The sequence below is a fragment of the Burkholderia pseudomultivorans genome, from assembly GCF_902499075.1.
Taxonomy (GTDB): Bacteria; Pseudomonadota; Gammaproteobacteria; order Burkholderiales; family Burkholderiaceae; genus Burkholderia; species Burkholderia pseudomultivorans.
In genome coordinates this window covers 113435-164142 of record NZ_CABVPP010000009.1, presented here as the reverse complement: position 1 = coordinate 164142, position 50708 = coordinate 113435, and the positions used below count along the sequence as shown (strand labels likewise).

Annotated in this window: 38 protein-coding genes and 2 pseudogenes (1 of these 40 cut by a window edge); 18 read left to right on the top strand and 22 right to left on the bottom strand. The window is 66.3% G+C overall.

Annotated elements, in window-relative coordinates:
* Positions 1 to 76 precede the first annotated feature (76 nt).
* The 8 genes and pseudogenes from BST28156_RS09605 to BST28156_RS09570 all read right to left on the bottom strand — a co-directional run.
* A pseudogene (locus BST28156_RS09605) lies at positions 77 to 1753 on the bottom strand (type VI secretion system Vgr family protein); the annotation flags it as partial.
* A gap of 37 nt (positions 1754 to 1790) precedes the next feature.
* The gene (locus tag BST28156_RS09600) at positions 1791 to 2429 is read right to left on the bottom strand and encodes a hypothetical protein (protein WP_174902070.1); all 639 of its coding nucleotides are present in this window, start codon (positions 2427 to 2429) and stop codon (positions 1791 to 1793) included.
* Positions 2426 to 3694, bottom strand: a complete 1269-nt coding sequence (locus BST28156_RS09595; protein WP_174902069.1) for a hypothetical protein — start codon at positions 3692 to 3694, stop codon at positions 2426 to 2428. Before BST28156_RS09595 ends, BST28156_RS09600 begins: the two co-directional genes overlap by 4 nt.
* 20 nt (positions 3695 to 3714) lie before the next feature.
* Positions 3715 to 6387: pseudogene (locus tag BST28156_RS09590) on the bottom strand (type VI secretion system Vgr family protein); the annotation flags it as partial.
* A 128-nt stretch (positions 6388 to 6515) separates the two neighbouring features.
* Complete coding sequence (locus tag BST28156_RS09585; protein ID WP_174902067.1) at positions 6516 to 8912, bottom strand: T6SS phospholipase effector Tle1-like catalytic domain-containing protein; 2397 nt, start codon at positions 8910 to 8912, stop codon at positions 6516 to 6518.
* Positions 8909 to 9523 carry a DUF3304 domain-containing protein gene (locus tag BST28156_RS09580; protein WP_174902066.1) on the bottom strand — a complete coding sequence of 205 codons (615 nt, stop codon included), beginning with the start codon at positions 9521 to 9523 and terminating at the stop codon, positions 8909 to 8911. The genes BST28156_RS09585 and BST28156_RS09580 overlap by 4 nt, the downstream gene beginning before the upstream one ends.
* An 81-nt stretch (positions 9524 to 9604) precedes the next feature.
* A complete protein-coding gene (locus BST28156_RS09575; RefSeq protein WP_254596365.1) occupies positions 9605 to 10429 on the bottom strand; it encodes a DUF4123 domain-containing protein in 825 nt (274 codons plus the stop codon).
* Positions 10430 to 10437: 8 nt separating this feature from the next.
* Positions 10438 to 13242, bottom strand: a complete 2805-nt coding sequence (locus tag BST28156_RS09570; RefSeq protein ID WP_174902064.1) for a type VI secretion system Vgr family protein — start codon at positions 13240 to 13242, stop codon at positions 10438 to 10440.
* Between the two features lie 383 nt (positions 13243 to 13625).
* Here BST28156_RS09570 and BST28156_RS09565 point away from each other — a divergent pair, with 383 nt between their 5' ends.
* Both BST28156_RS09565 and BST28156_RS09560 read left to right on the top strand, forming a co-directional pair.
* A complete protein-coding gene (locus tag BST28156_RS09565) occupies positions 13626 to 13886 on the top strand; it encodes a PAAR domain-containing protein (RefSeq protein WP_174902063.1) in 261 nt (86 codons plus the stop codon).
* A gap of 2 nt (positions 13887 to 13888) precedes the next feature.
* Positions 13889 to 15310, top strand: a complete 1422-nt coding sequence (locus BST28156_RS09560; RefSeq protein ID WP_174902062.1) for a hypothetical protein — start codon at positions 13889 to 13891, stop codon at positions 15308 to 15310.
* A gap of 32 nt (positions 15311 to 15342) precedes the next feature.
* Here the strand turns inward: BST28156_RS09560 and tssF are convergent, their stop codons facing one another.
* The gene (gene tssF, locus BST28156_RS09555) at positions 15343 to 17196 is read right to left on the bottom strand and encodes a type VI secretion system baseplate subunit TssF (RefSeq protein ID WP_174902061.1); all 1854 of its coding nucleotides are present in this window, start codon (positions 17194 to 17196) and stop codon (positions 15343 to 15345) included.
* Between the two features lie 88 nt (positions 17197 to 17284).
* Positions 17285 to 18823, bottom strand: coding sequence for a MocR-like pyridoxine biosynthesis transcription factor PdxR (pdxR, locus tag BST28156_RS09550; protein WP_254596364.1), 1539 nt, complete (start codon positions 18821 to 18823; stop codon positions 17285 to 17287).
* Positions 18824 to 18974: 151 nt separating this feature from the next.
* Here pdxR and BST28156_RS09545 point away from each other — a divergent pair, with 151 nt between their 5' ends.
* On the top strand, positions 18975 to 20174 hold the full coding sequence (locus BST28156_RS09545; protein ID WP_174902060.1) for a GNAT family N-acetyltransferase: 1200 nt from the start codon (positions 18975 to 18977) through the stop codon (positions 20172 to 20174).
* A gap of 23 nt (positions 20175 to 20197) precedes the next feature.
* On the opposite strand, the gene BST28156_RS09540 is transcribed toward BST28156_RS09545, so the two are convergent.
* Positions 20198 to 20680 (bottom strand): DUF3331 domain-containing protein, encoded by a 483-nt coding sequence (locus BST28156_RS09540; RefSeq protein WP_174902059.1) that lies wholly within the window; start codon positions 20678 to 20680, stop codon positions 20198 to 20200.
* A 44-nt stretch (positions 20681 to 20724) separates the two neighbouring features.
* Positions 20725 to 21939 carry an MFS transporter gene (locus tag BST28156_RS09535; RefSeq protein ID WP_174902058.1) on the bottom strand — a complete coding sequence of 405 codons (1215 nt, stop codon included), beginning with the start codon at positions 21937 to 21939 and terminating at the stop codon, positions 20725 to 20727.
* Between the two features lie 276 nt (positions 21940 to 22215).
* On the opposite strand from BST28156_RS09535, the gene BST28156_RS09530 reads away from it, so the two are divergent.
* A complete protein-coding gene (locus tag BST28156_RS09530; RefSeq protein ID WP_174902057.1) occupies positions 22216 to 22944 on the top strand; it encodes a hypothetical protein in 729 nt (242 codons plus the stop codon).
* 354 nt (positions 22945 to 23298) lie between these two features.
* Positions 23299 to 24360, top strand: coding sequence for a 2,3-butanediol dehydrogenase (locus BST28156_RS09525; protein WP_174902073.1), 1062 nt, complete (start codon positions 23299 to 23301; stop codon positions 24358 to 24360).
* Positions 24361 to 24402: 42 nt separating this feature from the next.
* On the opposite strand, the gene BST28156_RS09520 is transcribed toward BST28156_RS09525, so the two are convergent.
* On the bottom strand, positions 24403 to 25170 hold the full coding sequence (locus tag BST28156_RS09520; RefSeq protein WP_174902056.1) for an alpha/beta fold hydrolase: 768 nt from the start codon (positions 25168 to 25170) through the stop codon (positions 24403 to 24405).
* 232 nt (positions 25171 to 25402) lie between these two features.
* Between BST28156_RS09520 and BST28156_RS09515 the strand changes: the two genes are divergently transcribed.
* The 4 genes from BST28156_RS09515 to BST28156_RS09500 all read left to right on the top strand — a co-directional run bounded on the left by BST28156_RS09515 (position 25403) and on the right by BST28156_RS09500 (position 30573).
* Entirely contained in the window at positions 25403 to 27388 is a 1986-nt protein-coding gene (locus tag BST28156_RS09515) for a hypothetical protein (protein WP_174902055.1), read from the top strand.
* 350 nt (positions 27389 to 27738) lie between these two features.
* A complete protein-coding gene (locus BST28156_RS09510; RefSeq protein ID WP_081076999.1) occupies positions 27739 to 28824 on the top strand; it encodes a helix-turn-helix transcriptional regulator in 1086 nt (361 codons plus the stop codon).
* Positions 28825 to 28939: 115 nt separating this feature from the next.
* Entirely contained in the window at positions 28940 to 29596 is a 657-nt protein-coding gene (locus tag BST28156_RS09505) for a VC0807 family protein (RefSeq protein WP_009693382.1), read from the top strand.
* 110 nt (positions 29597 to 29706) lie between these two features.
* Complete coding sequence (locus BST28156_RS09500) at positions 29707 to 30573, top strand: CPBP family intramembrane glutamic endopeptidase (protein WP_174902054.1); 867 nt, start codon at positions 29707 to 29709, stop codon at positions 30571 to 30573.
* Positions 30574 to 30602: 29 nt separating this feature from the next.
* Here BST28156_RS09500 and BST28156_RS09495 read toward each other — a convergent pair whose 3' ends face one another.
* The 5 genes from BST28156_RS09495 to BST28156_RS09475 form a co-directional block, all read right to left on the bottom strand.
* On the bottom strand, positions 30603 to 31583 hold the full coding sequence (locus BST28156_RS09495) for an aldo/keto reductase (RefSeq protein ID WP_174902053.1): 981 nt from the start codon (positions 31581 to 31583) through the stop codon (positions 30603 to 30605).
* Between the two features lie 229 nt (positions 31584 to 31812).
* Positions 31813 to 32484, bottom strand: a complete 672-nt coding sequence (locus BST28156_RS09490) for a MarC family protein (RefSeq protein WP_060237388.1) — start codon at positions 32482 to 32484, stop codon at positions 31813 to 31815.
* Between the two features lie 185 nt (positions 32485 to 32669).
* Positions 32670 to 33470, bottom strand: coding sequence for an enoyl-CoA hydratase-related protein (locus BST28156_RS09485; RefSeq protein ID WP_174902052.1), 801 nt, complete (start codon positions 33468 to 33470; stop codon positions 32670 to 32672).
* A gap of 38 nt (positions 33471 to 33508) precedes the next feature.
* Positions 33509 to 34831 (bottom strand): phenylacetate--CoA ligase PaaK, encoded by a 1323-nt coding sequence (gene paaK / locus BST28156_RS09480; protein ID WP_174902051.1) that lies wholly within the window; start codon positions 34829 to 34831, stop codon positions 33509 to 33511.
* A 49-nt stretch (positions 34832 to 34880) separates the two neighbouring features.
* Positions 34881 to 36437: a 3-hydroxyacyl-CoA dehydrogenase gene (locus BST28156_RS09475; RefSeq protein ID WP_174902050.1), complete on the bottom strand. Its 1557-nt coding sequence runs from the start codon at positions 36435 to 36437 to the stop codon at positions 34881 to 34883.
* 534 nt (positions 36438 to 36971) lie between these two features.
* Here BST28156_RS09475 and BST28156_RS09470 point away from each other — a divergent pair.
* A complete protein-coding gene (locus BST28156_RS09470; RefSeq protein ID WP_009691032.1) occupies positions 36972 to 38060 on the top strand; it encodes a calcium:cation antiporter in 1089 nt (362 codons plus the stop codon).
* Between the two features lie 121 nt (positions 38061 to 38181).
* On the opposite strand, the gene BST28156_RS09465 is transcribed toward BST28156_RS09470, so the two are convergent.
* A complete protein-coding gene (locus tag BST28156_RS09465; RefSeq protein WP_174902049.1) occupies positions 38182 to 39090 on the bottom strand; it encodes a LysR family transcriptional regulator in 909 nt (302 codons plus the stop codon).
* Positions 39091 to 39203: 113 nt separating this feature from the next.
* Here BST28156_RS09465 and BST28156_RS09460 point away from each other — a divergent pair, with 113 nt between their 5' ends.
* On the top strand, positions 39204 to 40142 hold the full coding sequence (locus BST28156_RS09460; RefSeq protein WP_174902048.1) for a 2-hydroxyacid dehydrogenase: 939 nt from the start codon (positions 39204 to 39206) through the stop codon (positions 40140 to 40142).
* An 82-nt stretch (positions 40143 to 40224) separates the two neighbouring features.
* Positions 40225 to 41592, top strand: a complete 1368-nt coding sequence (locus BST28156_RS09455; RefSeq protein WP_174902047.1) for an MFS transporter — start codon at positions 40225 to 40227, stop codon at positions 41590 to 41592.
* 52 nt (positions 41593 to 41644) lie between these two features.
* Here the strand turns inward: BST28156_RS09455 and BST28156_RS09450 are convergent, their stop codons facing one another.
* Positions 41645 to 42616 carry a LysR family transcriptional regulator gene (locus BST28156_RS09450; protein WP_174902046.1) on the bottom strand — a complete coding sequence of 324 codons (972 nt, stop codon included), beginning with the start codon at positions 42614 to 42616 and terminating at the stop codon, positions 41645 to 41647.
* A gap of 363 nt (positions 42617 to 42979) precedes the next feature.
* Here BST28156_RS09450 and BST28156_RS09445 point away from each other — a divergent pair, with 363 nt between their 5' ends.
* The 4 genes from BST28156_RS09445 to BST28156_RS09430 all read left to right on the top strand — a co-directional run bounded on the left by BST28156_RS09445 (position 42980) and on the right by BST28156_RS09430 (position 47325).
* The gene (locus BST28156_RS09445) at positions 42980 to 44152 is read left to right on the top strand and encodes an HPP family protein (protein WP_174902045.1); all 1173 of its coding nucleotides are present in this window, start codon (positions 42980 to 42982) and stop codon (positions 44150 to 44152) included.
* A 99-nt stretch (positions 44153 to 44251) separates the two neighbouring features.
* Positions 44252 to 44665 (top strand): MarR family winged helix-turn-helix transcriptional regulator, encoded by a 414-nt coding sequence (locus BST28156_RS09440; RefSeq protein WP_040131625.1) that lies wholly within the window; start codon positions 44252 to 44254, stop codon positions 44663 to 44665.
* 13 nt (positions 44666 to 44678) lie between these two features.
* Complete coding sequence (locus tag BST28156_RS09435; protein WP_174902044.1) at positions 44679 to 46466, top strand: chloride channel protein; 1788 nt, start codon at positions 44679 to 44681, stop codon at positions 46464 to 46466.
* 532 nt (positions 46467 to 46998) lie between these two features.
* The gene (locus tag BST28156_RS09430; protein WP_009690553.1) at positions 46999 to 47325 is read left to right on the top strand and encodes a hypothetical protein; all 327 of its coding nucleotides are present in this window, start codon (positions 46999 to 47001) and stop codon (positions 47323 to 47325) included.
* A gap of 107 nt (positions 47326 to 47432) precedes the next feature.
* Here BST28156_RS09430 and ppnP read toward each other — a convergent pair whose 3' ends face one another.
* A complete protein-coding gene (ppnP, locus tag BST28156_RS09425; RefSeq protein WP_009690554.1) occupies positions 47433 to 47753 on the bottom strand; it encodes a pyrimidine/purine nucleoside phosphorylase in 321 nt (106 codons plus the stop codon).
* A 100-nt stretch (positions 47754 to 47853) separates the two neighbouring features.
* Positions 47854 to 48756 carry a LysR substrate-binding domain-containing protein gene (locus BST28156_RS09420; protein ID WP_060237354.1) on the bottom strand — a complete coding sequence of 301 codons (903 nt, stop codon included), beginning with the start codon at positions 48754 to 48756 and terminating at the stop codon, positions 47854 to 47856.
* A 182-nt stretch (positions 48757 to 48938) separates the two neighbouring features.
* On the opposite strand from BST28156_RS09420, the gene BST28156_RS09415 reads away from it, so the two are divergent.
* On the top strand, positions 48939 to 50123 hold the full coding sequence (locus tag BST28156_RS09415; RefSeq protein WP_060237348.1) for a M20 aminoacylase family protein: 1185 nt from the start codon (positions 48939 to 48941) through the stop codon (positions 50121 to 50123).
* Between the two features lie 41 nt (positions 50124 to 50164).
* A protein-coding gene (locus tag BST28156_RS09410; protein ID WP_174902043.1) for an MFS transporter crosses the window boundary here: on the top strand, positions 50165 to 50708 show its start. It continues 782 nt past the right edge of the window; only the first 544 of its 1326 coding nucleotides appear in the window; it begins with the start codon at positions 50165 to 50167; its stop codon lies off the right edge, out of view.

Sequence of the window (50708 nt, the reverse complement as noted above, 5' to 3'; positions counted from 1 at the left end):
CCCAAGATCATGAACACGATATCTCTAACGCACCACCCTCAGGGCCCGTTTACACCGTTCCGAATTTCAACAGCCTGCTAGGTCCCCCGGCCCGCGCATTGTGCTGCGCATTGTCATTGCCGAGCCCGTTATACAGGGACGCCACCGCCACCGGACGGTCAGGTTGCCCCTCCAGCCAGTCGACCCACACCTCCTGACCCACTCGCGGAACGGCGACACCTCCCCAGTTGTCGCCGCCGATCGGAGTCATCATCCGCGTCCAGGTGCCTGCGCCATGATCACCGGGCGCATTGGATTCGCGAGGATGTTCTTCGCGGCTGGCTGCATTTCCACCGCGCTGTGCATGATGCTGAATACGAACTCGGTGGTCGCGGTCGGTATGAATCGGCGCGTTGGAGCCGACGACAATTGCCGTCTGCGCCCCTTGCATGACGGCTTCAGGATGCGAACGCACACCGTGCAGACCATCCGATTGCGGCCGGTAGGACTGTTCGGCCGGCAACGCCACAAACGCATTTCCGTACACGCGCCCGGTGTCATTCCGCAACAATGCATCGCCGGGATATGCATCGGTATCGGGCAGGCCGTTCTGCGACAATCCTTCGACGACGGCGAACGCATCGACTTCGTCCGCAGGCGGAATCTTGCCGAGCCTGCGCTCGATTGCGCCGTGAACATCCGCGTCCACGTTCGCCCGCACTTCATGCTCCACACGCAGACAAACGAAGGCTTGCGAGTTTTTCACCGCCGGATGGTCGCGCATTGCGAACCGCAGGCCCGGCCTCATGTCGCGGCGCATACCGCGCCCTTCGCTGCGCGACGCGGCCACACGTTGTGCATCCAGTTGCTGCTGGGCCCGATAGTCGCCGATCGCAGCAGTCTGATATGCGTAGGGGCCCGCGACATCGCGATCGATACCTGGCATGACCGCCCCTTTCACCGTCGCCTCCGACGGCCTCGTGGACAAGGTGCGATAATCCCAGCTCGCGCGTGTCACCTGCCCGATGCGCCACCGGCGCGCAGCCATGAACTCCTGGATATTCCCTGCCGGATCCCCGTCGCTCTTCTGATGGAATCCGATTACAACAGGGTCGTCCGGCTTGAATTGCTGATTCGAGTCTGCCAACACCAAAGTGTGCTGGCCGAAGTTCGAGGAGTTTGCCTCGCCCTCGTGTTCGAACCAGTAAAAGATGCCTTCTTCCGCCCACAAGCGTTGCAGGAAATCGAAATCCGATTCGCCGGCCTGGGCAGTCAGGCTTCGTTTTCGATACTTCGATTGATCGGTCAACGCCCATCGCCACGAGGGTGCAATCGAGCCTCGCGCGTAGTAGCCGAAGATCTGCTCGCTGATATCGATCACACTGGCGTGCTGATAATTGTAGCTGTCGACTCGCTGACGGAGCAGCGCACACCACGGTTCGATCGTGAAACGAAAACGAGCGAGGCCGCCGTTACTGCCGATCAGTTCCGCGGCAACGACGTGTCCGTGGATCGGACGCCGCGTATCACGCCCTTCTGCGGCCTGCCACTCAATCAGAATCGGACTGCCGATCAGCTTGCCGATTGCAAGGCGGGCATTCTCCGACAATGCCGTCAGTTCGAAACGAAATCCGCCACTGCCGACCGCTTCCCAGCCACGCAGGCTCTCCGCGATCAAGGCATCCGCGCCGAATGTGGTGTGCATCCACAGAAAGCGGCTGTGCTGCGACCAGCCCCGAAGCAGCAAATTCAGTGCGCCTGTATCGATAGACATGGTTTTACCGTTTATTATCGCGAGCGATCGCCCACCATCACATCGAATTGACCGTATGGGTCTCCGCCAGCGCCTGCAGGCGTCGACTCAGGTCGCGGACCGCGTCGGCCGGTGCGCCCGACACGACGAAGCACAGGTTCTTGTAGATCCATACGAAACCTCTTCCCGGGCCGGCGACGGTGCTCTGGACCGACACGGTTCCGAGAGGATCAGAATCCGTCTCGAACGGCACGCGCGCGGTCGACGGCGAAGTCGTCTCGTTGAAAAAATAGTCTGCCGCCCTGAAGCGATCCTTGGCCTGTGCAACCGTGATCGACACGCGAGCGCCGTTGTACTGACCGTTGAAAACGTACTCCCGGATATCTTTGAGCGGTCCGGTTTCATTGAGGTGCTGCTCGTGGTTCTCGACCTTCAGCGCAGTGAAACCGGCAACGTGCTGCGTCGCGAGCCTGTCCCAATCGAATGCGACGATCTTCCGGCCATCGTCGGTTGCAAACTTACGGTCGAAATCGATGCGCGACTTGTATTCATCGACACGAGCGGTCGGGTTGAAGGCTCTCTGAATGGCTGCGGCTCTTTCATCCGGATTCATGGCGTTTCTCGATACCGGCGCCTGCGCATGGCACGCGGCGGCAAAAATGGAACATAACAACAACCCGATGACGCACTCTTTCACTTCACCGCTCCTACACCTGGAAATTCTTTTGTCGTCATCAGGAGCTGTCCGATGTATTCATCAGGCGCCAGGGGCGGCTGGATTTTGTATTCCCGGCTGATTTCGCGGCTCGATTGAACCGTATCGATCGAGGCGGTAAGGTACGCGCGCAACGCTTCGTCGTGATGGGGCCCGGCACATGCGTCTTCGACCTTGTGGGCCAGATGCGCAAAAGCGTGATTACCGAAGCTGGTTCGCGACGGAGAATCGCCGGCGATGACCGGCGTCGACCCGTTCGACGAAAAGAACGGGTTGTTGCAAGAGCCGATTCCGACGAGATTGGTCGAATTGATATATCCAAACGGGTTCTGAAAATAGATTCCCGGCTTAACGCCCAGCGCTGCCGCAAGACTGAACACGGCCGACGCCTGATCGTAGCAGTTCACGGTTCGTCCATCGTCAGCGGCGCCGCCCGACGCGGCGCCTCCGGCCGGCTTCACCGCACGCTTCTGCATGTATTTCGTCAACTCGAACAGGCCGCCAGACATCGCTACGGCCCCGCCGAAATGGGGTGCGCCGGAAATCGTGTCGTAATGCAACCCGTGGCCGTGGTGACAGTAGTCTGTGACTTTCGCGATGGCAGCCTTGCTTGTCGACATGCCAGCAACCGACGCTCGCTTGAAGAGAAAGCGCAGCGCTTCCGCCCACACACCGGAACCGAATGGCGTACCCGGCCGATCGAGTAACACGTACACTTCGAGCCGCGTCGCGGGCGTCACGGCGGCACTGATACCGGTCGCGGCATCATTCAGTTTCCACGATGCATCACCGCAATAGCAGGCAAGCGTGTCCGGCAAATTCATGACTGTCGCGGTGATCTGATGCTCGCCAAGTGCAGTGGGACAATCTCCCTCGATCGTCAGCCCCCCCAACGTCCCCTTCAGTTTCATTGTGGCGGGCGCATCCGGTTTTGTCTTCGTGACGCGCAATTTGATGTCGACCCTGTTGTTCGCGCCGGCCTTGGACTTGACGAGATACGCGGCAGGACGCTGCGAGCCGGCTGCATAGCAAAACTCATCCGGCTGCTCGATCTCGACGAAATTCGCATCGTTCCTCCAGTGAGGTGCGGCGACGGCGGATTGCTTGCGCGTAACGGTTACCCCGCCCCGCCAACTGATCTCCAGCAACTGCGCCTCTATCACGCGCCCAGGGATCAATACCGTCTTGCGCTTCGTGCGCGAGATCGGACTCGTTGCAGACGACGATTTAACGGGGATATCCGACATGCGTGCTCTCAGCGATCGATCTCGATGGACAGCGGCTCGGCGTCAGCCGAGGTCACCAGGTGGGTGTGTCCGGTTGAGTCGGTTACACCATGTTCAACCGCCCCGTTCGCGCGGATGATGCGGTATGCACGCCCGGCGATCGGCTCACCGGTCTGCTCGTCCTTGAGCACGAACCCCTCGTCGAACATCGGCGCACGGGAATCCGGCAGCCCGGGTAGCGAAGGCGCGGCAGCCAGCGGACCCGGAAACGGATGCGATCCGGCCTTGACGGCAAACTGTCCCGGCGTCTCGATCGTGATATCGCCGCCCTTCAGCGTAATACGGCTCGGCCCTTGCTGGATGACGATCGCGTCTTTCGCCAATACATCGACGCGGCCTTCCGTCGACGTGACTCGCACTGACTGGTCCGCCAGGACCTCCATTGCGCCGGTATGCGCCTCGACGCTCACCGGCCCGTGATTCGCGATTATCTTCACGCCTCCCTGCGAGCCATACAGGCTCAGCGACTCGCCCGATACGCCGGCAATCGTCGCCCCTGCCGAGTAATGCGCGTCGCCCTGCGCCGTCAGATGCACGTGCTCGGCAGCATACGAGACAGCTGTCTTTGGCGTCACCAGCGCCACGTTTTCCGGAGACTCCATCACGATCGCCGGCACTGCGAAGCGCTCGACAGGGTCACTGCCGTTGCGCTCCGTTCCACTCGCCTTGGTCGATGCTTGCCCGTTGACCGGGCCCGTATACTTTCCGTCCTGCTGCGGGTCGATCGCTCTGAGAAGATCAGCCTGCGCACCGTTCGCGCCGAGACCTTCGGCCTTTGCGTCAATGGCAGCTCCATCGAGCTGCCGCGCAGTCAGGGCCGCCTGTTTCAGTTGTCCCACGCTCTCGGCCACGTCCATTTGCGTCGAGGTCGCTTCGGGGCGAGCCGTGCTCGACAGCAGAACACCTTTGCCTGCTCGCACGACATTCCAGCCGGCGGTGGCAAGTTCGAATCCTTCACCGCGGTACATACCGCGCGACGCCCCGTCCTGCGCAATCAGGTAGCCCTGCGCCAACACACTATTCGCAACGGCGTTGCCGACTTCGTGGCGCAATTGTCCCGCCGCGTCGTCCATCACCCACCGCGTGCCAGGCTGTCCATCCAGCGTGCGGGTCTGCACACCGGACAGCGTGCCGGCGTGATTCGCATTGCTGCCCTCGCCGGCCGCGAACGGCGGCTGTACGCGTCCTCCATAGACTTGACCCAGGACGACCGGCATGTCGATATTTCCCGAATCAAAACCGATCACGACTTCAGCGCCCACGCGCGGCGTGAAGCTGTGCCCGAAATTCGGCCCCGCCGTCTGCTCGGCAACGCGCGCCAGCACGCCGGACCGATGATCGCCCGGTGCATGTCCGGCAGGATTCGAACGGCTCGCAGTATCCGTCAATCCGCCGGGCAGCGGCGACTCCCCTCGCATCCAGGGAAACTGCACGCGAACCTGATGATCGCGCGTGCTGCTCACCGAACTGCCCGGCTCTCCGACCACGATCGCCGTTTGCACGCCAGGCACGATCGGTCGGGCCCGAGTATCGGGCACGATCGCTGTATCGGGAGGAATGCCAATGAAGCTGTTGCGATACAGCCCGTTTTCCAGTTGCCCCTGGCCGAGCAACTGCGCGATCTCCGCACCGAGATTGTTGACGGCCTCATGGTCGATGCAGAGTGGAACGAACCGGATCGCTTCGTCCAGGTAACCGTCCAAGGTGTATACGCTGCCGGCTTCGAGCGTTCGAATCGAGCCAGCGCCACGATGAAGCCGCCTGGGGAGCCGAAGGGCGTCGAGACGCTGCCCCGCATATTGCTCTGCCTGAGCCGAACCGTCGAACCGGCCCGCGCACTGGCCGTCGTATATCTCGCGAGCCGGCAGGATCGGAGTGTCCGGGTCGGCCTGACTGTGCGCACGACCGGAAACGGCCACGAGTTGATCCGCTTTCCAGCTCGATACCACGACCCGATCCGGAACCATCTGATGACGCTCGGTGAAATAAGTCATCACGCCGTCCGGATCGCCGACGTCCTGCAGATTGTAAGGAACGATCCCGCCCGAAGGCAGCGTGGCGTGCGCATCGAACACGACGAGCGTGTGATCACCGCTGGGCGCTTTCCCCGCATCCTGCGCGTGCTCGAAACGGAACGACAGACCGGCTTCCGACAATAACCGCAGCGTGAATTCGTGATCCGTCTCCCGATATTGTCCGCGCAGTTTGAACGTCCGCAGCGCGTCTGTGAGGTCATAGCGACGACGCGCTTCGGGATAGTCGCCGAATACACGCTCGCAAATGCCCTCCGTGTCGAGATCCACGAAGTACAGGCAATTCCGGCGCAAATGCAGGAAGGCAAGCCATGACTCCAGCGTCAGCCGGTAGCGTGTGATTCCACCGTCGCTGTCTGCGTATGCAGCGTATGTCACATAGCCGTTCCAGCACCGCTGGCCGGCGCCGGTCGCCAATCGCAGCCGGGCCGCGCTGCCAATCAGCGGCGCAAGGTCGAGAAACGGCTCGCTCGACAGCAGGTCGATCTCGAACCGGAACGATTCGTTGACTCCCTCTCGCCCATGGAAGCGTTCGACCGCAAACTTGCCCGGCATGGCGGTATCGATCTGGATGTGACGAGTCGTCTGGTCGTATCCCATCAATGCGGCGGTTAGGTTCATGACAATATCCGGTTCTGCTTAAGTCCCATGGGTATCTTGCTCCGCGCCACGGCTCCGAATATCGGTTCGTTCCGTAGACGGCGGGGGGAGCGGCGGTATCCCACTACTGAATTGCCTCGTACCCGCAATCACCCAGGCCATGTGAACTTGGCCGCGCGGAACTCGTTCAACTTCAGTTCGCCTTCCCATTGCTCCTGCGGGGTTTCAACGTGCGGTGGCTCCCAGCGCTTGCCGTCCACGTAAACGGTCCGCCAGCGCAGGTAACCCCAGATGCAATAGGGTTCGCGACCGCCGGCTTGCTGCTGGAGTCCGCTCGTCACCTTCGGGTCGGTCAGCACTGCGCTATCCGAAGGTGCAGCGGAACTTCTCTCCGCCCCTGCCTTCTGCACCGCTTGCATCGCCGCGTCGTACCGCTTCAATACATCGCGCTCCTGCGCAGTGAGTGGTGACTGCGGCTCCGGCCCTGGCGGCATGCCGCCGCTCGGTCCCAACGCCAACGTATTCGGGTTCATTGTCCGCAAGCGTGGCCACGCGCCCGGCAGGCCGGAATCGACCTGTGTCTTCCATGCGGCATGTTCGCGCGTGTAGCTGGCCTGCTTGGCTTTCAGTGCCTGGATCTGCTTATAGTTCCAAACGTCGTCGTCATCGCCCATCGGCTTGAACCAGGCGCGCGAATCGTGCATGTAATTGTCGTATAGCGCGCTAATGGCATCTGCGAGAGGCTGCGTCGCATTCCAGTCTTCACGCACTTGCTTCCACTGTTCCCACTTGTCCTGCAATTGCGCCTGCGCGACCTGCATCGCCCGCTTGCTGATACCGGCCGCCGCGGGAACCGCCATCGGCACGCTTCCGAGGATCATGATGAACGGCAGGAGCGATACGGACGCAAAAGCCGCGCCCTTCGGATTTTCACGCAGCCAGTTCTCACCGTACTTGCCGATGTAGTAACCAAGACTCGGCCCCCCGTCCCGCTCATGCTGCAGCAGATCTTCCCACTCAATCTGCAGTTCCTGATTTGCGCTGTCGAGATCCGTTGCATCCTGCGGATACCCCGCCTGAGCCGCCTTGAAGCCCGGCTGGGCCCGCATGTTCTTGAGCCGCATCCTCCGCCATCGCAAGTAATATCCGTAGTGGGCACGCATCAGCCCCGGCGTGCCATGTGACGGGTCGTGGTAGCAGCCCGCGGTCGCATTCACGTACGCTGCGAACGCCTGCTTCAGACCGGGAGATATCTTGAAGGCGTTCGCCGCTTCCGCAGAAACGCCCACTCCCTTGATGTCGAGCGGCACGCCTGCTTTGCGTGCTTCGCGGTACATGTCGAGCAACGGAATCTGGGACAGCTTATCGGAATCGTCGCGACCGCGCCCCTGCTCGCCGGGCGCGTAGCCGCCGCCGATATCCGAGTGCACGCCGGGATATACGATTTCTTCGCGACCGCCGCCAGAGCGATCGATCAGATCCAGAGGAAACGAGCCGCGGGGCTCGTGCGCCGCGACCATGTGAACGCAACGACGAACATACGGAGGCACCGCCATCAACTGCCCGCGCCCCCACCCACCATGCCCGTCGAACAGCGTGGGCGCGGCGCCCTGTGCGATGCCGACGGAAGCCACCGTATCGAAAATGCCGAGAAATTCGTATGAAACCGGCACACCGCAGAGAGTGAAATTATCGAGTGCATCCGGCAGCCAATTGGAAAAAGTACGTGCCTCCGCGGATCCCCGGGAGAAGCCGAATACATACAAACGAATATTCCGCAGTGCAGGTTTGCCTTTTACGAGTTTGTCGCCGACGCGCTCCTTGAGGTGTGCGACCCGCTCGTTCAACACCTTGCGGCGCATCGCATCCCAGGCCTGCATCGCGGCGGCCCACTTCGACGAGTCGACTTCGCTCTTGAGCTGCGCCCAGACCGAATCGTGCTCCCAGGTCAGTTCAATGCCGTTCTGCTCGGCGGCCATCAGTTTGAGCGCGCCGGCGCCATTGCTCGAGCGGGCCTTGATGTCGCCGAGACTTCCCGGTTTGGGTATCACACCGCCGGAATCGATGCCCTTGAAATTCATGTCGACGCTCATGGATTTCACGAGGCTCTTGTCCGTCACACCGAGCGCCGCACTTAGACCGATCTTGAACGCGCATTCGTGCACGATGTTATGGATTTGCAACAACGCCCAGTTGATGCGCCCTTCCCCCGCCCATCCGGCGGCGGCGCCTGCCGCCGCCTGCAGTCCTACGCCGTAGTCGCCGACCTCTTCGCTAAAAGGCGTACCGACGCCCGCGACATAGATCGCCTTATGATATTCGTCCTGCTGAAATGTATCCCGGAGCCGCGCGACATTGCTGTGCTTGTGTCCGGACCGATCCCGCTCGGCATTGTTGCGTGTGCCATCGAAGAAAATACCGATATGCAGCGTCTTGCAACAACTCATGCCGTCGTCTTCATGAAGACGGCGGAGAATCGCATCCTGCTCCTCTGACGTCACTACACTGACATCCGGTCGTTCAGCGGAAGCAAAGCGAACGCTCATGGCGCAGCCTCCACCATCCTTTTATCCGACTTCGGGCAGTCGCGGCTGCTGTTCAACACGGTAAAGTTCCCCGGACAAGCCTTGTTCGGTACCTGTAATCCTTCCGGAAACGCCGGTGCCCCCGGTAGCCAGGGAGACACATATGCTTTGATCCTGTCTCCCGGGAAAAACACGATCCACAGGTAGCCATCCGAGAATGAACCATACTGCTCGATCGGCACGACCCGGCTTGCCACCGCATCCGGATTGCGCTTGTACATCTCGTCGTTGCGCCATTCGACCTTGACCGTCAATCCGGGACGCCATTTTTGAGGCACCGACACGCAGCATGTGATGCCGCCGCCCGCGCTACCGATACGGGCGGGCACATTCCCGCCCCAGGTCCCGTCGACATAGAAGGTGCCGATCGGCACGTCCGTGTAATTCAGCGCATTCAGCTTCAGCCCGATCCCGGCATCTTCATCACCAGGTCGCGCAATCTCCTCCGCCGTCGTCCCGGTTTGCGTAACCGCCTGATCTGTCGCACGAGAGCAACCTGCTCCCGCAACGAAGGCGGCCAGAAAAACGGCCAGGCGAACAACGGCCATCACCGATCCAGTTCGTAAATTCATGACTCGATTCTCATGTCTGGATCCCGTTTATCCATGCACTGCATCACATCGCGCTCCTTTTCGAATCGATCCGCATCGCGCTCATACCGATATCGTTGTCACCAGCCATCCGGCCGCCCTGAGTGCATCGAGTGCCACTCGCGGCGTTCGTGCCGATGCATCTTCCTTCTCCCACGCATCACGCACGCACGCATATGCGTCGGATGGTTTCGCGTGCAGTTGTCCAAAGGTCTCCGGACGCTGCCGGACATGGAAGAGCAACGTATCGACCTTGGCCGCCTGCCTGAGCGCAGCGATCTGGTCCGGGCCAAGCCGGTACGGCATGGAATTCGTATCGGCGGCATCGCTACCGCCCGCATCGACAGATTCGACGTCGAGCGCCAGCAACGAACCGGTACGATCGAATACCCACCATGCATCGATTCCGGCAAAGAAGCGTTTGCGTTGCGACAGCGTCAGCACATTCACCCAAGTCGGCAGGCAGCGGGTATCGGCGAGTCGCACAAGGAAAGCCTCTCCGTCGTCGGCACGTGCCTCCATTTGCCCCCGCAGGTGCGAAGCCAATGCATCGGCGCCGATCGCCGCGCCCAACAGGCTCAGCATCGGACGCCCAGCTGTATGGTGCAGCAGATCGGCACACACGGCCGGCCGCATTTCCGCCCCCTCGGGCAACGACATCAGGCAAGGCGAAATCGCCATCAGCCCGTCGCCTTCATAAACACCGTCGTACAGCGCGATGACCGAATGCCCGGAAGACGGCGGGGACAAGCGATCGCGCAACGATGGCAGAAAACTCATGTCGAGCAATACGTACCAGTGCGTCGACGCCGCAGATGCGTCGAGCACCTGCCGCATCTGCGACAGCGCGTCCGGCGGATACGAATCGATCAAGTCCCCGTTATCCATCGATTTGCTCAGATCGACTTGCCGGCGAGTGCACTGCCCGATTGCATCGCGTGCATCAAGCATTCGACGCAAACCTTGTCGGCAAATTGCGGCAATTGCGTATCGAGTTGATCGGGACCAACGAATCCATGCTTCGCAGCGTGCACCGTAAGCGATCCCGGGCAACCGAACACGACGTTGCCGCCCTCGATCGTCAGATGCGCACCGCCACTCACCGCGAGATGTAAAGTCTTGCTGGCGGCCAGTTCGACGTTCGCGTTGACCGACACCATCTTCAATTCCTTCTGCGCATGTAGCGTCATCCGGTCGTGCTGCGCCTGAAGATCGAAGCCCGACGCACCGGAAATCACGCTCAGTCCCGCGCCCGACGCTTCGCGCGCGGCCGCGAGCCAGCCGATCCCCTGGCCGCTGTGCATTCGCACGATCTGGTTCACGGCCATGTTGATGTCCTCCCCACTGCCGACGGTCAACGTCTCGCCAGCGGCCCAGTGCAGCGCCTGACCGGCAAAGATCCCTTGACCGCCCTGTGCCTCCAGCCCGAGTACGGCGTCGCCCGTGTGCGGCAAGGGTTGACCTGAATCGCGTTGTCGAGCATCGCTCGCCGCCTGGTCGAAGCTTGCAGCGCTGACGGTCGTAGAAAATGTGTTCGTGAGGGCGTCGATGGGACCTGAGTGATCGTCGAGCATCGACTGCCCGGTCCGTTGCACGCCCCGCTGAACAGCAAGCGGCATCGTGCGATGCGTTTCCGCCGCTTGATCGAACAGGCGTGCAAGCGTCGCTTGCTGCGCCAGTAGCGATTGCAACGCAGACACGTCGCCCGCCGGCTGATCGGGCATCGTCGCATAACTCGATACGAGCACACCGCGTGCACCGCGCACCGCGCCATATGCGTCCGTCCGCAACTCGACGCCTTGTCCGCGAAAACTGCCGAGATAGTTGTCGGCCTGATGACGAAGATGACCAAGGTTCAATTCGGTCGCTGCATGCGTCGTAGCCATCTGCAAGCGTCCCATCGCATCGCTATCGTCCGCAACGAGCTGATTGCAGCCTTGGCCATCAAATCCCTGCGACTTGAAACCGGACAGCACACCGACATGATTGTGACCGTCGGCTCCGCCACCGGCCCCGTGCCAGCTCGGGCTATAGCCGCCGGCAAGATTGCCCTGCACGCTCGGGGCATGATCCGACGCTTGCCGATAGACGGCGGGATCCAGCGGCGATGCCGGCTCGCCGCCCGGCGTGGGTGCCTCACCGCCTTCGCCGCGGCCATTGAACAGGCCACCCAGCACGATCGGGCGGTGCAAGAGCCCGTGCTGAAACTGTACGAGGACTTCCTGGCCGATTCGCGGTGTCTGCTGCAGCCCATGCCCGTCGCTCGCGAGCCGCTGCATGCCGCGGGTCGGGTAGGTACCGTAGTCGCTATCGAGCTGCCAGTGGAAGCGGATCCGAATCCGCCCCTGGGCGTCGGTATGTACCGGGCTGGAAGCCGCCGGTTCAAGCTCGCCTTGCGGGCCAGCCACCCGCGCAGTCTGAGCTCCCAAAGCAGTCGGCACCGGGTTGAGTCGCTGTCCGCTACCATCCTCGAGCGTTGGTCGCCATGCCTGTCGACGCGGCACGGCTTCAAAACGATTCGCATAGCCGCTGGCGGCGGCGTGCGCCGAAATCCGGGAATCGGAACTTGCGGGCGGCGGCATGCCAAGGCCGCGCTCGACGAGCGCGATCACGTTTTTCGGCAGATTATTCACACCGGCATGTTCGATTGCCACCAGCAGAAACTCATCGGGCACCGATGCATTGTCTCGCCCCAACTGCCAGGCGGGGTTCGCGATTCGGAACGCGTTGCCGGAGCGCGCCGATCGCAACGTGCTGCAGCCCATCCAGAAGCGGGCCCGGGACACGATTGCGTCGGCCTGCCGACGCGCCGTATCTTCAGCGTGCTGCACGCTTTCGAATGCCTCGGGTCCGACGTCGTCGTAGAGTTCCCTCGCACCGCTTGGATTACCGAGGCTCGCAGATGCGGTAGTCGCCTGGTTGCCGCGGTAGTCGCTGCTGATCAACGTAAGCCGATCGGCCATCAGCGACAAGGACTGGCCGATACCGAGAATCTGGTCAGCCGCTACCGTGTCGCCGTCGCTCAAACGCCGCGGAATCCCAGCGAGACGTGCAGACGTCTCGTCCTCGGGAAGTTGCGCGCTGTCGTCGAAAATCACGAGCGTGTGACCTGCCGGCGCGTCGTCGTCCTCGACAAAGCAAAATCCCAATCCTGCGTCCGCGAGGAGTTGCCGGACGAAGCCGAAGTGCGTCTGTGTTCGGTACTGGATCTTGTAATCGAGCAACCCAAGCGCCTCGATACGCTTGTCCGCGTCGACCGTGAAGCGCCAACGCGCAATTTGCTCGTATTCACCGAATATCATTCCAAGAATATCGGCGAGACTCTGCTTCACGAATGTGCGCTGGGTCCGCCCGTGATCCAGCACCGCAAGCCAGGGAGCGAGTTGCAGCGAGTAACGCGCCACCATACCGTCGAAGCCGAGACAGCAGGCTTCAACAACCAGTCCACTACGCACGGCGAGAGATCCATTCGTCAGCGCGCAGCGGAGCGTAACGCGCTGACCTAGCATGTCGTCGAGGTCCAAGGCGGGATCGCGGGACAACCCGTAGACGTCCCATCGATAGTTTTCCGACAGATGCTCTCTCCCGGACCAGGACTCGACTTGTAGCCCGGCTAGCGGCCCTTGACCTTCGAGGGAATAGAGGCGATCGGCGGCACTAAATAAGTCCGCCAGCGAAGACAATTGTGAAGAGACGTCCATGCAATCCCCGCTCTCTCGGGCGCCAAGCCTTGTCTATTTTCGGATTGTGATAATCGAGGATGCGAAAGCCGCGCCCCCGTAGTCTCGGGTCAGCGACCCCTGGATATCCAGCATTGGAATCTGATAATCATTGTCGCAATGTCAATGATGCGGCCCTATTTACTGAATATTATTTCGTAGCTTACCATGAGCCAAGTGCATGCCAAACGTCCTCGTCAGTTTCCATATGCAAAAAATGCGGGTTGAGTAATCCATCGGTTTGCGCCGATTTAAACGAACCGGCTACACGCGGTAAATTTGATGCGATGCCAAGCTTACTTGGTTGCAACAACAGGTAATAATTTCCCAATTTAACGCTCACCCATATAAGGCAAGGAGGATCCATGACACGTCCGTTCATCGTTCTCGGCGACAAACACAGTCATGGCGGCACCGTGACCAGTGCCTCCGCCCTTGCCGATATCGGAGGCAAGGGGATTGCCCGGAGAAACGACAAGGTCACCTGCCCGGTCCACGGCCCGAACTACATCGCGGAAGGAGATGACACCGCCATCATCGACGGAAGCGGTGCCGCGCGCGACGGGTATAAAACCGCATGTGGCGCCACGTTGATTGCCGGCCAGTCGACCACGGGCGGCGAATAAACATGGTCGGCGAACAGCGGAAAGCATTGCCGATCGCACGCATTGCCGTCGGAATCGTTTCAACATTCGGCTTGGTGTGGCTGGTTGTCGCCGCATACTGGAGAGCGACCTTCCACGTCCCGACGGGAACCGATCTTGTCGTGTACGGCATAGTGCTGCCCGTCGCTTTTATCGCGGTGACCGCCTGGCTTCGCGACAGGATACGCGCGCCGCACCGGCCGGACTCCGCAGCCGCCGCTTCCACTGCGCCCCCACAGTTGCCGAACCGGGACATGCACCCTGATTCCTCGATCGCATTGCTGGACAGCAGCGTCCGGTTGCCAGCGGGCGATGATGCGGATATGGTGCTCGACACCGCCCTTGACGGAACGACAGCCGGGCTGCATACCGGCCTGAAGCGCGCCGACGGCTCCGGGGTATTTGCAAGCGCTGTTACTTCGATCTCGGTGCAAAGCTTCGACGACGGTCTGCTGCCTCCAGGGGTCACGGCCGACTGGAGCGATGAACAACGCCGCGCACTGCTGCTCGCCGCGGATGCGATGGACGATCTGTTGCAGAGACATGCAGCCGCCGCGTTATCAGACGATACCCGTGAATGCGGCATACCGGCCTTCAGGCTACACTTGCTGCTTCCTGCTCGATGGCAGGCCATCGCACCGCAACTCGGCGCGTGGCTCGATGCCCATGTCGCCCGCAACCGGTGGCGCCCCGGCGTCGAAGCCGCCCGCGTTGTCCCCGTAGCGAACGCGGTTCAGGCGCTTTCGCTCGTCGATGCGCTGAATCTGGACATCAACCGGCACCCTTCCACCCTACGGCATATCGTCCTTGCTTGCGAATCGCTTCTGGATCACGGCACGGTCCGCATGCTCGACAGCACCGACAGGCTCTACGGACGAAATCATCTCGATGGCTGCATACCGGGTGAGGGCGCCTGCGCGTTGCTGCTCGCTCACCCGACGGAAGCGTATGCGCAGCCTGCGCCTCATCTGTTTCGCGTCTCGGTGGCGGACCGCAACGCGCCCGTCGATCTCCCTGATGCCCAGCAGGACGACATGCTTCATCGGTTGATCGAACAAACCGTCGGCCGGCCCCGCGCCTCAGACCAGGAAGCAAAGTTCGGCCAAATCGTCTCCGACACCGACCAGCGCAGCAGTTGGCGCACGGAACTCATCGGCGCACTTGAAAAGTGGCGCGCAGCTACGCCAGCCGCGGCACCGGATGCCGCACCGCCCATGCTGGGGCTCGCCAACGGGGAAAGCCGCGGGGCGTTGGCGCTCGGCGCGATAGCCGTCGCCGGCGCGCGCCATCTCCGCGAACATCAGCCGGTGCTCGTCATCTCCAATAGCGATTCGATCGCCCGAGGCGCCATGCTCGTCGGATCGGCTCCGACAAACGAAGATCGGAACAACACCGCCCGAATCTGACACGCTGACCACGTCTGCGACAACACTCGTAGTCAGAGCAGGAAATCGGCGCCTCGCCGCCGCGGGAATCTGAGAAGTTCATGCCCTTCTTCGTTCGACAACAGCACCAGTTGCGTAAAGCCGCTCGTGCTGACATACAGGCTCAGGAAATCGTCGAGCATCCGCGCAAATGCGTAGATGCCCGTACTGGCGAAATGCGTTTCGTCGATCGTCAGGTGCAATTCGATGCCTCGGGCGACGCCGGCAAACGATGCGGTAGATAACCATGCCGTCGCCGTCTTCCATTGCAAATCGACCAACCCGTCGATCTGATGAATCGCAGAGGCGACCTTCGTCGGATTGTGGAGAGACAGCAAGTCGCGCACAGGCTCGATCCCGGTCGTCAACGCGATGGGACTGTGCGCCAGTTGAGAAATGAGGCACCACCACGTGCCGCGATCTTGGCTGAAGTTTTGAGGTTTCGTTGGCGAGTGCAACAGCATGATGCGTCGGGCTAGCGTTCCACCCTCCATCATCAGGTCGCCCGTCGCCGCGCCATGCTCGAGATGTTCCGCCAGATTACGATTACTGCATGTCAGCTTGAAATCGAGCCCGGGTGGCGGTCGCATGGGCTCCAGCGCACCATTAACAAAGCCCAGCACAAACTCCAGACCAGGGCGGTCATTCTCCGCCAGAGTATCGCGACTGGCACACCAGTAGGCTGCATGCTGCGCCTCCGGTCTAGCCCTGTGGTTCAACGCGTGAAGCGACTCGAATCGCATGACCGTCGTCCCCTGGGATGTTTCTTGCGTCTGCTCGACAGCGTCAACCGAATATACTTGGTAGCCGCGAATATTCTGCTCATCCACCACGAGTGGATAAGCATCCCTGCTGGATGCGGAATCGAATGAAGTAGAGAGCTTACCCGTCGTGTTGAACAGGTTGACGACCGGCGTGCATCCGAGCAGGAAGTTTTCCGCACCGAGTTGCTCGAGGACCCGAGCGGTGGGTGAATCTGCTTTCAGGTCCTTGAGCAGGATATGCAGCGTAAAGTGCCGGCTACCGGTCCGCCTGATTTGCCGTAAATCGCAGTCGAAGAAGCCGAACTTTTCTGGATAGGCAAAATACTCGGTAAGAAACAGATATGCCGGATTCGCTCCTTCCGGAAACGGAATCAAACTTTCCTCGCGCCGCAGTCCCGCGAGCGTCAGCGGTATCTGGTCGAGCGCTAGCCATTTGCCGCTGTAATCGGGCTCCACGTACGCCCGCAACGCGCGCATCGACAATGCATCTCGCAATGACGCGGTAAGCAACGGATCGCCTTGCGTGTACAGGCGAATCGACTCGAGATTCAACGTTTCAAGCGAAACATGTGCCGACTGCATGGCAAACGACAGGGAGATCCGTGACGTGGTCTGTGGCGGCAAACGAAGCGTCCTGGGAACCTGCGCGACAGCTTCGAAACGCACGTCGGTCAGTTGCAAAGGCGACAGCACAACATCATACGCGGTCCGAAACATGACCTTCGTACCGTTCACCGGCCGGCTGTACAACTGAGTCCCCCGCGGAATGACGACAGCGGACGACATCCGCGACGCGCGACTGGCATCGACGTCGAAGCAGGCAATGGAGCATGACGGAAACGGACGCAGGTAATGCGGATACATCGTCTCGATCAGCCCCTCGGTGAATTCGGGGTAGTTGTCCTCGACGCGCCGAGCGGCACGCGCCGCGATGAAGGCGAATGCCTCGAACATACGTTCGACGGAACGGTCACCACCCTCTGTGGCCGAGGCTCCGGCCAGCAACAGTCGGCTCGCCACCTTCGGATAATCCGCGGCAAACTTACGCGCGCTTTGGCGCAGCAGCGTGAGCTCTCTTTCGTAGAAAGGCAGCAGGTCTTCCATGCGCTATGACCCAAGAATGGAATTCTGATCTCGGCCGGCAGTATCGCATTCGGCCGGAATCGCTTCGTCCGATGAGCCGGAGTTTACTTCACAGCGACACGGAACCTGCGCACCCTACCGCGCTTTCATCGCCACGCGTACCCCTACCTTCCTCCATTGCCCCCCCCACCCGCTCCGCAATCCCCGACACCGTCCGCAACATCGGTTCGAACGCATCGGCCGACGTATTGCCGAAGCCAAGCACGAGCCCGTTGCCGGCCGACGCCGCCTCCATCGAAAAACCCGACAACGGAAACGGCCCGATCCCATGCGCACGCGCCGCCTCGACGATCGCGCGATCGCGGTAACGCGCGGGCATCCGCAACGTCAGATGCAGCCCGCACGGCCCGCCCTCGACCTGGTGCGGCACGCTGAGGTTGCCGTCGAGCGCCGCCAGCAGCAAACGCCGCCGGTCGCGATAAAGCCGGCGCATCCGCCCGAGATGCCGGCCGTACTCGCCGCTCTCGATGAAGTCGGCCAGCGCGAGCTGCACGTGGCGCGTGCCGCCGCGCAGCATCTCCGGCAGCGCCGGGCGCACCGCGGCCAGCAGCGCGTCGGGCAGCACCAGAAACCCGATGCGCAGCGCCGGAAACATCGTCTTGCTGAACGAGCCGAGGTAGACCACCGGCGAATCGGGCGCCAGCCCGTGCAGCGCGCCGATCGGCTCGCCGGTATGACGGAACTCGCTGTCGTAGTCGTCCTCGATGATCCACGCGCGATGCCGGCGCGCGGCGTCGATCAGCGCCAGCCGACGCGAGATCGACAGCACCGCGCCGGTCGGGAACTGGTTCGACGGCGTCGTGTAGACGAGGCGCGGCGTGCGCGCGTGCCAGTCGTCCGCGTCCGCGCGCAGCCCCTCCGCGTCGACCGGCATCGGCACGACGTCGAGATCGGCCGCCTGCATCGCGGTGCGCGCGCCGCGATAACCGGGCTCCTCGACCCACACCGTATCGCCCGGGTTCGTCAACAGTTGCGCGCACAACGCGATTGCACCCTGCGCGCCTTCCGTGATCACGATCTGCTCGGGATCGCAACGCACGCCGCGCGTCACGGCCAGATGCCGCGCGAGCGATTCGCGCAGCGCGGGCTCGCCGAGCGGATCGCCGTACGCGAGCAGGTCGCGGCCCGAGCGGCGCAGCGCACGGTCGATCGCATGCCGCCACGCGTCAATCGGAAAATGCGACAGCGCCGGCACGCCCGGCCGAAACCCTTCCGATTCGCCGGTGCCGACGAGGCTCGGGCGGATCCGCTCGAGCCGCTGCGCGACGGTCGGCGGCGCGGCACGCCGGCGCTGCGGCGCCGGCCGCGACAGCCCGACGACACGCGTGCCGGTGCGATCGGACTGCAGGAAGCCTTCGGCGACCAGTTGCTCGTAGACGGCCGCGGTCGTATTGCGCGACACGCCGAGCGTCTCGGCCAGCGCGCGCGTGCCAGGCAGCCGCGTGCCGGCCGGCATCGCGCCGCCGAGAATCGCGTCGCGCACGCGGCGCAGCAGCTGCCGCTGCAGCGAAGGCGCGCCCGGGGCGCGCGCGAGTGGCGCATCGAGCGGCAGCGGCCGCGCATCGCCGGAAGGAACGGTGGTCGTCATCGAAGCGTCGGGATCTCAGCGTGTCGGGTACGTCGTATGCTCGTGGCACCATAAATTTGCCGATCTCTGGCACTTCTCATGGTACCTCGACCGGACTACGATCGTCTGCATGCCGGCATGTCGCCGGCCGCCAACCGACGCGAGATCGACCTTGTCCACGCTCACCAACGACTACCGACAGCCCATCGGCCACCCCGTTTCCAACTGGTCCGCGCGCCCGCGCCCGGAACGCATCGTGCTCGAGGGCCGCTACTGCCGCCTCGAACCGCTCGACGCCGAGCGCCATGCGTCCGACCTGTACGCCGCGTACGCGCAGGCGCCCAACGGCAGCGACTGGACCTATCTCGCGCACGGCCCGTATGCCGACGAAGCCGGCTACCGCGACTACGCGCGCAGCGCACAGGCGAGCGCCGATCCGCTGCATTACACGGTGATCGACCGCTCGACGAACCGCGCGGTCGGCACGCTGGCGCTGATGCGCATCGATCCGGCCAACGGCGTGATCGAGGTCGGCTCGGTCACGTTCTCGCCGCTGCTCAAGCGCACGCCCGTGTCGACCGAAGCGCAGTACCTGCTGATGAAGTACGCGTTCGACACGCTCGGCTACCGCCGCTACGAATGGAAGTGCGACGACCTCAACGAGCCGTCGCGCCAGGCGGCGGTCCGGCTCGGCTTCCGCTACGAGGGCACGTTCCGGCAGGCGATCGTCTACAAGGGCCGCAATCGCGATACCGCGTGGTATTCGATCGTCGACGGCGAATGGCCGGCCGTCGCGGCCGCGTTCGAAGCCTGGCTGTCGCCTAAGAACTTCGACGCGCAGGGCGTGCAGCGCCAGTCGCTCGCGGCGATCCGGCACGCGCAGGCGAACGCGCGCGATGCGGCCGGCCGCGCGAACGACGCGACGCGCGTCACGGTCCGGCCGCTGGTCGCCGCCGACGAAACCGCGTGGCGCCCGCTGTGGCAGGGTTATCAAAAGTTCTACAACACTGCGCTGAGCGACGCGGTGTTCGCGACGACGTGGGCGCGCCTGATGGATCCGGACGAGCCGATGTTCGTGCTCGGCGCGTTCGACGCATCGGGAGCGATGATCGGGATCGTGCATGCGATCTACCACCGCTCGTGCTGGACCGAAGGGCCGTACTGCTATCTGCAGGACCTGTTCACGTCCGCCGACGCGCGCGGGCAAGGCGCCGGCGGCGCGCTGATCGAAGCCGTGTACGAACGGGCGCGCGAGGCCGGTGCAAGCCGCGTGTACTGGCTCACGCACGAGACCAACACAACCGCCCGCGCGCTGTACGACCGGCTCGCGAACAACGCGGGGTTCATCCAGTACCGGAAGGATCTCAAGTAACGCGCGTACCGGAACCCCGGCGTTCAGCCGAGGACGTCGGCCGGATCGCCCGCCTCGGCGGCGTCCGGTTCGGCGTTCCGCGCGGCCGGCGTCGCGCCCGGCACCGCCGCCGGGCAGATCATCTCGTCGCCGTTGACGGGCACCGGCCGCCGCACCGGCCGGTACACCGGTTCGCCCGGCTCGATCGGCCGCCCCGAGATCGCGCAGTGTCCCGGCTGCAATGCGACACGCAGGCGCCAGCGCTGCTCGCCGTAATGACAACGGCCGCTTTCGCTCCAGCGCACCAGCAAACCGTCGTCGCCGGCCTCCAGGATCGTGACGAACAGTTGCGGACGCAACGGCGAGACGGCCGGCGCGACGTGCTCCGAAAGCAGCATGCGGTCGACGTCCGCCGTCGCGCGCGCCATTCCGGACGTGCCGGTCGACGGCCTCGCATCCGGTTCGTCGCAGGCCAGCAGGTGATACGACACGTACTCGCTGATCAGTCTTTCCATAAGATTCGGCATGCTTGACGAATTTCCGTGAAGGTTGAATCGGGCCGGCACTGCGCTCAACGCCGGCCCGTCGGTTCGCGCAGCAGCGCCAGCCCGATCGCCGCGCCGACGGCAGCGGCCGCGATCATCAGCCCGATTCCGCCCGGCCAGCCGAACGCGCCGACGATCGCGCCGATCGCCAGCGGCCCGATCACCTGTCCGAGATAGTTGCCCTGCACGACCCAGCCGATGCTGAGCGGCGCAAGCGACGGCGAAGGCGCGGAGCCCGGCGCGCAGGCGAGGATCGTCGCCGGCAGCATCCCCGCGATCGCGGAGAACGCGAAGCCCAGCGCGACCGCGATCGGCGCGGGCGTCGCCGCGCTGAAAAACCCGATGCCGGCCGCGCCGATCGCGACCGACGTCGCGGCCATCACGATCCCGGGCCGCGCGCCACGCGACAGCAGCCAGCCGGCGCTCAGGTTGCCGATCACGCAGGCGGCGACGATCGCCGCGCCGATCAGCCCCGCCGTGCCGACCGCGACGCCGAGGCGCTGCATCAGGAACACCGGCAGGAACGTCATCACCGCGAAAAACTGCACGTTGTAGGTCGCGAAGCCGAGTGCGAGAAGCGTCGTCGAGCGCTTCGCCAGTACGTCGCGCAGCGCGGCACCGATGTGCGGCGCGCCCGCGTCCGACGAAGACGGCGTGTCGGCGGATGTCGTGACGGGCACCGCCGCCGCGGCGACGAGCGTCAGCACCGCGGCCGCGAGCCAGCCGTTGCGCCAGTCGCCGAGCAGCGGCCCGACGAGCATCGACAGCGCGATGCCGGCAGGCATGAACGTGCTCCACAGGCCGAACACGAGATTGCGCCGTTCGGGCGGCGTCACGCGATTGAGCACGGCCGGCGCGGCGACGACGACGATCACGAAGCCGAGCCCTTCGGCAAAGCGCGTGCCGAGCAGCAGCGCGAAGCTGTTCGTCCATGCGCCGGCGAGGCTGGCCGCGCCGAGCATCGCGAGGCCCGCGATCAGCAGCAATCGATCGCCCCAGCGCCGCACCAGCAGGCCGGCGGCGATCCCGCCGATCACGCCGACGAACGGGAACACCGACATGATCGCGCTCAGCGACGCGAGCGAGCCGCCGAATTCTTGTCGAAGCGACGGCAGCGCGATCGTCGCCTTGCCGACGTGAAACGCCGACACGATGCTGGCCAGCACGACGTTCGCGACGGCGGCGCGGTAACTGCGAGAAGCGGTCGCGGCGGCGGGCGCGGCGACAGGCGATTCGGTCATCTCCCACCTCCGTTGAGGCGCCGAGTGGACGGGACGTTTGGCGCGGACACGATCGGACTGGCGCACATGATACAAATTGAAGTTAACTTCAAGTAAAGGGGTAACCTGCGCAACGATCCGTTTCACGGGTCGCGATAATGCGTCATCGCCGGCGTCAGGACACGCGTCCAATCCCGCTCGCCGAAGCTCGGGCAAACTACGGCGGACGATTCGGCCTGCCCGACTGCGCCGACCAAAAACAATATCCATTGACCGTTTCCGAGGTGGTTCAAAACCATGGCCCGAAAATCCGGCAGCAAATACCTCAAATACGTGGCGATTTTTGTGCTGTGTTTCGTCGCCGCGTGCTACATGGTTCCCGAGTATCCGGACTATCCGCAGTCGGACCGCTCGATGGTCGACGAAATGAAACTGGACGGCACCGGAGACAAACTGCTCGTCCGCACGAAACAATACGACTACGACTTCGCGCTCGGCGACCGCACGCTGAGCGCGGCCCTGGCCCCGCTGCGGCACTCGAGCCCTGCGCAGCCCTCCGATACGCCGTGGTACGCACACGGAGAACTGTCCGACCTGCAGATCCAGCCCGACGGCAGCTTCAGTTCGCGGCTGACGGTCAGCTTCATCGGCTACGACCCGGACTATCGCCCGACCGACATCGGCCTGCCGGACGACGAAATTGCGCGGCTGGAGAAATACGGCTTTACGCGAACCCGGACCAACTTCGGCGATGCGTTCGGCGCCACGTGGTCCGCCGACGTCGTCGGCCACCGGCACGCTCGCGGCAGCCTGGGCACCTACGCCGGCGCGGATCTCCTGACCTGCTGCGGCACTGAGGTGAACGAGATTCTCGACACGCAGGAAAAGATCGCGCACAACCGTCGGCTCAACGCGATGCTGCGGCCGGTAACCGTGGTGACCGATGCGGTCAGGCATGTGATCGCGGGCGCCGCCCTCGTCGTCGTCCTGTTGTTCGGCGGTGATCTGGGGCTGCCGCGCGGTTGACGAACGGGATGGTCGCCTCGGGCGTTCGCGGCCCTCGTTCGTCTCGCGATTCATCTCATTGCGCTGAGACGAATGTCCCACCGTCTCACCGGGCACGAGACTTCGCATCCGCAGCAAATTTCAGCCGCGTGTGTCGCAGCCTCGCCTGCTGCCGATGCGAGGGACATGCTGCATCGCACCGCTTCGCCATCCTCCGGGAGCGTGGCATCGCCCCGAATCACGCTGGCCCCGTTCCTGCTTGTCCGTCGATCGCGCAATCGCGCGACGGACGGGAGCACCACACCGCTTCCCGCCCGACGACAACCTGACGGAGACAGCAACGTGAGTACACCGGCACCGATCACCGCCCCCAGCATGAAGGCCGCCGTCTGGCGCGGCCGCCGCGACATCCGCGTCGAAGAGGTTCCCGTTCCCGAGCGCCCGCCGGCCGGCTGGGTCCAGATTCGCGTGCACTGGTGTGGCATCTGCGGGTCGGACCTGCACGAATACGTCGCCGGGCCCGTGTTCATCCCGGTCGACGCGCCGCACCCGCTGACGGGCCTGAAAGGCCAGTGCATCCTCGGCCACGAATTCAGCGGCGAGATCGCGGCGCTCGGCGCGGGCGTGACCGGCTTCGCGGTCGGCGATCGCGTGACGGCCGACGCGTGCCAGCATTGCGGCAAGTGCTGGTATTGCACGCACGGCCTCTACAACATCTGCGAGAACCTCGCGTTCACCGGGCTGATGAACAACGGCGCGTTCGCCGAATACGTGAACGTGCCGGCCGAACTGCTGTACCGGCTGCCCGACAACTTCCCGACCGAGGCCGGCGCGCTGATCGAGCCGCTCGCGGTCGGGCTGCATGCAGTGAAAAAGGCCGGCAGCATCGTCGGGCAGACGGTCGTCGTGGTCGGCGCGGGCACCATCGGCCTGTGCACGATCATGTGCGCGAAGGCCGCGGGCTCCGGGCGCGTGATCGCGCTGGAGATGTCGGCGGCGCGCAAGGCGAAGGCGCTGGAGGTCGGCGCGAGCGTCGTCATCGACCCGAAGACGTCGGACGCGATCGCGGAAGTCAAGGCGCTGACGGGCGGCTATGGTGCGGACGTGTCGTTCGAATGCATCGGGCACACGGCCACCGCGAAGCTCGCGATCGACGTGATCCGCAAGGCGGGCAAGTCGGTGATGGTCGGCATCTTCGAAGAGCCGACCTCGTTCAACTTCTTCGACATCGTGTCGACCGAGAAGGAGGTGATCGGCTCGCTCGCGTACAACGGCGAATTCGCGGACGTGATCCGCTTCATCGCGGACGGCCGCATCGACGTGCAGCCGCTGATCACCGGGCGGATCGCGCTTGGCGATATCGTCGCGCGCGGCTTCGAGGAACTGGTCAATCACAAGGACCGGAACGTGAAGATCATCGTGCAGCCGGGGAGCTGACGGTATCCGCGACACATGGCGCGGCGCCGGACAGCGGCCCCGCTACGGCGGCCACCATGCGGACAGCGGCGCATCGAGATGAACGAAATGGCCGCCCGGCACGACGCTGAAACGGGCGGCCGGACACAGCGCCGCCCACCGTCGGCATTCGATATCGACGTCGAGCATCGGATCGGCGGCACCGAGCACCACGTGCACACGCGCGGCAAACGCCGCGCCGTGTTGCGGCGACGGCAGCGGCAACGGCCGTGACCACGCATCGCCGACGACCGCGTCGAATACGTCACGGTCGAACATGCCGCGGCACGGCGCCCGCGCGCGGTGCCGCCATGGCGCCGGGACCATCGCCACCGATCGCGCCCGCACGATCGCATCGACCAGCAAGCTGAACCGCGCAAAATCCGGGCGTTCGCGAAACGCCGCCAGCGCCGCCGTCACGAACCCGGCAGCGTTCCCGCCCGCATCGAGCGACATCGCGAGCCGCACGAACGCCGCGCCGACATCGGCGACCGGCGCCAGCAGCACGACCCTGCCAAGCGCACCCGGCATCCGCGCGGCCAGTCCGAGCGCGAGCGTTGCACCGAACGCATGGGCCACCACGTCGACCGGCCCGCCTCCGCGCTGCGCGAGCAGCCGCAGTTCGGCCTCGGCCGCGCCGACGAGCGCGCCGAACGGGCTCGGGTACAGAACGACCGAGCGCGGCTGATCCCACCAATGAATCGGCAGCGAGCGGCCGAAGTGCGCGCGCTCGAACGCGGCGCAGCCGCCGGGGCCACCGTGCAGGAACAGCGTGGGCGCGTCGCCGTGCATGAGTTTCCCCGTTCGCGGCTGCGACATGAGAAGTCGAGGGTTCGTTCGCCTATGGCAACGCATGCGCGTTCCATCGCTAAACGGACCCTAGCGCACACGCCGCTGCGCGCCTTTAGTCAATTTGAATCATGGAAACGCCGGCGCCCGACACCTAGCCTACGACGTACGCGATCGCGTCGCGTGCACCGGCCGGTCGGCCTCGCCCGACCCACTCATCCAGGGAGAATCCATCATGAAGCGCTCCTCTACCCAGCTTCGCATGGCATTGACGGCCATCGCGGGTGCGGCGGCCGTCTGCGCGTGCGGCGGCGGCAGCGACAGTTCGCCCTCCTCGCCGCCGGCCGCGTCGGTGCAGGGCACCGTCGCGAGCGGCGCCGCGATCGCCAATGCCGCCCTCACCGCGACCGACGTCAACGGCAAGACGGCGACCGCGACGGCCGGCGCGGACGGCACGTATACGCTGAACGTCGGGCAACTGAGCGCGCCGGTCGTAGTCGTGGCCACCGACCCGCAGGGGCGCGCCGATCCGCTCGTGTCGGTGATCGCGACGCTGCCGGCGGCCGGCGCTTCGTCGACGGTCAACGTCACCACGCTGACGACCGCGATCGGCGACCTGCTGACCGCGAGCGGCAACGCGCTGGACCTGACGGCGCCGGCCACGCTCGGCGCGAACGTCCAGCCCGCGGCCGTGCAGAAGGCGTCGGGCACGCTCAACAGCGCGCTCGCCGACATCCTGCAGCAGAACGGCCTGTCGGCGTCGAGCTTCGACGCGATCGCGACGCCGTTTACGGCGAATCAGACCGGCGCGGATGCCGTGATCGATTCGGTGCAGTTGCTGAGCAACGGCAGCGGCACGACGCTCGTGTCGAACGGCTCGCCGACGCAGGGCCTCGCCCTCAACAACCAGACGACCGCGCCGTCCACCCCGCTTGCCGCGCCCCCTGTCGCGGCGAACACGCTCGGTTTCATGCAGGGCCTGCTGCAAGCGTGCCTGTCCGCGCAGGTCGCGCAGCGCAGCACGAACGCGTCGTGCGCGGCCGCATTCGACTCGCACTACATGGACAACGGCTACACGAACATCAACGACTACGTGGCGGCGTTCCAGCTCGCGACGTCGGTCGGCGCGAGCGTCGGCCAGCCCGTGACGCTGCAATACTTCAAGGACGCGAGCAATACGCAGTCGGCGCTCGTGCGGATTCCGTACACGCTCACCGACGGCACGCAGGGCACCTTCGTCACGACGGCTCATCAGCTTGCCGCGCCCATCACGCTGCCGGACGGCAGCACCGCGTCCTGGAATCTCGTCGGCAACCAGCTCAAGTACGACGCGCGCACCGAATCGCGCGTGACGCTGCGGACCTTCCTCGATTCGTTCGCGGACAGCAGCGGCAATCCGGACGTCAGCCATTACGATGCCGGCATGTCGTTCGTCTTCAATCCCCAGGGGCCGAACGCATCGAACGTCAACGCCGTCCAGGTGACCGGGCCGGGCCTGCCGACCGGCGGCCTGTTCCTGTTCCGCTCGAGCGCCTGCGGCACCGCGAACTATCTGGCGATTCCCGGCACGAAGCCCGCGACCTTGCCGCCGACCAGCAGCTTCACCGTCGCGAGCGATACGAACGAATACCGGTGGTCGTGGCAGACCGTGGCCGGCGCCGCAACCACCTTCACGCCGCCGTCGAAGTATTTCTGGGATACATCGCAGCTCGATCCGTCGAGCGTGCCGTTCTATCCGCAATACACCTACGAACTGTTCGACTCCAGCGGCAATCCGCTCGACTCGTTCACGGTCACGAGCGCCACGCCGGTGGTCAGCGCGAACCTCGGCGCGACCACGCCGTGGGCCGCGGTCGGCCAGGATGTCGTCGCGAACTTCCTGACGCCCGGCGGCTCGGCGGCCGCTGCGGTGGCGACGGCCAGCGTCGACTGGACGCCGAACGCCGATGCGCCGCCGCTGATCGGCGTCGCGGTACTGACGCTCGGCAACTCGACGGCGGGCGTCGACGGCTTCACGTCGGTCCCGGGCGGGGCGACCTCGGCAACCGTGACGGCCGGCGTCGACTCGACCGGCGCGCAGACTTGCGCCGGCTCGCAGTTCCTGCCGCTCGTCGACGGCAATTACCGGATCGTGCAACTGCGCGCAAAGAACTCGAACGGCGTGCGCTTCTTCCAGAACGTGACCTATCGCGACGGCGCATCGGCGCCCAACGCGTCCTGACACGTCAACGATCCATCGGGGATGGCCGGGCGGTGCAATGCCGCCCGGTCGGCGATCGGCGTTTTGCCGGCCGTTGCCCATCGCTCGCGCGCTCGCCGCGCAGGCCGCGGTCGGACGCGCAATCAGGGACAAACCGCACTCGATAGCCCGACGCGATCGCATGAAGATGGCCGGGAACGCCTCGACGTCGCGCCGCCGTGTGTCGAATCTGCAACGTTTTTCGCCCGAAATCGTTTGTTCCGCGCGCGCCGCGCCGCGCCGACAAGGGTTCGCACGCGAATTGCTCATGTCTCGGCGTCTTCTGCCGAACCTGTCGGCGGCACGCGCCGCCGGCCGGGTACCGAACGCCCATGTCCACGACCGCCGCCTTTCGAACCGCGATGGACGCGATCCGCACTGTGGCGGATCCCGATCCGCCGTGGGCAGCGCTGCTCGATGCGGCCCGAAACCTGGTGGGCGCCGACGCGGCCGGCCTGATGATCTTCAGCACCGGATACGAACTGACGGTGCTTCGCCAGCAAGGGCTTGACGACAGCGCGGAGCAGGACTATCGCAACCACTTCGCGCACGACGATCCGATCGTGCGGGCCGCGCAGCATTCGGCGAAATGCGCATGGCTGAACAGCGACCAGCTGCGCGTCGCGCCGGACGTGAGTCGTCATCCGTTCTACAACGAATATCTGCCGGCCCATCGCATCGGCCAGGTGCTCGCGTGCGAACTGGCCGTCAACCGCGAAATACGCGCCGGCATCACCTTTCTGCGCGCGACGTCGCCGGCGACGCCGCGCGACGACGACGCGAACTCGCCGGTCGGCCGTTTCGTGCGGGCGCTGTCGCAAGCGATCGACAACCGCGCGCGCGCGTTGCAGGCGCGCATGGACGCGCTCGACACCGGCCTGGCCGCCGTCGGCGACGCGATGCTGCTGATCACGCCGACCGCGTCGATCCTGATGCGGACCGCCAACGCGACCGAATGGCTGGTCGAAGGCCGGCTGCTGGACTCGACCGAGCGGACGCTGACCCATCCGCATCCGGCGCTCGCCGCCGGCCTGCGGCGCGCGATCGCGCGAGCGGATTCGAGCCGGCAGGCCGTGACGTTTTCGGTCCCGACGTCGTGGGGAGAAGGCCTGCGGCTCGATATCGCACCGGCCCCGCCCGCGTTCACGTTCGCAAACGAATCGACGCTGATCGTACGAATGCGCAAGAACAGCGCGTTCGCGGTGCCCGGGCTCGACGAACTGGCCGCCTTCTTCTCGCTGACACCGGCCGAGGCACGCGTGCTCGCCGCGCTCGTCAGCGGCCATTCGCCGGCGGAATATGCCACCGCGACGGGCGTTGCGACCGCAACGGTGCGCAACCAGATCAGTTCGCTGATGAGAAAGATGTCGTGCAGCCGTCAATCCGAGCTCGTCCGGCTCGGCACGCTGCTGTTCTGAATGCCGGCTGCCGCCGCGACGCCATCGACCGATTCTTCGATATACTGGACCGTATCGCTTCCCGCGCCGGCAGTCCGTCTGGCGCGCGCATGCCTTCAACTGCATAGAGTCGCCCGTGAAACCACGCGCCGGCCTGATTCTGGAACTCGTCGTCAACCTGCTGCTCCCCTGGGCCGCATACCGGGTCGCGCAGCCGTATTTCGGCGAAACCGGTGCGCTGTACGCGTCGGCAATCCCCCCCATCGTCTGGTCGATCGTCGAATTCATTCGCACGCGCCGCATCGATGCGGTCGCAATCATCGTGCTGTTCGGCATCGCGCTGTCGATCGTCGGCATGGCGCTCGGCGGCAGCCCGCGCACGCTGCTGATGCGCGAGTCGCTCGCGTCCGGCACGATCGGCGTGCTGTTCCTGCTGTCGCTGTTCCGCGAGCGTCCGCTGATCTTCTATCTGGCGCGCGCGACCGTGGCCCGCGAGATGGCCGGCGGCGCTGCCCGCTTCGAAGCCGTCTGGGACCAGCAGCCGGGGCTGCGGCAGATGCTCCGGCTGATGACGTTCGTCTGGGGCGCCTGCATGACGCTGGAGATGCTGCTGCGCTGCTGGATGGTGATGACCTGGCCGGTCGAGCGCGTGCTGGTCGTGTCGCCGATCATCGGCTACTCGGTGTTCGGCTGCCTGCTCGCCTGGACGTTCTGGTATCGGCGGCGCATGCGCACACGCAACAGCGTCGACATCCCGAGCCGCGAAGGCGTCACCGAGGTCGCCGGCCGCTGACGGCCGACCGTTCGCGGTCGGCCGGCCTGCTCCGCAAGGCCGCACCGTCGCGCGAGCCGGCCGCTGCGGTATGATGCGCGGCGTCTCGTCCGACGAATGCCCTGCTGCCGATGCCCGCCCCGACTCTCCCGTTCGCCGCGACCTGGCTCGCGCTGTTTGCCGCAGCCGCGCTCGCGTGGCACCGTCCGCTGCGCCCCGCCAGTCTGATCTTCGCCGCGCTCGGTTACGCGGGCGCGCTGGCGACCGGCCAGCTCGCGCCGGTTGCACTGGCGCCGCTCGCGCTGCTGGCCGCCGCCGCATGGGGCGTCGCGCCCGACCGCCCGCTCGCGGTGCGCATCGCCGCGCATGTCGCGTTCGCCGCGCTGGCGATCGCGCTGAGCGTGCACCTGCTGCCCGGCTTCCACAATCCTCGCGTGATCGGCCCGACGCGTTTCACCGCGGATGCCGCGCCGTTCACGATGTACCTGAATCTCGACAAGCCGCTCGTCGGCCTGTGGCTGCTGTGGGTATTGCCGTGGGTCGCGCCCGACGTCGCGCCGTTGCGCGCGCTGCGCACGGGCGCGATGGCCGCGCTCGCGACGGCGGCCGCATGCCTGGCCGGTGCGCTCGCATTCGGCATGGTCGGCTGGGCGCCCAAATGGCCGCCGTCGGGCTGGCTGTGGCTCGCGAACAACCTGCTGCTCGTCACGCTCGCCGAAGAGGCGCTGTTTCGCGGCTACATACAGGGTGGGCTGACACGTGCGCTGCGCGCGTTCGCGTGGGGCCCGTGGGCCGCGCTCGCGATCGGCGCGATGCTGTTCGGCGCCGCGCATGCGGCCGGCGGCTGGCCGTGGATCGTGCTCGGCACGGTGGCCGGCATCGGTTACGGCCTTGCGTGGCGGCGCGGCGGGCTGCTCGCGTCCGCGCTCGCGCACGTGGGGCTGAACGTCGTGCACTTCGGGTTGTTTACCTATCCGATGCTCGCCGCCGCGCGCTGACCGGCGCGGCGCACGCTGCACGGCGACGCTCAGTCGAAGCCGGCGACCGCATGCGGGACGTACGGGCGTTCGAGCGTCGCAATTTCGTCGTCGGTCAGTTTCAGTTCCAGCGCGCCGAGCGCATCGTCCAGCTGTTGCGGCTTCGAGATGCCGACGATCGGCGCGGTGACGCCGCGCTTCTGCGCGACCCAGGCAAGCGCAACCTGCGCGCGCGGCACGTTGCGCGCGGCCGCGATCGCAGCAACGGCCTCGACGACCGCGCGATCCGCATCGACCGTCGCGTCGTACAGCCGCTGGCCGACCTCGTCGCTCTGCTGCCGGCTCGACGACTCGTCCCAGTTCCGCGTCAGGCGGCCGCGCGCGAGCGGGCTCCACGGAATCACGGCGATGCCCTCGGCCTCGCACAGCGGCAGCATTTCCCGTTCTTCCTCGCGGTACAGCAGGTTCAGGTGGTTCTGCATGCTGACGAAACGGGTCCAGCCGTGCTGGCGCGACGTGTACAGCGCCTTCGCGAACTGCCATGCGTACATCGACGACGCGCCGATATAGCGCGCCTTGCCGGCCTTCACGACGTCGTGCAGCGCCTCGAGCGTTTCCTCGAGCGGCGTGTGGTAGTCCCAGCGATGAATCTGGTACAGGTCGACGTAGTCGGTACCGAGCCGCGTCAGGCTCTGGTCGATGTCGGTCATGATCGCCTTGCGCGACAGGCCCGCGCCATTCGGCCCGGGGCGCATCCGGTAGAACACCTTGGTCGCGATCACGACCTCGTCGCGCTTCGCGAAGTCGCGCAGCGCGCGGCCGACGATCTCCTCCGACGTGCCGTCCGAATACATGTTCGCGGTGTCGAAGAAATTGATGCCGGCCTCGATCGCGCGGCGGATGATCGGGCGGCTCTCCGCCTCCGGCAGCGTCCACGGGTGCGTGCCGCGCGACGGCTCGCCGAACGTCATGCAGCCGAGCACCAGTTTCGACACGTCGAGCCCGGTCGCCCCGAATTTCACGTATTCCATCGCATCCCTCGCCATTCAGTTGAACGTGCGGCCGGATGCGCGTCGGCGCTCGACGCGTCGCGCGCGAGCCGGACGCCGCGCATCCGCCGGAACGTCGCATGTTATACCGCGCGGCGCACACGCGCAGGGTCGCGCCCATGCGCGTGCGTGCGCGATGGCGATGAAAGGAGCCGCGCCACGCGCCGCCGTGCGGCGACGCCCGTTCGCGCGGATCGGCAGGCCGGGCCGATTACTTGATCTGGTCGGCGATCGGCTGCAGGAATTCGGAGAAGCCGGTCAGCATGATCTGCACGCCGATGCACAGCAGCAGGAACGCCGACACGCGCTTCGCGACCTTGGTACCTTCGCTGCCGAGGTAGCGCGACAGCAGCGCGGCACGGCTGTAGGTCTGCCAGATCACGACCGCGACGAGCAGCGAGACGGCGATCGACACGATGCTCGACAGCATGAACTCCGACAGCTTGTGCGTGCGGTTCGCGTTCAGCGCGATCGCGGTCGCGATCGAGCCGGGGCCGACCGTCAGCGGCACGGTCAGCGGGAAAAACGCGCGCGTCATGATCGCGTTCGCATCGATCGGCTTGACCGGCGTGTCGCCGCCGCCCGGCCCGTCGGGCTCGTTCAGCATCTGCCAGCCCGCCACCGCCACCGCGAAGCCGCCGCCGATCCGCAGCGCCTCCATCGAGATCCCGAAGAAATGCAGCACCGGCGTGCCGGCGAAGAACGCGACCAGCAGCACGATGAACGCGTTGAACGCGACCTTCTTCGCGAGCAGGTCCCGCTCGTGCTCGGTCAGCGCCTCGGTTCGCTCGAGAAACAGGAAGGCGATGCCGATCGGATTGATGATGCCGATCAGGCCGGTGAAGCCGAACAGGATCTCGGAGACAAGACGATTGACGATCATCGGGCAGGGAAGCGGTCGGGGCTGGGCCGGCGGCGCGCCGGGGGTCACGCATTGTAGAGCAAGCGCCCGGCGCTGCACACTCATCGCCGTTGCGCGTTGCGGCGGCGGACGGCCGCGCTGCTCGGCGTCGGCGGGCGGCCGCTTGCGCCGCGAGCGAGCGAGCCTCCGGCACGCTCCACGCATCCTTATTCCGCGACCGGCTCCCACGCGGGCGGCCGCTTCGCGAAAAACGCGGCGAAGCCCTCCTTCGCTTCCGGCGTCGCGCGCACGCGCGAAATCGTCTGCGCGGTGAACGCCGCACGCGCGTCCGACGGCGGATACTCGCCGATCGCGTCGAAGAAGCGCTTGATCTCCATCAGCGCGTTCGGGCCGTTGCGGCTCAGTTCGGCGAGCGTCCTGTCGAGCGCGTGATCGAGCGCGTCGAGCGGCACGGCCTGGTGGATCAGCCCGATCGCGACGGCCTCGGCGGCGCCGAGCTGCGTCGCGGTCAGCGCGAGCCGGCGCGCCTGGCGCTGGCCGACGGCCTCGACCAGATACGGTCCGATCACCGACGGCAGGATCCCGAAACGCGCCTCGCTGACCGCAAAGCGCGCGTGGTCGCTCGCGATCACGATGTCGCACGCCGCGCACAGGCCGACGCCGCCGCCGAACGCGTGGCCCTGCACGCGCGCGACGGTCGGCTTCGGGCACTGGCGGATCGCGCGCATCATCGCGGCGAACCGCTCGGCATCGCGCAGGTTCGCGGCCGCGTCGTTCGCGCTTGCGCGCTGCATCCATTGCAGGTCGGCGCCTGCGCAGAACGCACGCCCGTCCGAGCGCAGCACGATCGCGCGCACGTCGTCGCGCGCGCCGAGCGCCGTGAACGCCTCGGTCAGCTCGGCGATCATCGTCTCGTCGAACGCGTTGAGTACGTCGCCGCGCTGCAGCGAGACGGTGGCAATGCCGCGCGCATCGACCGCGACGGCCAGGGTCTTCAATCCATCCATCGAACAGGTTTCCTCGGGTAGAACATCGGGTATCGGCATCACGCGGCGTGGCGGCGGTCGATCACGCGGCGGGCCTTGCCGGTCGCGCTGGCCGGAATGCCGCCCGCGCCCAGCACCGTCACGCCGGCCGACACGCCGACCATCGTCTTGATCCGGTGCTGCACCTCGCGTGCGATCGCGGTGCGCTCGCCTTCGCCGACGCTCGCCGCGGCTTCGGAGCGCAGCTCGACGGCGAGGTCGAGGCGGTCCATATGACCGTCGCGCGAGATCGTGATCTGGAATTGCCCCGACAGCTTCGGCTGCGCGACGACGATTTCCTCGATCTGGCTCGGGAACACGTTCACGCCGCGCACGATCAGCATGTCGTCGGAACGGCCGGTGATCTTCGCGAGACGGCGCATCGCGCGCGCAGTCGGCGGCAGCAGCGCGGTGAGGTCGCGCGTGCGATAGCGGATCACCGGCATCGCCTCCTTCGTCAGCGACGTGAACACGAGTTCGCCTTCGCTGCCGTCGGGCAGCACTTCGCCGGTCACGGGATCGATGATCTCCGGATAGAAATGGTCTTCCCAGATGACCGGGCCGTCCTTGGTCTCCACGCATTCGCACGCGACGCCCGGGCCCATCACTTCCGACAGTCCGTAGATGTCGAGCGCATCGATGCCCGCGCGCGTCTCGACTTCGTCGCGCAGCGCCTGCGTCCACGGCTCCGCGCCGAAGATGCCGATCTTCAGCGACGACTGCGCCGGGTCCATTCCCTGCCGCACCATTTCGTCGATCAGGTTCAGCATGTACGACGGCGTGACGAGGATGATCTTCGGCTCGAAATCGCGAATCAGCTGCACCTGCTTCTCGGTCTGCCCGCCCGACATCGGCACGACCATGCAGCCGAGCCGCTCCGCGCCGTAGTGAATCCCGAGGCCGCCGGTGAACAGCCCGTAGCCGAACGCGTTGTGCAGCGTGTCGCCGGGCCGCCCGCCCGCCGCGCGGATCGAGCGTGCGGTCACGTTCGCCCACGTGTCGATGTCGCGCGCCGTGTAGCCGACCACGGTCGGCTTGCCGGTCGTGCCGCTCGACGCGTGCACGCGCACCACCTGTTCGCGCGGCACCGCGAACAGGCCGAACGGATAGTTGTCGCGCAGGTCGGATTTCGTCGAGAACGGAAATTTCGCGAGATCGGCGAGCGATTTCAGGTCGTCGGGATGCACGCCCGCCGCGTCGAACGTGCGGCGATAGTGCGGCACGTTGTCGTATGCGTGGCGCAGCGACCATTTGAGGCGCTCGAGCTGCAGCGCCTGCAGTTCGTCGCGGCTGGCGGTCTCGATCGGCTCGAGGGCGGCGGCGGGATGCGTCGGGTGAGTCATCGGGGTGCTCCTCCAGTGGAGTGATGTCGTTATCGTGATCGGGTGGCGGCTACGACCGGAACAGCCGGCCGGCGGCATGCAGCGCGGCGATGCGCGGCGACACGCGATAGCGGTCCTCGCCGTAGCTCGCCGCCAGGTTCGACAGCACGCGGTGCACGCGGCCGATGCCGATCGCATCGGCCCACGCGAGCGGGCCGCACGGGTAGTTCACGCCCTTCTCCATCGCCAGATCGAGATCGGCGGGCGAGCACACGCCCTGGTTGACCGTGTCGGCCGCTTCGTTCGCGAGCATCGCGACGGTGCGCATCGCGACCATGCCCGGCACGTCGGCGACGCCGACGACCCGGAAGCCCGCCTGCTGGAACAGGCCGACCGCGTCCGCATAGGCGGCGTCGCTGCACTGGAGCGCGCGGGTCAGCGCGACGAGCCCGGCCTGCGCGTAGTCGCGCGCGAGGTCGATCAGCACCAGGTCGGCGACGCCCGTCTGCGCGGCGCGCGCGGTCGCGGTGCGCCCGTCGGTCAGCGCGATCGATGCGCGGCCGGCCGTCGCGAGCAGTTCGTCCGGATGCGCGTCGTGCCGGCGCGCACCGGCGAGGCGTTCCGTGAAGCGGGCGTGCAGCGCCGCGGCCGGCCCGTCCTGCGCGAACAGCACGACCTCGGCCGGCGCGTCGCGCGGCGGCTCGAATTCCGGCGCGGGCGGCGTCGCGCCTTCCGCATACGAATAGAAGCCGCGCCCCGACTTGCGCCCGAGGAAACCCGCGTTCACCAGTTCCTGCTGGATCAGCGACGGCGTGTAGCGCGGATCGTTGAAGTACGCGCGGAACACCGACTCGGTCACCGCGAAGTTCACGTCGTGGCCGATCAGGTCCATCAGCTCGAACGGCCCCATCCGGAAGCCGCCGGCTTCGCGCATCACCGCGTCGATCGACGCCGGCGTGCCGCCCTGCTCGTTCAGCACGCGCAGCGCCTCCGCGTAATACGGCCGCGCGACGCGGTTCACGATGAAGCCCGGCGTCGATTTCGCCATCACGGGCTTTTTGCCCCACGCGGCCGCGGTGGCATAAAGCACCTGGGCGACGTCGGGTGCGGTCGCGAGCCCGCTGACCACCTCGACGAGCGCCATCAGCGGCGCCGGGTTGAAGAAGTGCAGCCCGGCGACGCGCTGCGGCGCGCGCAGGCCGGCCGCGATCGACGTGATCGAGATCGACGACGTGTTGGTGGCCAGCAGGCACGCATCGTCGACGTGGCGCTCGAGCGTCGCGAAAATATCGCGCTTCACGTCGAGCCGCTCGGCTGCCGCCTCGACGATCAGCGCGGCGGGCGCGAGATCGGCCAGCGCACGCACCGCGCGGATCCGGCTGCCGGCGGCCTCCGCCTGCGCCGGTTCGAGCCGGCCCTTCTCCGCGAGCCGCGCGAACTGCGCGCGAATCCCGGCGAGCGCCTTGTCGCAGGCCGCTTCGTTCAGGTCGTAGAGCAGGACCGTGTGGCCGGCCGCCGCCGCGACCTGCGCGATGCCCGCGCCCATCGCGCCCGCGCCGATCACGCCGACGACCGCCGAGCGCGCCAGCGCGCCCGAATTCACCGAATGTGCAGAGGAAACAGCCATCGCTTGCGATCCGTCATGAAGTGGAAGTGCGAGCGATTATAAACCGACCGGTCGGTTGATTTATGTCGGGGTGAGCCCGAATTTGTCGTGCAATAGAGCGTTACGGAGACTGCAAAGATAAAAAATGAAAGATTCGGGGCACTTTTTGTCGACCGAAAGGTCGATGTAAGCGTTCGAATATGAGATAGCGGCCCCCGAACGCCTGATAAGATTCGACAAATCGCCGGATTTCGGGAGAAAACCGCGTGTCACGCCGCCCCTGCCGTCTCTCGTCGATCACCCTTCGGGGTCAGAACCGGGCCGTCGCCCCGCCGCTGCACCGCCCCCGGCGGCCGGCTGCATCGAACCGTTTCATCCTGCGACGGGCTTCGGCCCGCCCGCGCCCGTCGCCGCGTCGTCGCGGCGCACCCCGGGCAGCGCCGTTCCGCGCTGCCGCCCTTCGGTTTCACCGTCCTCGTTCGGCAGATTGTCCGACCGGGCTTCGTCAACCCGTGACGGCGCATCGCGCGCCGCCACTCGAATAAGGAACCCTCGATGCCGATCTCGTCCAACCAGCTTCCGCGCTGGACCCTGTTGGCCCCGCTTGCCGCATGGCTGGTACTCGCGCTGTCGCGCGTCGTGCCGGCCGAAGGCATCGTCATCGCGCTGTTCGCCGCCGCGCTCGCCGGCGCCGTGTTCGCCGCCGTCCACCACGCCGAAGTCGTCGCCCATCGGGTCGGCGAGCCGTTCGGCACGCTCGTGCTCGCGGTCGCCGTGACCGTGATCGAGGTCGCGCTGATCGTGTCGGTAATGCTCGGCGCCGGCCCCGAGAAGTCGGGCCTCGCGCGCGACACCGTGTTCGCCGCCGTTATGATCATCTGCAACGGCATCGTCGGCCTGTGCCTGCTGGTCGGCGCATGGAAGCACGGCGAACAGGACTTCCAGGGACGCGGCGCGAGCAAGGCGCTCGCGGTGCTCGCGTCGCTGTCCGTGCTGTCGCTGGTGATGCCGAACTACCTGAGCGCCGCGCCGGGCCCGCAGTTCTCGAGCTCGCAGCTCGCGTTCGCCGGCGTGTCGTCGCTCGTGCTGTATGGCGTGTTCGTGTTCGTGCAGACCGTGCGCCATCGCGACTACTTCCTCGCCGACCACGACAGCGCGAACGAATCGGTGCACGCAGCGCCGCCGAGCGGCCGCACCGCGCTGATCAGCCTGCTGCTGCTGTTTGCGAGCCTCGTCGCGGTCGTGCTGCTCGCGAAGCTGCTGTCGCCGGCGGTCGAGCATGCGGTGCTGAAGCTCGGCGCGCCCGAGGCCGCGGTCGGCATCGTGATCGCCGCGCTCGTGCTGCTGCCGGAAGGGCTCGCGGCCGTGACCGCCGCGCGAGCGAATCGCCTGCAGACCAGCATGAACCTCGCGCTCGGCTCGGCGCTCGCAAGCATCGGGCTCACGATCCCGACCGTCGCGGCCGTGTTCATCTGGGTCGGCCAGCCGCTCACGCTCGGCATCGGCGCGATGGAAACCGTGCTGCTGTCGCTGACGCTGCTGGTCAGCACGCTGACGCTCAGCCAAGGGCGCACGACGGTGCTGCACGGCGTGGTTCACCTGTCGCTGTTCGCTGCGTACCTGTTCCTGTCGGTCACGCATTGACCCGTCGCTGGGCCTGGCCGCGCGTCGATTCCGGCATGCGGCCCGGCCCGCGCCCGCCTGCTCGCTCCCCCTTTTCCCTTCTCGCGCCTTCCCGCTCCGCGTTCGCACGCCGGCACGACGCTTACGCGACGACGCCGTCCGCGCTTTCCGTCAGGAAGCGCTCGACCATCGCGTTGAATACCGGCAGCACCGGATTGTCGTTGTCGGTCCGCCACGCGAGATACAGCTCGGCCGCCACGTCGGCATCCGCGAGCGGCCGGAACACCACGCCGTCCACGTGCAGCTCGCGCGCCGACGCCGGCACGAGCGCGGCGCCGAGCCCCGCGCGCACGAGGCCGAGGATCGTATGCGTCTGCCCCACGTAATGCAGGTAGTTCGGCAGCCGCCCCGCGCCCGCGAACATCCCCGAGATCATGTCGTGGAAGTACTTCCCTTCGTTCGGCGAATACGCGATGAACGGCTGCCGGTCGAGATCGGCGGGGCCGATCCGTTCGTGCGCGGCGAGCGGCGCGCCTTCCGCGACCGCGACCAGCATCGGCTCGCGCTGCACGAGCCGGTATTCGAGCGGCTGCCGGCCGGCGCGCTGGCGCACGAAGCCCGCGTCGAGCATCCGCGATGCGAGCGCATCGACCTGCACGGTCGACACCATCTCGCGCAGTTCGACGTCGATGTCGGGCAGCGCGTGCGCCGCATGCGCGAGCAGCATCGGGATCATCCGGTACGCGCTGACGGCCGTGAAGCCGAGCGTGATGCGCCCGGCGCCGCCGTGCGCGACGCGCTGCGCGGCCTGCTCGGCGCGCGCCGAGAATTCGAGGATGTGTCGCGCATCGCGCAGGAAGCGCTCGCCGGCCGCCGTCAGCCTGACCTGCCGGCTGCTGCGTTCGAGCAGCGCGATACCGAGCGCATGCTCGAGCAACTGGATCTGCCGGCTGAGCGGCGGCTGCGTCATGAAAAGCCGCTTCGCCGCACGGCCGAAGTGCAGTTCCTCGGCAACCGCGACAAAGCAGCGAAGCTGGTGCAGTTCGATCATTCAAATCCTGAATCAATCAATAGGCTTTTGATGTTAGACCAACATCAATGCGATTCCTATACTCGGTTGCATCCGATGCGCGGCCCGTGCCGCGCACGCCGACCGAGACCTTGATGACCATCGATATTCTGCTGACCCAGCCGCTCCCCGACACCATCGACGCCGAACTCTCCGCCCGCTATGCGGTACACCGGCTGTATGCAACCGACCAGCCGGACGCCCTGCTCGAGCGCGTCGCGCCGCGCATCCGCGGCGTCGTGACCGGCGGCGCGAACGGGCTGTCCGCCGCGCTGATGGACCGGCTCCCCGCCCTCGAAATCGTCGCGATCAACGGCATCGGCACCGACGCCGTCGACCTCGCACGCGCCCGCGCGCGCGGCATCCACGTCACGACGACGCCCGACGTGCTGACCGACGACGTGGCCGACATGGCGATGGGGTTGATCCTGATGACCTTGCGCGATCTCGGCCTCGGCGAACGCATCGTGCGCGCCGGCCGCTGGGGCAGGTTCGCGCAGCCGCTCGCGACGCAGGTGACGGGCAAGCGGCTCGGCATCGTCGGCCTCGGCCGCGTCGGGCGCGCGATCGCGCAGCGCGCGCAGGCATTCCGGATGCCGGTCAGCTACTTCGGCCCGCGCGAGCATCGCGACAGCGGCTACCGGTTCGTGCCCGACCTGATCGCGCTCGCACGCGACAGCGACGTGCTGGTCGTCGCCGCATCGGCCGATCACGGCAACGTGCTGGTCACGGCCGAGGTCCTCGCCGCGCTCGGCCGCACCGGCTTCCTGATCAATGTCGCGCGCGGCAAGCTCGTCGACGAAGCCGCGCTGGTGCGCGCGCTGGCGGACGGCACGATCGCCGGCGCGGGCCTCGACGTATTTGCGAACGAACCGCAGGTGCCGCCCGCGCTGCTCGAACTCGACCGCGTCGTCGTGCAGCCGCACCGCGCAAGCGCCACGCGCGAGACGCGCGACGAAATGGGCCGCATCGTGCTCGCCAATCTCGCTGCATGCTTCGCAGGCCAGCGCCCGCCGACCAGCGTCACGACCTGAGCGCATCGCGCCGCGCAAGCGGCGCGCGCCCGCATCGCCACGACACAACATGCCTCCGCGCGACGGAGGCCAGGAGACACGCATGCCCAATCGATCCTCCGGCGCGGCCGTCGCCGCGCCCGCTGCCGCCGCCTCGCGCACGATCGGCCGCGTCCGTTACGCGATCCTCGCGCTGATCTTCGCCGTCACCGTCGTCAACTATGCGGACCGCGCGACGATGTCGATCGCCGGCACCGGCGTCGCGCATGACCTGGGGCTCACGCCCGTGCAGCTCGGCATCGTTTTTTCGGCGTTCGCGTGGGCCTACGCGATCGGGCAGATTCCGGGCGGCTGGCTGCTCGATCGTTACGGCGCGCGACGCGTCTACGGCCTGAGCCTGCTGCTGTGGTCGGTGTTCACGATGCTGCAAGGCACGGTCGGATGGCTCGGCGTGCAGGCCGGCGCCGCGACGCTCGCGCTGTTCGCGATGCGCTTCATGCTCGGCCTCGTCGAATCGCCGGCGTTCCCGGCCAACTCGCGAATCGTCGCGTGCTGGTTTCCGACCGCCGAACGCGGCACCGCGTCGGCGCTGTTCAATTCCGCGCAATACATGGCCGTCGTGCTGTTCACGCCCGCGATGGCATGGCTCACGCATGCGCTCGGGTGGCCGCACGTGTTCCTGTGGATGGGGATGCTCGGCATCGCGCTCGCCGCGCTGTGGTTCGCGTGGTATCGCGAACCGCACGGCCACCCGCGCGTGAGCGACGCCGAGCGCGACTATCTGCGCGCGCACGGCGCGCTGGTCGATCTCGAGGCGAACCGCGTCCGGCACCGGCCGCGCGTCTCGTGGCGCGCCGCGTCGCAGCTGTTCCGCCATCGCAACCTGTGGGCGATCTACATCGGCCAGTACTGCATCACGGCGCTCACCTACTTCTTCATCACGTGGTTTCCGATCTATCTGATCAAGGGGCGCGGCATGACGATCATGGAAGCCGGCTGGGTCGCCGCATTGCCGGCAATCTGCGGGTTCACGGGCGGCGTGCTCGGCGGCGTGCTGTCGGACTGGCTGATCCGGCGCGGCGTGCATCCGTCGCGTGCACGCAAGACGCCGTTCGTCGCGGGGATGGCGATGGCGACGCTGCTGGTGCTCGCGAACGGCGCGTCGTCGAACACGATCGTGATCGCGCTGATGACGATCGCGTTCTTCGGCAAGGGGCTGGCGGCAGTCGGCTGGGCGGTGCTCGCCGACACCGCGCCGGAAGGCATGGTCGGCCTGAGCGGCGGCGTGTTCAACGGCCTCGGCAACATCGCGGGCATCGTCACGCCGCTCGTGATCGGCTACTTCGTCGCGCATACCGGCTCGTTTGCCGGCGCGCTGTGGTTCGTCGCCGCGCACGGGCTGATCGGCATCGCCGCGTATGCGTGGCTCGCGGGCCGCTTCGAGCGGATTCGCGTCGCAGCGGGTACGTGATGATCGCCGCCGCGCGCGGGGGCACGTTCGGGCGACCTGCCCGCGCGCCGCGTCACGCGCGCTTGAGGCCGCCGCCCTGCGCCTGCTCGACCGTCAGCCGGTCGAGTTCGCTCAGATCGCTCTGCAGCGCGGGCGTCAGCGTCGTGCGCAGATGATCGAGGAAGGTCCGGATCTTCGCGTCGAGATAGCGGCGCGTTGCATATACCGCGTACACGCTGACCGTCTGCAACCGGTATTCCGGCAGCACGCGAATCAACCGGCCTTCGCGGATGTCGTCGAGCACCGTATACAGCGCGATGCACGCGATCCCGCGCCCGGCCCGCACCGCGACGCACAGTGCATCCGGCACGTTGACCTGGAACGGCGCGGGCTGCAGTTCGTAGACGGTCTCCTCGCCGTCGCTGCGCTCGAGCCGCCACTCGCTGGCCGGCGACGCGGGCGTGTCGAGGCGCAGGCACACGTGGTTCGGCAGGTCGTCGGGCGTCTGCGGCGTGCCGTGCCGCTCGAGGTAGTCGCGCGACGCGACGAGCACGCTGCAGCTCGTGCCGCAGGTCTGCGCGACGTAGCCCGAATCGGGCAGTTGCGACGCCGTCACGATCGACACGTCGTAGCCCTCCTCGACGAGGTTCGGCATCCGCTGCGCGAGCGTCAATTCGACCGACACGTCCGGGTTGTCCTCCTGGTAGCGGACGATCGACGACACCACATGACTCTTGCCGAGCCCCGTCATCGCATGGATGCGCATCTTGCCGGTCGGCCGCAGCAGCGCGTTGCGCGCCTCGGCGTTCGCGTAGTCGATTTCCGCGAGGATCGATTTCGCGCGCTCGAAATAGCGCTCGCCGCTCTCGGTCAGGCCGAGGTGGCGCGTCGTGCGATGCAGCAGACGCGTCTGTACGTGCGCTTCGAGGTTCGACACCGCGCGCGACACCTGCGCGGTAGTCGCATCGATTTCCTTGGCGACCGCGGTAAAGCTGCCGGCTTCGACAACGCGCACGAACAGGCGCATGTTTTCGAGCATGTCCATTGAATTGGTTTCGGGAGAGTCAGTAGGGAGGCATGGACGGCGCTCGCGTCAGGCGGGAAACGAAACGAGGCCGCGAACCACGCAGAATCGATCGCCGTGCCGGGGAGAAGGCGGGAGAGCGGGCATCGCGTACGTGGTTCTGACATATCGGGGGTTCAGTGGCCGGAATTGTACGCCGCTGCAGACAAATTTGCGCGGCCGACCGGCCTGCAACCTCTCATTCGATGAAAGCTCGATGCAAGCTTCGTGCGTCGCGCGCAGACAACGGCGTGATGCGGTGCGACAATTTGTATCACAACGCGATATAATTCCGGTCCGGTCACGGCGCGCTTTCCGCGCCGTCGTTTTTATCCGTTTCCGTCCATGTCGTCAGGCTCCTCTTCGTCGCGCCGCACGTTGCGGCAATGGCTGCACAGTTTCATTCCCCATCCGATGACGCTCGGCTGGCGCGAGCGCCTGCGCTCGTGCGCAGGTGCGCTGGTCGGCATCGCGACGGTCGGCGTCACGATGCGCGTGCTGCCCGGCGTGCCGGGCCTCGTGCCGCTGCTCGTCGCGCCGATGGGCGCGTCCGCGGTGCTGCTGTTCGCGGTGCCCGCGAGCCCGCTCGCGCAGCCGTGGTCGATCATCGGCGGCAACCTGGTCGCGGCGACGGTCGGCGTCGCATGCGCGCAGTGGATCGCCGATCCGGTCACCGCCGCCGCGGTCGCGATCGCGTGTGCGATCGGCGGAATGTTTGCGCTGCGCTGCGTGCACCCGCCGTCGGGCGCGGTCGCGCTGACGGCCGTGGTCGGCGGCCCCGCGATCCATGCGCTCGGCTTCGGCTTCGTGCTCGAACCGATCGCGCTGCAGTCGGCGATCCTGCTGTCGGCCGCGCTGGTCTATCACGCGCTGACCGGGCACCGCTATCCGCACGGCGGCGCACGCGCCGACACGAAACCGCAGGGCGCCGCCGCGCCCGCGCGCGGCGGTTTCACGCGCGACGATCTCGACGCCGTGCTCAAGCGTCGCAGCGAATGGCTCGACGTCGATCCGGACGACCTCGAAACGCTGCTGCACGAAACCGAAATGCAGGCGTATACGCGCACGTTCGGCCAACTCAGCTGTGCCGACCTGATGACGAAAAACGCGGTCAGCGTCGCGGCGTCGACTTCGATCGCGGCCGCGCTCACGCTGCTCGATCGTCATCGCGTGAAGGCGCTGCCCGTCGTCGACGGCGACGGCCGCCTGACCGGCATCGTGACCCGCGCCGACCTGACCCGCCAGCTGCGCCGCCCGACCCCGCTGTGGCAGCGCCTGTCGGCACGGTTGCCGGAGGCCTTCGGCGGACAGCCCGCGAGCGTCGCCACCGTGATGACGCGCGACGTCGCGTCGGTCCCGGAAACGATGCCGCTCACGGCGCTCGTGCCGCTGTTCACGCATTCGGGCCACCACCATATTCCGGTCGTCGACGCGTCGCGCCGGCTCGTCGGGATCGTCACGCAGACGGATCTCGTCACGGGCCTCCATCGACAGACGCAGATGCTCGCGGCCGCGTAACAGGAATCGGGTAAAACGCCTATTTTCGCCGAAATTCATCCATTTATATCATATTGTGATATATTTACCCGTTATCGAAACTGTCCGGACGCCCCTGCGATGACCGATACCCGACGCGCGCTGACCAAGAGCGATTTTCAGCAACTGTCCGAATTCCGCTACCAGATGCGCCGCTTCGAGCGCTTCTCCGAACGCGCCGCGCAAAGCGAAGGCGTGACGCCGCTGCAATACCTGTTGCTGCTGCATATCAAAGGCTATCCGCATCGCGAATGGGCAACCATCGGCGAGCTGGCGGAACGCCTGCAGGCGCAGCATCACGGCGTCGTCGCGCTGGTCACGCGCTGCGAGGCGCTCGGGCTCGTGAAGCGCAAGACGAGCGAAGCGGATCGCCGGCAAGTCGAGGTGCACCTCGAGGAAGCCGGCGAGACGCTGCTTGCACGCCTCGCGGCGATGCACCGCACCGAACTGAAATCGCTGAAGGGCGCGTTTCAGGTTCCCCAGATCGACCATTGACCTCCCGACTCCGATGAACGCCCCGCATAAACGCGATTTCTCGACCAACGAACGCCTGCCCAGGATCGCGCTGCTTGCCGCCGTGATCGGCGTGCTCAGCACGCTCGCGGCCTTCGTGCTGCTGAGCCTGATCCACCTGTTTACGAACCTGTTCTTCTTCCAGCAGTTCTCGTTCGCGGACCGCTCGCCCGCGGGCAACACGCTCGGCGCGTGGGTAATCGCGGTGCCGGTGATCGGCGCGCTGATCGTCGGCATGATGGCGCGCTTCGGCTCGGAAAAGATCCGCGGCCACGGCATTCCGGAAGCGATCGAGGCGATCCTGTTCGGCAAGAGCCGCATGTCGCCGAAGGTCGCAGTGCTCAAGCCGCTGTCGTCGGGCATCGTGATCGGCAGCGGCGGCCCGTTCGGCGCCGAAGGCCCGATCATCATGACCGGCGGTGCGCTCGGCTCGCTGCTCGCGCAATGCGTGCACGTGACGGCTGCCGAACGCAAGACGCTGCTGGTCGCGGGCGCGGCCGCCGGCATGACGGCCGTGTTCGGCACGCCGGTCGCCGCGGTGCTGCTGGCCGTCGAACTGCTGCTGTTCGAATGGCGGCCGCGCAGTTTCCTGCCGGTCGCGCTCGCCTGCGCGGTCGCAGGCTTCGCGCGCGCCGTGTTTTTCGGCGTCGACCCGCTGTTTCCGCTGACGACCGCCGCGCCGTCGCCGGTCGCGCTCGGCTCGTGCATCGTCGCGGGGCTGCTGTCGGGGATGCTCGCGTGCGGGTTGTCGGCCGCGCTGTATCGCGTCGAGGACACGTTCGCGAAGCTGCCGGTGCACTGGATGTGGTGGCCCGCGCTCGGCGCGATCGTGATCGGTGTCGGCGGCTGGCTCGAACCGCGCGCGCTCGGCGTCGGCTACGACGTGATCGGCGACCTGCTGCACCAGCACATCGCGCTGAAGATCGCGCTCGCGCTGCTGATCGTGAAGGCCGTGATGTGGGTGATCGCGCTCGGCTCCGGCACGTCGGGCGGCGTGCTCGCACCGCTGCTGATGCTCGGCGCAGGTCTCGGCACCGTGCTGTCGCCGGTGCTGCCGGGCGGCGATCCGGCGCTGTGGCCGCTGGTGTGCATGGCCGCGACGCTCGGCGCGACGCTCGGTGCGCCGCTGACCGCGATCGTGTTCGCGTTCGGTCTCACGCACGACGTCAACGCGCTGCTGCCGCTGCTCGCGGCGACGCTGGTCGCGCACGGCTTCGCGACCGTCGTGATGAAGCGCTCGATCATGACCGAGAAGATCGCGCGCCGCGGCTATCACATCTATCGCGAATACGGCGTCGATCCGCTCGAGCGGCACGACGTCGGCGAAGTGATGACGCCGGCCGACGCGCTCGTCGCGATCGACGGGGCGACTACGCTCGGCGCCGTCGAAGCGCAGTACTTCGGCGCACAGCAGACGCATCGCGCGTATCCGGTCGTGCAGAACGGCCGGCTGCTCGGCCTCGTCGATCGCGCGCTCGTCGATGCGCAGCGCGCGCAGGCTGCGGCCGATACGCCGATTGCGGCTGCCTTTGCCGATCGGCCGCCCGCCGTCGCGCTGATGCACGAAACGTGCCGCCTCGTCGCATCGCGCCTCGCGATGCTCGGGCTCGAACGGCTGCCGGTGGTCGACGATGCGCAATCGCTGCGCATCACGGGGCTCGTGTCGCGCAGCGACCTGATCAAGCCCGCGCTCCAGCACTTCGACGACGAACACAAGCGCGAGCGCTTCCGCCCGATCGTGCCGGCGAATCTGCGCGATGCCGGCGCGCGCAACGCCGGCTGACGCAGCATCGCGCGCGCGGCGACACGTCGCGCGCGCTCCCTCTTCCGCACGCATTGCTTCGCGTCATGATGCGGTGCGCGTGTCGCGCGCCGCATCGTCGTCTGTCTTGTCTGTCGTCGCTTAAAGTTGCTTGACAATTAGACTGACGAAAGTTTGTCATCATGGTGCCCATGCGACGGGGCCACCCATTCAGCCATTCCAGCTTCGCAATCCGACAAGCCGATAACGGCAGCCGACAACAACGCGTCGCGACACGGCATGCCGATGCATGCCGGATGTCGCGGCCATCTTCGACCACACGACCGGGCAGCGAGCCGACCGCAGCGCGCATGATGTCGTCGTGCGAACACGCATCGGCAGCGCGACGCATGCCGCGCTGCAACACTCAGCACTGCACCGGGGTTTGCCGTTTGGCAAGCGCGTTAACAACTTGTTTCGGAATCGTCGGAACCGCGTCTGCCGAACGCAATCTCACTTGCACGCAGTACTACTGCGCTTCCCACTCAATCAATCACGACTCGAGGGAGATAACGTGAAATACTTACCGCTGATCGCATTGACCGTGGCAATTTCTGCTCATGCAGCCGACCCTGCCGTGCAGAACGTGGGACAAAGCCAGAAGCCCGCGCAGGACGTATCGGCCTGCATCGCCAAGACCTGGGCCGACAAGTCCCAGCAACAGGTGATCTCGCAGAACGTACTCGCGAACGGCCTCGCGACCGACGTCTACGCGCCGGGCCAGCAGCCGCCGAACGGTGCCGCCGCGATGGTTCGTCCGTCGTGGAACGCCAGCGCAAAGACGTGGGTGGGCCTGCGCGGCGACGCGGCCTCGGCAGGCGACATCAACGCCTGCCTGTAACGCGCGTAACGGATGGCCTTGCGCCATCCGCTTGCGACAAGCCCCGCCTCGGCGGGGCTTCTTTTTTGCTCGATGCGAACGGCACGCGCCGCCCGCATGGATGGCACTTACAGATAGCTGCAGACGTAGTCGAGCGTTTCGAGCACTTCGATGTCGAAGCGGCTCTTGCCCGGCACCGAGAACGATTCGCCGGCGCCGTAGGTCTGCCACTCGTCGCTGCCGTCGAGCTTCACGCGGCACTTGCCGGCCTGCACTTCCATCAATTCGGGCGCATCGGTGCCGAAGTTGAGCGCGCACGGCAGGATCACGCCGAGCGTCTTGCGCGTGCCGTCCGGGAAGATCACCGCATGCGACACGCACTTGCCGTCGAAATAGACATTGGCGCGCTTGACGACCGACACGTTGTCGAATTGGGTTGCACTGGTCATGTAATGCCTCTGATTGCTGGATACGGATGCCGGAGTGGCGAGGTTGTCGAAGGCCGGCCGGTACGGCGGGCCGGCCGCTATGATACCGGCTCGCGCGCGGCTACCGCAGCCCCTGGCGTCGCGCGGAATCGCGCAGGCAGTCGAGCAGCATCGCCGCGGCCGGCGTCAGCGGACTGTCGCGACGCGTGACGGCCTGCACCGACACGGCCGGCAGCCGTTCGCGAATCGGCAGCACCGCCAGCTGATCGCGCGCCCACTCGCCCTGCAGCAGCTGCTCGGGCATCGACGCGATCAGGTCGCATCCCGTCATCAGGCTGTGCGCGAGCCCGAAGCTCGGGCACTCGACGACGCGCGTCGGCATCGGCAGCCCGTACGCGACGAACGAATTGAACAGCACCTGCGTCGAGCTTTCCGGCGACGGATTCATCAACCAGTCGGCATCGACGAGATCGGCGAGCGACGTGGCCGACGCCAGCGGATGTCCCTTGCGCGCGACGATCAGCGAGCGGCTCGCATAGAGCTCTGCGTGATCGAACTCGGCCGCCAGCAGTTCCGGCACGACGACGGCCACCGCGAAATCGAGCGAGCCGTCGTGCAGCCGCGGCAGCGCGACGCCCGGAAACCCTTCGATGAGACTCACGCGCGCAACCGGAAAGCGCCGCCGAAACGCGCGAAACGCGTCCGGCAGGATCGTCACCGCGGCGGCCGGCGTGATCGCCGCCGCCACCGAGCCCGTCATCGCGCCCTGCGCCTGCTCGATGTCGTCGCGCGCACGCTGCATCTCGGTGACGATCAGCCGCGCACGCACCTGCAACTGCTGACCGAACGCGGTCAGCTGCACGCCGCGCGCGGTGCGCACGACGAGCGACACGCCGAGCGCGATCTCCAGTTCCTTGACCGCCTTCGTCAGCGCCGCCGGCGACACGTTCAGGCGGCGCGCGGCCGCGCGAATGCTGCCCTCTTCCGCGACGGTGACGAACGCTTTCAACTGATGGTATTTCATGGCGGCAATGCGCGATTCGTGGAAACCCGAGGCCCGGCCGCGCCAGCTGGCTCAGGGTATTCCCGAGCGGCAACCGGCGGTGTGCACCAAAGCAATTTATCAGCTTATGGTGCGCAAAAGAAATTTATATGCTTGCTCGTCATATGCGCGTCAAACGCCCCACCGGCCCCACTGGAGACACCATGCCCCACGCCGCGAACCCCGTCATCCCCGGCATCGCCGCGATCGCCCCCGAACTGATCGAGGTGCGCCGCCGCATCCACGCCCACCCCGAGCTCGCGTTCGAGGAAACGCTGACGAGCGATCTCGTCGCCGAGCTGCTCGGCGGCTGGGGCTATGAAGTGCATCGCGGGATCGGCAAGACGGGCGTCGTCGGCGTGCTGCGCGAAGGACAAGGCACGCGCACGGTCGGGCTGCGCGCCGACATGGACGCGCTGCCGCTCGCGGAAGCGACCGGCCTGCCGTATGCGAGCCGCCACGCGAACAAGATGCATGCGTGCGGGCATGACGGCCATACGGCGATGCTGCTCTGCGCGGCGCGCCACCTCGCGGCAACGCGCCGGTTTTCCGGCACGCTGAACCTGATCTTCCAGCCGGCCGAGGAGAATTTCGGCGGCGCGAAGGCGATGATGGACGACGGCCTGTTCGACCGCTTCCCATGCGACGCGATCTTCGCGATCCACAACATGCCGGGCCGCGCGGCCGGCGACATGGCCTTCCGCACCGGCGCCGCGATGGCGTCGGCCGACCGCGTGACGATCACGCTGCGCGGCGTCGGCGGCCACGGCGCGATGCCGCATTTCGCGCGCGATCCGATGTCGGCCGCCGGCAGCATCATGGTCGCGCTGCAGACCATCGTCGCGCGCGAGGTCGACGCGCAGCATGCGGCGGTGATCACGGTCGGCAGCGTGCAGGCCGGCGAAACCTTCAACATCATTCCCGAAACCGTCGTGATGAAGCTGTCGGTGCGCGCGCTGAACGCCGACGTGCGCGCGCTGCTCGCCCGCCGCATCGAAGCGCTCGCGAAAGGCCAGGCCGAAAGCTTCGGCGTGACTGCGGAAGTCGACTACGACTACGGCTACCCGGTGCTCGTCAATCACGCGGAGCCGACCGCGTTCGCGGCCGACATCGCGCGCGGGATGCTCGGCGCCGAGCGCGTCGAAACCGACGCGCCGCCGCTGATGGGCAGCGAGGATTTCGCGTTCATGCTCGAAGCGCGCCCCGGCTGCTATGCGTTCATCGGCAACGGCATCGGCAGCAAGGGCGGCTGCATGGTGCACAACCCCGGCTACGACTTCAACGACGACATCCTTGCGATCGGCGCGAGCTACTGGGTCCGCGTCGCCGAAGGCTGGCTCGCGGCCTGACGGCCCTTCATCACGCTGCTGCGCGCTTACCGGGAAACCCCATGGAAACGTCCACCCTTTCGTTCGACGACACGCCGGCCGATGCACGCACCGCCGCGAAAAAGCGCCGCCTGATCGCGGCCGCCGCGGTCGGCAACGCGCTCGAGTTCTACGACTTCACGGTCTACAGCTTCTTTGCGATCCTGATCGGCAAGCTGTTCTTCCCCGTGCACTCGTCGTTCGGGCAACTGATGCTCGCGGTCGCGAGCTTCGGCGTCGGCTTCGTCACGCGCCCGCTCGGCGGTCTCGTGATCGGCATGTATGCGGATCGCGTCGGCCGCAAGAAGGCGATGATCCTGACGCTGCTGCTGATGGCGCTCGGCACCGCGACGATCGCGATCGCGCCGACCTACGCGCAGGTCGGCATCGCCGCACCGCTGCTGCTGGTGCTCGCGCGCCTGCTGCAAGGGTTCGCGTCGGGCGGCGAAGTCGGTGCGTCGACCACGCTGCTGCTCGAACAGGCGCCGCAGCACCGCCGCGGATTCTATGCGTCGTTCCAGTTCTCGAGCCAGGGGCTCGCCGCGCTCGCAGGCGCGCTGACCGGCG

Bases quoted from the DNA above. Each gene is read 5' to 3' on its own strand.
- BST28156_RS09435 (WP_174902044.1), top strand. From the start codon at position 44,679: ATGAACGCCCCGCATAAACGCGATTTCTCGACCAACGAACGCCTGCCC.
- BST28156_RS09530 (WP_174902057.1), top strand. From the start codon at position 22,216: ATGGCCCGAAAATCCGGCAGCAAATACCTCAAATACGTGGCGATTTTT.
- BST28156_RS09500 (WP_174902054.1), top strand. From the start codon at position 29,707: ATGCCCGCCCCGACTCTCCCGTTCGCCGCGACCTGGCTCGCGCTGTTT.
- BST28156_RS09570 (WP_174902064.1), bottom strand. From the start codon at position 13,242: ATGGACGTCTCTTCACAATTGTCTTCGCTGGCGGACTTATTTAGTGCC.
- BST28156_RS09420 (WP_060237354.1), bottom strand. From the start codon at position 48,756: ATGAAATACCATCAGTTGAAAGCGTTCGTCACCGTCGCGGAAGAGGGC.
- BST28156_RS09415 (WP_060237348.1), top strand. From the start codon at position 48,939: ATGCCCCACGCCGCGAACCCCGTCATCCCCGGCATCGCCGCGATCGCC.
- BST28156_RS09585 (WP_174902067.1), bottom strand. From the start codon at position 8,912: ATGAGCGTTCGCTTTGCTTCCGCTGAACGACCGGATGTCAGTGTAGTG.
- BST28156_RS09535 (WP_174902058.1), bottom strand. From the start codon at position 21,939: ATGACCGAATCGCCTGTCGCCGCGCCCGCCGCCGCGACCGCTTCTCGC.
- tssF (WP_174902061.1), bottom strand. From the start codon at position 17,196: ATGGAAGACCTGCTGCCTTTCTACGAAAGAGAGCTCACGCTGCTGCGC.
- BST28156_RS09515 (WP_174902055.1), top strand. From the start codon at position 25,403: ATGAAGCGCTCCTCTACCCAGCTTCGCATGGCATTGACGGCCATCGCG.
- BST28156_RS09565 (WP_174902063.1), top strand. From the start codon at position 13,626: ATGACACGTCCGTTCATCGTTCTCGGCGACAAACACAGTCATGGCGGC.
- BST28156_RS09440 (WP_040131625.1), top strand. From the start codon at position 44,252: ATGACCGATACCCGACGCGCGCTGACCAAGAGCGATTTTCAGCAACTG.
- BST28156_RS09525 (WP_174902073.1), top strand. From the start codon at position 23,299: ATGAAGGCCGCCGTCTGGCGCGGCCGCCGCGACATCCGCGTCGAAGAG.
- BST28156_RS09445 (WP_174902045.1), top strand. From the start codon at position 42,980: ATGTCGTCAGGCTCCTCTTCGTCGCGCCGCACGTTGCGGCAATGGCTG.
- BST28156_RS09475 (WP_174902050.1), bottom strand. From the start codon at position 36,437: ATGGCTGTTTCCTCTGCACATTCGGTGAATTCGGGCGCGCTGGCGCGC.
- BST28156_RS09520 (WP_174902056.1), bottom strand. From the start codon at position 25,170: ATGCACGGCGACGCGCCCACGCTGTTCCTGCACGGTGGCCCCGGCGGC.
- BST28156_RS09540 (WP_174902059.1), bottom strand. From the start codon at position 20,680: ATGCCGAATCTTATGGAAAGACTGATCAGCGAGTACGTGTCGTATCAC.
- BST28156_RS09510 (WP_081076999.1), top strand. From the start codon at position 27,739: ATGTCCACGACCGCCGCCTTTCGAACCGCGATGGACGCGATCCGCACT.
- ppnP (WP_009690554.1), bottom strand. From the start codon at position 47,753: ATGACCAGTGCAACCCAATTCGACAACGTGTCGGTCGTCAAGCGCGCC.
- BST28156_RS09470 (WP_009691032.1), top strand. From the start codon at position 36,972: ATGCCGATCTCGTCCAACCAGCTTCCGCGCTGGACCCTGTTGGCCCCG.
- BST28156_RS09490 (WP_060237388.1), bottom strand. From the start codon at position 32,484: ATGATCGTCAATCGTCTTGTCTCCGAGATCCTGTTCGGCTTCACCGGC.
- BST28156_RS09595 (WP_174902069.1), bottom strand. From the start codon at position 3,694: ATGTCGGATATCCCCGTTAAATCGTCGTCTGCAACGAGTCCGATCTCG.
- paaK (WP_174902051.1), bottom strand. From the start codon at position 34,831: ATGACTCACCCGACGCATCCCGCCGCCGCCCTCGAGCCGATCGAGACC.
- BST28156_RS09460 (WP_174902048.1), top strand. From the start codon at position 39,204: ATGACCATCGATATTCTGCTGACCCAGCCGCTCCCCGACACCATCGAC.
- BST28156_RS09495 (WP_174902053.1), bottom strand. From the start codon at position 31,583: ATGGAATACGTGAAATTCGGGGCGACCGGGCTCGACGTGTCGAAACTG.
- BST28156_RS09580 (WP_174902066.1), bottom strand. From the start codon at position 9,523: ATGAATTTACGAACTGGATCGGTGATGGCCGTTGTTCGCCTGGCCGTT.
- BST28156_RS09560 (WP_174902062.1), top strand. From the start codon at position 13,889: ATGGTCGGCGAACAGCGGAAAGCATTGCCGATCGCACGCATTGCCGTC.
- BST28156_RS09450 (WP_174902046.1), bottom strand. From the start codon at position 42,616: ATGGACATGCTCGAAAACATGCGCCTGTTCGTGCGCGTTGTCGAAGCC.
- BST28156_RS09455 (WP_174902047.1), top strand. From the start codon at position 40,225: ATGCCCAATCGATCCTCCGGCGCGGCCGTCGCCGCGCCCGCTGCCGCC.
- BST28156_RS09485 (WP_174902052.1), bottom strand. From the start codon at position 33,470: ATGGATGGATTGAAGACCCTGGCCGTCGCGGTCGATGCGCGCGGCATT.
- BST28156_RS09465 (WP_174902049.1), bottom strand. From the start codon at position 39,090: ATGATCGAACTGCACCAGCTTCGCTGCTTTGTCGCGGTTGCCGAGGAA.
- BST28156_RS09575 (WP_254596365.1), bottom strand. From the start codon at position 10,429: ATGGATAACGGGGACTTGATCGATTCGTATCCGCCGGACGCGCTGTCG.
- pdxR (WP_254596364.1), bottom strand. From the start codon at position 18,823: ATGACGACCACCGTTCCTTCCGGCGATGCGCGGCCGCTGCCGCTCGAT.